Consider the following 47,460-nt stretch of genomic DNA (forward strand, 5'->3'; position numbering starts at 1 on the left):
ACGCACCACAGCCGGTGCGCCGGAGGCACCTGCCGCACCCGCCGCATCCGGCATCCCGGGCGCGCCTGCCGACTCCGGTGTGCCGGAGGCACCCGCCGCATCCGATGCCGCCGAAACGCCCCACCTCCCCGAGACGCCCCCCGTCCCCCGAACACCCGGCGCACCCGGAGAGGAGAGCGCGCCGTGATCTCGTGTGTCCGGCCCGGCTGTGCGGGCCACATCATGGCCACCGGCTACTGCGACACCTGTGCCCGGCGGCACATCGAGCCGCGCTCGGAGGAGCGCCCGCCCGTCGCGCCGTCGGCCGTACCCCGGACCGCGGCCCCGGACGCTCCCGCCGAGGAGAGCCCCGGCCCGCCGGTGGTGCACGCCGTCGCCGGTGTCGGAGACCTCGACCAGCACGGACTGGTCGTCCTGCCCGAGGTCCCCGTCCCCGGCGACGTCGTCATGACCGACTTCCGCCCGCCCACCGGCGGCCGCCGGTGCCGCGGGGAGGGCTGCACCATGACCGTCGGCGTCGGCTACGGCGGCCAGCCCGCCCGCGACACCGGCCGCTGCCCCCGCTGCGGCACGCCCTACTCCTTCGTGCCGCAGCTGAAGAAGGACGACGTGGTCGCCGACCACTACCGCGTCCTCGGCTGCCTCGCCCGCGGCGGCCTGGGATGGGTCTACCTCGCGGAGGACACCCGCGCCGAGGGGTACCGGGTCGTCCTCAAGGCCCAGATCGACGCCCACGACGCGCTTGCCCGCCGCAACGCGGTCGAGGAGCGCCGCTCACTGACCGACCTGCACCACCCCGACATCGTCCGCATCATCACCTACGCCGACCACACACCCCCCGACGGCCCGCCCACCGGCTACCTGGTCATGGACTACATCGGCGGACGCTCCCTGCAGCAGCTGTTCGACGCCGACGACGTCGAACGGATCTTCCAGGGCCGGCCCCGCCTGGACCACGTCCTCACCTACGGCTGCAAGATCCTCGGCGCCCTGGAGTACATGCACGACCGCGGGCTGCTGTACTGCGACATGAAGCCGGCCAACGTCATCCACTTCGGCCGGGCGGTCAAGGTCATCGACCTCGGCGCCGTCCGCGCCATCGGCGACCGCGGCTCCCGCTACGTCTACACGGCCGCGTACGCACCACCCGAGGAGGAGATCGAGCGGCGCGGCTGGCACGTCGACAGCGACCTCTACACCGTCGGCATGACCCTCCAGGCGCTCTTCCGTGCCACCCAGCCGGCCCGCGGCCTCGCCCCGGACTCCTTCCGCCGGCTGATCGACCGCGCCGTCCACCCCGAGCCCCGGGCCCGGTTCCGGTCCGCGGCCGAGATGTCCCGGCAACTCTGGGAGGTGCTGCGGGAGTTCCGCTCCCTGCAGTTCGGCGAGCAGCTGCCGGAGAGCTCCACCCGGTTCCGGGCCACCGGCGCCAGCCTCGACGCCGGGCTCGGCGCGATCCCCGCCCTCGACCACTGGACCGCCGGTCCCGGCGGGCGGCCGCGCGACCTCGACGTCTCCCCGCCGCCGGCCGCCGAGGTCGCCGGCGCCCTCCCCGAGCCGGTCCCCGACCCCGACGACGGCGCCGCCCTGCTGCTGGACGCCTTCCCGCCCGACGCCCCCGACCGGATCGCCCGGCAGTGGCCCCGCGAGTCCCGCCTCGGCACCCCGGAGACCGCGCTGTGGCTGTGCCGCGCCTACCTCAGGAAGGGCGAGCGGGAGCAGGCCGAGAGCTGGCTCGCCGAGGCCGAGACCCAGCTCGGCGAAGGCGCCGCCGCGCACGACTGGCGGATCGCCTGGCACCGCGGCGTGCTCCACCTCAGCGGCGGAGAGGTACGGCAGGCCGGGGCCGCCTTCGACGCCGTCCACCGGGCGCTGCCCGGCGAGTACGTGCCCAAGCTCGCCCTCGCCTACTGCGCCGAGCACGAGGCCGGCCCGCGGCGCAGCCCACGGGCCATGCGGTTCTACGAGGCCGTCTGGAAACGGGACTTCGCGCACACCGCCGCCGCCTTCGGCCTCGCCCGCGGTCATCTGGCCGCCGGGGACCGCGACGCCGCCGTCCGCGTCCTCGACGACGTGCCCGCCACCTCCCGCCATCACGACACCGCCCGGATCGCGGCCGTCCGCGTCCGCGCCGGCGTCCTGTACGGCGGCCCGCCCACGCCGGCCGATCTGCGCGACGCCGCCCGCCGGCTGCCCGAACTGAGCCTGGACGGCGGCGCCGCCGACGGCGAGTCCCGGGCCCGGCTGCTCGCCGAGGTCCGCGAGAACGTCCTGCACTGCCGCCCGGAACAGGGCTGGGGGCCGGAGTTCCCCGCCGGCGACCTGCTCGGCCCCGGCGACGAGGACAGCCTGCGCCGCCTGCTGGAGCACTCCTTCCGGCAGCTCGCCGCGCAGGCCCGCACCGCCGGGGAGCACGGCCGGCTGCTCGACCTCGCCCACGACGTACGGCCCATGACCACCTTCTGACGCCCTTCCGACGCCCGCGCACACCCTGACCACCGAGGGGACACACGATGACCGTGGCCGAGCAGATCGAGGTGACGCTCGCGGTCGGCCAGCAGCGGGACCTGCCCGTCGTGCCCGCGCCCGGGCAGCCCGCCGACCGGGAGATGCACGCCATCCTGGAGATCGGCGTCCGCGGCCCCGACGGCCCGGGACCCGGCGACGGCCCGGCGCCCGCGGCGGCCCCCGCGCTCGCCGAGGTGCTGATCGTCGACACCTCCCGCTCGATGCTCCACCCCGCCGCCAAGCTGCGCGCGGCGAAGGACGCCACCGCCGCCGCGATCCGGCTGCTGCCCGACGGCACCGCGTTCGCCGTGCTGTCCGGGCGGTTCGACGCCACCGTGGTCCATCCCGGCCCCGGCCGGGCCCCGATGGCCGTGGCCGGACCCGCCGAACGGGAGGCCGCCGAGCGGGCCGTGCGCATCCTGGACGCGGACGGCGGCACCGCCCTCGGCACCTGGCTCGACCTCGCCCGCCGGCTGCTGAAGGACCAGCCCGCCCCCGTCAAGCACGTCCTGCTGCTCACCGACGGGCGCAACGAGCACGACCACCGGGCCGCCGTGCCACTGGACACCGCCCTGGACGCCTGCGAGGGCCGGTTCGTCTGCGACGCCTGGGGCATCGGCGACGACTGGGACGCCGAGCTGCTGCTGCGCATCGCCCGGCGGCTGCACGGCCGCGCCGGGGCGGTCCGCGAGGAGTCGGAACTGACCGCCGCGTACGAGGAGTTGATGACCGGTCTGCTCGGCACCACCATTCCCGAGCTGCGGATCAGGATCACCCCCACCCCCGGCACCGCGATCCGCCGGATCAAGCAGGTGGTCCCGCGCGAGCAGGAACTGTCGCCCGTCCCGGCCGGCCCCGGCGCCGAGTACGTCACCCGGGCCTGGGGCGAGGAGGTGCGGCACTACCAGGTCGTGCTGACCGCCGACCCGGCCGGCCGCGAGCTCGGCGAGGACCTGCAGCTGGCCGCCGTCGAGGTCGCCGTACCCGACTTCGGGCGCCCGGTGCGGCTGCCCGCGCCCCGGCCGGTCCTGGTCCGCTGGACCGACCACCCGCTCGACGCCTCCCGGCAGCATCCCGCGGTCCGGCGCAGCGAGCTGTACCAGCGGGCGAGCGCCGCCGTCGCGGAGGCCTACCGGGCCTGGCTGCGCGGCGACGACGGCCGGGACGCGGCGGACCGCGCACTGGCCCGCGCCCTGGCCGTGGCCGAGGAGCTGGGCGACGCCCAACTGCTGGACGCCCTGCGGGTCATCGAGGACGGCGGGCCCGGTGCGGGCACCGGCCGGATCCGCTCCGGCCTGAAGGACGTCGACTGGCAGCACCTGATCCTCTCCAGCGCCCTGACGACACCGCCGCCCCCCGGCGCGCAAGCGCCGCCCGGCCCCGGCACCCCCGATCCCCCCGGCGCCGAGGCCCTGACCGAGTGCCCGGAGTGCGGATGGCTCGGCCCGGCCGACTCCGTGTACTGCGGCGGCACGTGCGGACGCCGGCTGAGGGAGCCCGGGTCATGACCCCGGGCACGGGCGACGCACGCCCCGGAGAGGGTGCGGGTCACCGTCCCGGCGGCGGTACCGGCATCCCCGGCCACGAAGCCGCGGCCGGTGGTCACGTGGCGGAAGCGCGCCGCACAGCCCGTACCCGGAGCGCCCGCCCCGATGTCCCCGGTGCTCGCCGGGGTGACGGAGACGGCGGGCCCGGTGTCGCGCCGACCGCCCACCGGGCCTCGCCCGCCGACCGCCGTACCCGCGCCGGGTCGCCCCTGCGCCGCCTGCGCCGTCTCCTGCCTTCCGGGCGGCGCGCACCGGACGGCGAAAGCACGACCGCGCACGACCTCGCCGTACGCCACCGCCTGCTGCTGGCCCTGTCCGCGCTGCTGACGCTGTCGCTGTTCCTGTCGTACGAGGGCGTGCACGGCGACGCCAACCCGCTGCGCACCTCCAGCGCGCCCGCCGTGCTGTCCATCGACACCGCGCTGTACGCGCTCGGGCAGGCCCAGCGGGACGCCGGCGCGGCGGCGCCCACCAGCGACTTCCAGAAGCAGATCTCGGTGGCCGCGCAGAGCCTCGCGGCCGCCGCCGGGGACGACGTCGGCGGGACGGCGGGCCGGCAGGCCCTGCAGACGGTCGCCGGGCTGATCACGGTGTACGCCGTCAAGGTCCAGCAGGCCCAACTGCAGCCCGCCGGCAGCGTGTTGCGTGAGGCCTACCTCAGCTACGCCACCAGCGTCCTGACCGACCAGGGCTCCGGCATCCAGGCCCGGCTGAAGGCCCTGCAACGGCAGGAGCGGGACGCGGTACGGCGGCAGACCTCGTTCGGCCCGCTGCTGTGGCTCGGCTGGACCGTGACCCTGCTGCTGGCCCTCGCCCTCGCCGCGGCCCTGCTGGAGACCCAGCTGTTCCTGCGCCGGCGCTTCCGCCGCCGGTACAACCGGGGACTCCTCGCCGCCGGCGCCCTGCTGGCGGCCGGAATCGCCGCCCCGCTGCTGTTCACGGTGTGGACGCACCAGGGAATGGCGCACACCCGCGACCTGCTCGACCGCGAACTGACCAGTGGCCCGCTCATCACCGGCGCCGGGCGGCACACCGCGTCGTACCTGGCGGACACCGGCTTCCGCGCTTCGGCCGCGGTCTGGATCCTGATAGGAGGCATCCTGCTCATGGCCCTCGCCGAGACGGGACTGCGGCGGCACATCGACGACTACCGGTTCAGGCCCCGGTGAGCGCCCCGCAGGGCGGCACCGCCGCCGACCGCCGACCCCGCCGCCCGCGCACCCTGACCGTGCTGGCGAGCTGCCTGGTCCTGCTCGCGGCGGCCGTCGTGTTCGCCGTACGCGCCCTCGGCCAGGAGCCGACCGTCACGCTGCTCGCCAACTGGACCGGAACCGACGAGCAGAACTTCCGGCAGGCGGTCATCGAGCCGTTCGAGCGGAAGTACCACATCCACGTCGACTACCAGGGCAGCTCCGCCGAGAGCCAGGTGCTCGGCGCCGACGTGGAGGCCGGCACGCCGCCGGACGTGGTGGTGCTGACCGGTCCCGGCGAACTCGCGGACTACGCCGGGCAGGGGCAGCTGAAACCGCTCGACGGCCTCGTGCCCGCCGCCGGTTTCGGCGCGTCCTGGAGTACGCCGCTGAACGGGCACGTGTACTGGTTCCCGCTCAAGGCCGACCTGAAGTCCATCGTCTGGTACCCGGCCGGCACCAGCGAGCGGCAGCGCACCGAGGCGGCGCACCGGCCCGGCCAGTGGTGCGTCGGCATGGGCTCCGGGGCGACCAGCGGCTGGCCGGGCACGGACTGGATCGAGGACATCCTGCTCCAGAAGTACGGCCCCGCCGTCTATCAGCGCTGGGCGCGCGGGGAGCTGTCCTGGCGGTCCCGGCAGGTGCGGTCGGCCTGGACGACCTGGGGGCAGCTGGTGGGCGCGGGCGGGGGCAGCGAGCTGGTGCGGCGGGCGCTGAAGACGCCGTACCAGGACGCGTCGAAGCCGGTCACCGCACAGCCGCGCGGCTGCACCCTGGAGCACCAGGCGTCCTTCATCCGCAGCCAGGAGACCACCTGGCAGCGCGTGGACGGCCGTTACGAGCCCTCGGCCCGACTGATCCCGGGGGCCACCGCCACCGGCGCCTGGGAGGTCTCCGGGGACCTGGTCGCGCTGCTGCACGACACCCCGCACGCCAAGACGCTGATCCGGTACCTGGCCTCGGCCGGCGCGCAACGCGCCTGGAACGCCAAGGAGTCCGGTTTCTCGGTCGACCCGCAGGCCCAGCCGGCGCCCGCCGACGCCGGCCCGGCCTGGCACCGCTCACTCGCCCGGACCCTCCTCGACGACCGCGCGGTGCACTGCTTCGACGCCTCCGACGCGATGCCGCCCTCGGTCCGCGACGCGTTCGCCGAGGCCACGATCGAGTACCTCGCGGGCCCCCGCCGGCTCGACGCCCTGCTGACCTCCCTGGACACCCTCAGCCACACCCCGAACCTGACCTGGCTCCCGTCCGTCTGCGACCACATCCAGTGACCCACCGGGCCACGGCTCCCACCCCGGGCCGGTGCGTGAACTCGGCACCGATCAGGGGAGGCCGGCGGCCGGCTCCAAGCGTCCCGTCCGCCACCGGCCCGGCGGGCCCTCCCGGGCAGGCCGTCGGCGCGGGGATTCGGGAGCCGGCCGGCGCCGCCCGCTACAGCCAGTCCCGCTTCTTGAAGACGACGTACAGCGTCAGGCACACCACGCCCATCAGCGCGACGGCGAACGGATAGCCGAACAGCCAGTGCAGCTCCGGCATGTGGTCGAAGTTCATGCCGTAGATCGTGCCGACGAGGGTGGGCGCGAAGAGGATGGCCGCCCACGACGAGATCTTCTTGACCTCCTCGTTCTGCTCGAAGCCGGCCTCCGCCAGCGCCCGCATCTCCGCGTTCTGCTGCTGGGACACCAGGGTGGCGTTGACCGTGAGGATCTCGGAGAGGGCCTGGCGGAAACCGTCGACGCGTTCGCTGATGTGGGTGACGTGGTCGGCGACGTCCCGCAGATAGCGCTGGAGTTCGGCGTCGGTCTCGTACTTGGCGAAGCCGGCCATCAACCCGTGCAGCATGCCGACGAGCGGGCGGGTGGCACGCTGGAACTCCACCATTTCCCGGGAGAGTTCGTAGATGCGGCGGGAGACCTCGGGGTCGCCGCGGAACACCTCGGTCTCGATCTCGTCGATGTCGTTCTGGACCCCGGCGACCACCGGGGCGTAGCCGTCCACGACCGCGTCGAGGATCGCGTACAGCACCGCTTCCGGGCCGAGCTTGAGCAGTTCCGGGGAGTCCTCCATCCGGCGGCGGACCGCCGACAGGTCCGGGGCCGCGCCGTGCCGGACCGTGAGGACGAAGTCCGGTCCGACGAACACGTGCAGCTCCCCGAAGTCGACCTCCTCCGGCGCGTCCAGATAGCGGGCGGCGCGCAGCACGACGAACAGCGTCTCGCCGTACCGCTCCAGCTTGGGCCGCTGGTGCGCCTCCATCGCGTCCTCCACCGCGAGGGGGTGCAGGCCGAACTCGGCGGCCAGCGAGTGCAGATCGGCTTCGGTGGGCCGGGCCAGGCCGATCCAGGCCATGCCCGCCGGCTGCTCGCGCAGCTCGCGGTAGGTCTCGGCGAGCGTGGCGGGGGAGGACAGGCGGACGCCGTCGCGGTAGAGCGCCGCCTGCACGATGCTCGCCGGCTCGGCTCCCTCCCCGGCGACGGCGGGTGCGGGCCCCTCGGCGACGGGGGACTGCGGCGGAGTGGGGGCGCGGCGCCAGACGGGCCTGCGCCCGCCGTTCCTGCCGTTCTCTCGCTCGGACATCGGCCGCCTCTCCGTCGCGTCACGTGCTCCTGACCACTTCAGCGGGGACAGGGCTGGATCGGAGGAACCCGGGGGTACCGGAGCAGAAGGATATCCGCGGGCGCCGGAACGGGCCGACGTCCCGGTGCGCGGGGCGGGCCGGGAGTCGCGGACGGAAGGTGTCCGCGATCGGGGCTAGCGTGCGGCCATGACGAAGAGCAGGACGACGAAGGCCCCCCTCCTGGACATCCGCGCCCTCAACCGGGCCACCCTGGAACGGCAGTTGCTGCTGCGCCGCTCCGCGCTCGCCCCCCTCGACGCCGTCGCGCACCTGCTCGGGCTCCAGGCGCAGAACGTCCGGCCGCCGTACTACGCCCTCGCCGCCCGCCTCGACGGCTTCCAGCCCCAGCAGCTGTCCGCGCTGATGGCCGGCCGCGAGGTCGCCCGGATCGTCACCCTGCGCTCCACCCTCCACACCCACACCGCCGACGACTGCCTCGCCCTGCGGCCCTTCGTCCAGCCGGCCCGGTACCGCGAGCTGGGCCAGTTCCGCGCGGGCCTGACCGGCGTCGACCTGAACGTCCTGGCCGCCGTCGTCCGCGCGTCGGTCGAGGACGAGCCGCGGACCATGGCCCAGCTGCGGCAGGCGCTGAGCGCGCGGTGGCCGGACGCCGATCCCCAGGCCCTCGCCGTCGCCGCCCGCTGCACCCTGCCGCTGGTCCAGGTCACCCCGCGCGGACTGTGGGGCCGCAGCGGGCAGGTCGCCCTCACCACCGCCGAGCACTGGCTCGGCCGCCCGGCGGCCAAGGCCCCGGAACCGGAGTCCGTGGTCCTGCGCTATCTCGCCGCGTTCGGCCCGGCGTCGGTCAAGGACATGCAGACATGGGCCGGGCTCACCCGCCTGCGGGACGCCTTCGAGCGGCTGCGCCCCCGGCTGCTGACCTTCCAGGACGCCTCCGGCGCCGAGCTGTTCGACCTCCCCGGCGCCCCGCGCCCCGACCCGGACACCCCGGCCCCGCCCCGCTTCCTGCCCGAGTTCGACAACCTCCTGCTCTCCCACGCCGACCGCACCCGCGTCGTGCCGCCCGCGTACCGGGGCCGGCACTGGCGGGGCAACCAGGCCTACCGCACGCTCCTGGTGGACGGTTTCCTCGCGGGCCTGTGGAAACTGGAGGCGGACGCCCTGGTCATCGAGCCCTTCGCCGAGCTGCCCCGGAGCCGGCGGGACGAGGTGGCCGCGGAGGGGGAGCGGATGCTCCGCGTCCTGCACCCGGACACGCCGTACGACATCCGCTTCGGGACCGTGGTCCGGCCCTGAGGCCGCCCGGCGTCACCCCGGGCCGGCCCGCGCCCGGACATCAGGTGCGGCGGGTACGCCCGGACCGCCGCCGTCAGCTGCCGCTTCGAGGGGTTCACCAGCGCCCGGCCGGCCACCGTCACGGTCGGCACGGTCGCGTTGCCGCCGGCGACGGACCGCACGAAGGCGGCCGGCCTGGAGGCGACTGTGCGCGGCCTCTACAGTCGGCCCATGGAACTGCGCCAGCTCAGCTATTTCGTCGCCGTGGCCGAGGAGTTGCACTTCGGGAAGGCGGCAGAGCGGCTGCACATCGTGCAGTCGGCGGTCAGTCAGCAGATACAGCGGCTGGAGCGTGAGCTGGGCGCCGAGCTGTTCGACCGCTCGCCGCGCCGGGTACGGCTGACCGGGGCGGGGGAGCGGCTGCTGCCCGAGGCGCGGGCGGTGCTCGCGGCGGCGGAGAAGGCGCGGGCCGCGGTGGCCGCGCCGGCCGGACTGCGGCTGGGCACCAGCACCGGGCTCGGCGCGCATCTGGACCGGGTACTGGCCGCCTTCGCCGAGCGGGCGCCCGAGGTGCCGGTGGAGCTGGTCTCGCTGCCGGCCGAAGAGCGGCTGAACCGGGTGGCGGCGGGCCGGCTGGACGCCGCGTTCGTACGGTCGGCCGAACCCCCGGACGGCGTACGGGTGGTGCCGCTGTGGCCCGATCCGCTGGTCGCCGCCCTGCCCGCCGGCCACCCCCTCGCGGCGCGCGACGAGATCCGACTCGCCGATCTCGCGGGCCTGCCCCTCGCCCTCACCCCGCGCCGCACCAACCCGGCCCTGGTGGACCTGGTCCTCGGCGCCTGCCGCGCGGCCGGGTTCGAGCCGGTGCCCGGACCGGCCGGCGGCACCCTGCACGACACCCTGGCCACCATCGGCGCCCGCCCGCTGTGGACGGTCGTCTTCGCCTCCCACGCGCGCGTGCTGGCCACGCCCCGGGTGGCGTACGTCCCCTTCCGCGCACCCGGACTCGCCCTCGCCACCGGACTCGCGGTGCCCGCCGCCGACCCCTCCCCGCACCTGGAGAACCTGCTCCTGGCCTGCCGCGATCACGAAAGCTGATCGCTGCGGTCGCGGACTGCTCCTTGGCCGGCGGCGCCCGGCGCGATGGACTGGGCTCACCGAGAAGGAGCAACCGTTCAAGGGAGTCCAGTCATGCCGATCGTCACCATCCAGCAGGGCCCGCGCGACGCCGAGCTCAAGCGGGAGCTGGTCAAGCGGGTCACCGACGCCTTCGTCGACGCCTACCGGATCCCGGCGGAGAGCGTGCAGGTGTGGATCCACGAGGTCCCGGCGGACAGCTGGGGCGCGGCCGGGAAGCTCACGGCCGACAAGTAGCCCCCACGCCCCCGCACCCCACGCCCCCGCACCCCACGCCCCCGCACCCCACGCCTTCGCGTTCCACGGGGGTGGACGTGGAGAGGGGGGCGCTGCGGGCCGCTCGTGGTGGCTCGCAACGCCCCCCTGGCAATTACCTGAGGGGTGCTCAGGTGTCCCTCTTCCGGGTTACGGGCGGACCTGCGCGGTCATGAACCGACCTGCGCGGTCACCAGGTCCGAGAAGGCGGCCAGCCGGGTGTACACACCCGGGTGGCCGGCCTCCGCGCACCCCTCCCCCCAGGAAGTGATCCCTGCCAGGACGCCCCCGATGAGCAGGGGACCGCCGCTGTCGCCCTGGCAGGTGTCTACGCCGCCGGAGGTGTATCCGGCGCACACCATGTCGGACTGGACGAAGTCCGAACCGTAGGAGGAACGGCAGCTGGAGTCGGACACGACCGGGACGGTCGCGGTCCGCAGCTGGTTGGAGGAGCTGCCGTTCTCCGAGGTGGTGCCCCAGCCGAGGATCCGGGCCGTGGTGCCGGCTGCGTACACGCCCGTCTGGGAGGAGGAGACGTACGACACCGGCTTGTACGGCATCGACGTCGACAGGGTCAGGACGGCCACGTCCTTGCCGTTGGTGGCGTCCGTGTAGTCCGGGTCGACCCAGATCTTGCTGACCTTGCTGACCGTGCCGTCGGTGCCGTTGAGATAGGTCCGCCCGCCGACCACACGCACACCGCTCGGGGACGCGCCGGCCATGCAGTGCGCCGCCGTCACGACCTTGGTGGCGGCCACCAGGGTGCCCCCGCAGAACTGGTTGCCGGAGGCGTCCGTGATCTGCATGACGAACGGATAGGCCGCCGTCGTGGTGGTCGTACCGCCGACGATCGGCTGCGGGGCCGCGCTCGCCGTGGGGGAGGCGAGCAGCGTGGTCGCCGCGGCGGCGGCGGTGGCCACCAGCGTCGCGGCGGTCTGTCTGGCACGTCTGAACCCGAACATGAGTCTCCTCAGTGAGGGGTTGCACCGGTGGGGGATCGCACGGGGTGGAGCACGGGGCGCGGGTCCCCCGCTCGGGCGGAGCGTGGGGGAGGATCCGACCCCGTGTGCCCGGGCGAGCGGCACGCCCATTACGCTAGGTCCCGGAACCCCCGGCTCCCAATGAGGGAACCCCCTAGGGGGTCGGGTGAGGGAAAACCCTCGGTCCGGCTCAGTTAACTAGGGCGGCGCTCAGCGCGCCCGTCGAGCCGCCGCCAATCGGACGATGTCCACCCGGGACCGGATCCCCAGCTTGCGGTAGACCCGGGTCAGGGTCGCCTCCACCGTCTTGACGCTGATGAACAGCCGGGCGGCGATCTCCCGGTTGGTGGCTCCCTCCATGACCAGCGCGGCCACCTGACGCTCCATCGCGGCCAGCGCCTGCAGCGCGTCCAGGGCCTCCGGCACGGCCGGCCCGGGCTTGGGCTCGGGGGCGGTGAGGGATTCGTCCACCTGGCGCAGCCAGGGCAGCGCCCGGCAGCGCCGGAACATGCGGGTGGCCTGGTCGTACGCCGAGGCCCCCGGGCGCCCGTCGCGCAACCGGGCCAGGGCGAACGCCGCCCGTGCCTCCTCCAGGCCGTAGCCGAGCTTGGCGAGCCGGTCCTGAGCGGACGTCAGCTGGGCCACGGCCGCCTCCAGGTCGCCCTGGGCGGCCCGCACCAGGGCCTCGGAGCGGTCGAGGACCGCGAGCACGCTCTCCCGGCCGAGCCGCAGGGCGTGCTCGCGGCTGGTGTCGATGACGTCCTGCGCCTCGGCCGGTTCGCCGATACGGACCAGCGCCTCGGCGAGGTCGCCCTGCCAGCGGCCGCGCGCCGGGTCGGTGATGCCGAGAGCCAGCTCCAGCGTGCGCACCCGGCGCAGCGAGCGCACGGTGCCCGCCGGATCCCCGGCCACCAGCTGGGCGTACCCGAGCGCGCCCAGCGCCCGGGAGAGGTACATCTGGTCGCCGTCCTCCTCGGCGTGCTCCACCGCCTCCCGGGCGAGGGCCAGCGCCCGGTCCACGTCGCCGCCGGAGGCCTCGGCGAGCGAGGTGAGCATCGCGGAGGCGGTCTCGCCGATCCCGGAGTCCCGGGCCAGGCGCAGGCTCTCGCGGGCCAGTTCCAGGGCGCGCCCGCAGTGCCCGGTGCGCAGTTCGGTCTCGGCGAGCCCGCGCAGGAAGTGCACCTCGCTCTCCACCGAGCCGCGCCGGCGCACCTCGCGCAGCAGCGCGGTGACCGTCGCCCGGGCCTCGGTCAGCTGGTCGCTCATCACCAGCCAGCGGAACCGCGCGCTGCCCGCCCCGTTGTGGTGCCAGGCCACCTTGGGGTCCTGAGGCTCCTTCAGGGCGCGCTTGATGGTGCGGGGCGCGTCCGGGTGGCCCATCAGGGTCTCGGTCTGCGCCTGGAAGGCGAGGGCGAGCAGCTCGGTGCGCCGGTCCGCGCCGCGCGCGGCCAGCTCGGCGGCGTGCGCGGCGGCCTGGCGGGCCTCGGTGAAGTCGCCCTCCACGATCAGCGCCCGCCACGCCAGCTGGTAGTGCACCAGCGCCAGCAGCCGGGGGTCGTCGCCGGCGTCGGCGAGGGCCTGCGGGAAGACCGCGTCGACCTCGGTCATGGTGTGGCCGGCGCTGTCGATGACGATGATCCAGGCCCGCACCCGTTCGGCCGGCACGCTCGTGCGGGCCAGCACCTCGCGCGCGATGTCCCGGGCCAGGTCGATCTCGCCCGCGGTGATCGCGTCCTCGGCGGCCTGCAGCCGGCGCTCCTGAGGGCTCGGCACCCCCTCGGCCGGAGTGTGCCGGGCGGCCAGCAGGCCCAGGTGGGCGGCGACCGAGGGAGCGCCGCGGTCCCGGGCGAGGGCGGCGGCCTCGGCGAGCCGGGCGGCGACCTCGGGGTCGGTGCCGGTGGTGGCGAGGGCCAGGTGCCGGGCGCGTTCGATCGGGTCGGAGGCGGCCGTGGACAGCGCCGCGTGCGCGGCCCGCCGCTCGGGCGCGGGCGCCTCCGCGTACAGCGCGGCCGAGATCAGCGGGTGCGCGAACCGTACGGCGGGGGCGTCCGGCTCGGTGGCCAGCAGCCCCAGTTCGGCGGCCTGGGCACACTCCGCCTCGGCGGCCTCCCTCCCGGCCGCGTGCAGCAGCGCCATGGTGGGGCGGGCGCCGGCGCTGGCCACCAGCAGGGTGCGGCGGGCCTCGACCGACAGCATGTCCAGGCGGCTGAGCACCAGGGCGCGCAGGCTGGTCGGCACCGGCAGCGGCTCGCCCGGCCGGGGCGGGGTGGGGCTGTCGGCGAGGGCGCGGCCGAGTTCGAGGGCGAACAGCGGGTTGCCGCCGGAGGTGCGGTGGATCTCGCGGACGGTGGAGCGGGGCAGGCCGCCGTGGCCGCGGTGGTCGAGCAGCTGGGCGACCTGGGCGCGGGTCAGCGGGCCGAGGCGGACGGCGAGGGTGTCCGGCGGGCAGGCGCGCAGATACCGGTCGTACTCCTGGCTCCCGGTGCCCTCGGTGCGCACCGCGCACAGCAGTTGCACCGGGGTACCCTCCAGGCGGCGGGCGGCGAAGCCGAGCAGTTCGGCGCTGGCCGGGTCCAGCCACTGCAGATCGTCGGCGACGACGAGGACGCCGCCGTGCCCGGCCAGCGCGCGCAGCGCGGAGAGCACCGCGAGGCGCAGGGCGAGGCCGTCGCGCTGGAGGCTGGACTCGCCGCGGCCGGTGAGCGCCGACTCCAGGGCGGTGCGCTGGGCGAGGGGCAGCCGGGGCGCGACGTCGTCGAGGACCAGACCGAGGAGATCGGCGAGGGCCAGGAACGGCAGATGCGATTCGGACTCGGTGGCGGAGCAGCGCAGGACGGTGCGGGCGGTGGCGCCGTATTCCTCGGCCAATGCCCGCAGGACCGTGGATTTTCCAATTCCGGCGGGACCGTGGAGCAGCACACTGCCGCCCGAGGCGAGTTGGTCACGGGCGCCGGCGAACAGGTCCTCGCGGCCGATGACCAGGTCGGGGCGGCACCTGGCAGGCTCCTGGAAGTCCCGTCGCACGGTCACCGCTCCCCTCGTGTGTCGTGTCCGGACCAAATTCTAGGCAACGATCCTTGAAATTCGGACGGAGGCTGTGGTGAGGGAAATAACAGACGGTCAAGGAGGGGGAAATTCAAGGCGCCCACGCCGGAATGAGAAGGTTTCCTGACGACCGTCGCGTCATGGCAACAGCCCCGCCCTGCGGGCCGCGGTCACCGCCTCCCCTCGGGTGTGCGCGCCCAGCTTCCGCATCGCCGAGCGCAGATAGCCCTTCACCGTCTCCGGGCGCAGCCCCAGCCGCTCGGCCACGGCCGCGTTGGTCGCCCCCGCCGCCACCCAGGACAACACGTCGAGTTCCCGCGGCGCCAGGGTCACGCCACCGGATCGTGGCGGCGCCGTCAGCAGCCCGCAGGCCGCCAGCAGTTCCGCGCGCAGGCCCGGATCACCGATCCGCGGCACCAGGGCCCGCAGCGCCGCGTGCGCCTCGCGGACCTGTTCCCAGGCGGCGCCCCGGTCGCGGTCGGCGGGCTCCGGCCGGGCCGCCGCCAGCAGCTCCCCGGCCTCCTCCCGCACCACCAGCGCCTGCTCCACGTCCCGCGCGACGGCCATGGCCGCCCCCAGCGTGCGGTCGCCGAGCGGCTGGGCCGAGCGCAGCGCGCCGTAGAGCACCCCGCGCACCCGGCGCCGCACCACCACCGGCACCGCGAGCACCGAGCGGATGCCCTCGGCGGCCACCGGGACGTCGTACTCGTGGCTGATCTGCCGGGAGCTGGAGTAGTCCGTCACCGCGCACGGCCGGGCCAGCGCCACCGCCTTGCCGCCCAGCCCGTTGCCCGAGGTCACCGCGAGGGAGCGCAGGGCGGCGGTCGTCGTGCCGCTCAGCTCGCTGATCCGGATCTGCGGCCGGCCGGACTCCACGAGGCCGCCGAAGGCGACGGGAAGGCCCGTGGCCCGCCGCAGCCGGACCAGCGCGCCGCCGATCTCCACCGCCCCCGCCGCGTCTGCCGTCACCTGCTCGCCCTTTCCGCCGCCCACACCCCCGTTCGGGGGTGGTGAGACCTGCATCACGGATTAGACGATGCCAGAGAGCCGCCCGGCAATGGTCCGGTACGAGGAGGACAGATGACGACGGCGACCGAGCAGTTCCGCGGGGCGCGGGACTTCCTGCTGGCACACCGCGAGGACTATGCGGCCGCGTACGCGGGCTTCGCCTGGCCGCGGCCCGCGCACTTCAACTGGGCGCTGGACTGGTTCGACGTGATCGCCGCCGGCAACGACCGGACCGCGCTGCACATCGTCGAGGAGGACGGCACCGAACGGCGGCTGTCCTTCGCCGAGATGTCCGAGCGCTCGAACCGGGTCGCGAACCAGCTACGGAACCGGGGCGTCACCGCCGAGGACCGGATCCTGGTCATGCTCGGCAACCAGACCGAGCTGTGGGAGACCATGCTGGCCGCGATGAAGCTGCGCGCCGTGGTCATCCCGGCCACCCCGCTGCTCGGCCCGGCCGACCTGCGCGACCGGGTGGACCGGGGCCGGGTCAGGCACGTGATCGTACGGGCCGAGGACACCGCCAAGTTCGCCGACGTGCCCGGCGCCTACACCCGGATCGCGGTCGGCGGCCTGCCCGAGCAGGGCTGGGAGCCGTACGAGGACGCGTACACGGCCCCGGCGGAGTTCCTCCCCGACGGCCCCACCCTCGCCGACGATCCGCTGATGCTCTACTTCACCTCGGGTACGACCGCCCGCCCCAAGCTGGTCGAGCACACCCACGCCTCGTACCCGATCGGGCATCTGGCGACCATGTACTGGATCGGCCTGAAACCCGGCGACGTGCACCTGAACATCTCCTCGCCGGGCTGGGCCAAGCACGCCTGGTCCAACCTGTTCGCGCCGTGGAACGCCGAGGCGACCGTCTTCCTCTTCAACTACACGCGGTTCGACGCGGCCCGGCTGATGGCCGAGATGGACCGGGTGGGCGTCACCACCTTCTGCGCCCCGCCGACCGTGTGGCGCATGCTCATCCAGGCCGACCTCGGCCAGCTGCGCACGCGGCCCCGCGAGGTGGTGGCCGCGGGCGAGCCGCTCAACCCCGAGGTCATCGAGCAGGTCCGGCGGGCCTGGGGCGTCACCATCCGGGACGGCTTCGGGCAGACCGAGACCGCCGTGCAGGTCTCCAACAGCCCCGGCCAGCCGCTGAAGACCGGCTCCATGGGCCGGCCCAGCCCCGGCTACCGCGTCGAACTCCTCGACCCGGTCTCCGGCGCGCCCGGCGCCGCCGAGGGCGAGATCGCCCTGGACCTCGCCGAGCGCCCGGTCGGCCTGATGACCGGCTACCACGGCGACCCGGACCGCACGGCACAGGCCATGGCGGGCGGCTACTACCGCACCGGGGACATCGGCCGCAGGGACGAAGACGGATACATCTTCTATGTCGGGCGCGCCGACGACGTGTTCAAGGCCAGCGACTACAAGATCAGCCCGTTCGAGCTGGAGAGCGCGCTGCTGGAGCACGAGGCGGTGGCCGAGGCCGCCGTCGTGCCCGCGCCGGACGAGCTGCGGCTCGCCGTGCCCAAGGCGTACGTCGTGCTCGCGGCGGGCTACGAGCCGGGACCGGACACCGCGAAGGTCCTCTTCGAGCACTCCCGCCAGGTGCTCGCCCCCTACAAGCGCATCCGCCGGCTGGAGTTCGGCCCGCTGCCCAAGACGGTCTCCGGCAAGATCCGCCGGATCGAGCTGCGCGAGGCGACGGCCGCCGGCTCCGCGAACGAGTACCGCGAGGAGGACTTCCGGTGACCGCCGAGCTGTCGTACACGCACGGAACCGGTGCCACCGCCCTGCTCGGCGACACCATCGGCGCCAACCTCGACCGGGCCGTGGCGCGGTGGCCGGAGCGCGAGGCGCTGGTCGACGTGCCGTCGGGGCGGCGCTGGACGTACGCCGAGTTCGGCGCGGCCGTCGAGGAGCTGGCGCAGGCGCTGGTGGCGAGCGGAGTCGCCAAGGGCGACCGGGTGGGCATCTGGGCCGTCAACTGCCCGGAGTGGGTGCTGGTCCAGTACGCCACCGCCCGCATCGGCGCCGTCATGGTGAACATCAACCCGGCCTACCGCACCCACGAGGTCGAGTACGTCCTGAACCAGGCCGGGATATCGCTGCTGGTCGCCTCCCTGAGCCACAAGACCAGCGACTACCGCGCCATGGTCGAGGAGGTGCGCGGCAGGTGCCCGGCGCTGCGCGAGGTCGTGTACATCGGCGACCCGAGCTGGGAGGCGCTGATCGCGCGCGGCACCGGGGACGCCCCGTACGAGGAGCTGTCCTGCGACGACCCGATCAACATCCAGTACACCTCGGGGACGACCGGCTTCCCGAAGGGCGCCACCCTGTCCCACCACAACATCCTCAACAACGGGTTCTTCGTGGGCGAGTTGATCGCCTACACCGAGCAGGACAGGATCTGCGTCCCGGTGCCCTTCTACCACTGCTTCGGCATGGTGATGGGCAACCTCGCGGCCACCTCGCACGGCGCCTGCATGGTCATCCCGGCCCCGTCCTTCGAGCCGAAGGCCACGCTGGAGGCGGTGCAGCGGGAGCGCTGTACGTCCCTGTACGGCGTGCCGACCATGTTCATCGCCGAGCTGAACCTCCCGGACTTCGCCACGTACGACCTCTCCTCGCTGCGCACCGGCATCATGGCGGGCTCGCCCTGCCCGGTGGAGGTGATGAAGCGGGTCGTCGCCGAGATGCACATGGCGGAGGTGTCCATCTGCTACGGCATGACCGAGACGTCGCCGGTGTCGCTCCAGACCCGCCGCGACGACGACCTGGAACACCGCACCGGCACCGTCGGCCGCGTCCTGCCCCACCTGGAGGTCAAGGTCGTCGACCCGGCCACCGGGGTCACCCGGCCACGCGGTACGGCGGGGGAGTTGTGCACCCGCGGCTACAGCGTGATGCTCGGCTACTGGAACGAGCCGGAGAAGACCGCCGAGGCCGTCGACGCGGGCCGCTGGATGCACACCGGCGACCTGGCGGTGATGCGCGAGGACGGGTACGTCGAGATCGTCGGCCGGATCAAGGACATGATCATCCGGGGCGGCGAGAACATCTACCCGCGCGAGATCGAGGAGTTCCTCTACGCCCACCCCAGGATCAGGGACGTCCAGGTCGTCGGGGTGCCGCACGAGAGGTACGGCGAGGAGGTGCTGGCCTGCGTGATCCCGCAGGACGCGGCCGACCCCCTCACCCTGGAGGAGCTGCGCGCCTTCTGCCGGGGCCGGCTCGCGCACTACAAGATCCCCAGCAGGCTGCGGATCCTCGACTCCTTCCCGATGACGGTGTCCGGAAAGGTGCGCAAAGTCGAACTGCGCGAAATGTACCAGGCATGAAACGCTCCTGAGCGAGCATCCGCTTCTTGTTCCACGGCGGGCCCCGGGCCGAGCGCGCTGTCGGCGGCACACTCGGACCGGGGTTCGTCGGAGGCCGCCGTACGCCGGCGGGGTTCGTCAGAGGCCGTCGTGCGCCGACCGGGTGTCCCGTCCCGGTGCGCCGGTGGCGTGCAGTGTGCCGGCCGGGTCGTTCACCGGCTGGGGGACGCCCGCGAGGTCCAGGACGAACAGGGGGACGCCGAGGGCGTCCGCGCCGCTGCGGGCGGCGTCGGTGTACCCGGCGAGGGAGAAGTACACGCAGTCCGCCGACTCCGTCATCGCCGTCAGCCACAGGCACTCCACGTCGCGGTGCGCCGCCGGGCGCACCGTGGGGTCGACCTGGGCGAGGAGGCCGGGCGCGGCGAGCCCGATGCCGTTCGGGGGCCGCTGGTCGGCGCGGCGGACGTCCCCGTAGCCGAGCCAGCGCAGATAGAGCGCGGCGACGGTGACGGCGTCGCGGGCGGTGCGGATGGCGCGTGGCGGGAAGGCGGGGCGGCGGACGGCCGGCTCCGGCCCGGTCCCCGCGGGCGTCTCGGCCGCCGTCTGCGGTGTGCCGGGGCCCGCCACGGGCGTCACCGGGATGCGCAGGACCGTGCCGCAGGGGCAGCCCAGCTCCGGATGCGGCCACTGGTTGCGGCGTCCGCAGGCGGCGCAGGGCACGGCCAGCCACTCGTCGTCCCAGGCCCGGTGGGCCGCCACGGCCGGTTCGGCGGCCGGGTCGGGGCGCGGGGCGGTGGGCGCGCCGCACACGCAGGGGTACGACGACGCGGTGTAGACGTGCTCGCGCCGGCAGGCCGGGCAGCGCACCGGCACGCTCTCGGGCATGACCATCTCCCAGGCGTCGCGTCGGATCCGTCGCGTCGGGACAGCGACCCCCATCGTCCTCCCCTCGAACGCCGCTTGTCCGGCGCTTGCCCTGTCTCGGCCTCTCTTGACGACATTGGCCCGCGCTTCTACATTGCTTCCAGATAGTAGAAACTAACTTCCGCGATGCGGAATAACAGCAATCTGGAGACTGTGCTCACCGCGGGGCGCGACGGGAGTACGCATCCGAGAAGCCGAAGCAGGAGTACTCGATGGCTCGTATGACCGCTGCCCGCGCGGCAGTTGAGATCCTCAAGCGCGAGGGCGTCACCGACGCCTTCGGTGTGCCGGGCGCGGCGATCAACCCGTTCTACAAGGCCCTCAAGGAGGGCGGCGGCATCCACCACACCCTCGCCCGCCACGTCGAGGGCGCCTCGCACATGGCCGAGGGCTACACCCGCACCAAGCCGGGCAACATCGGCGTCTGCATCGGCACGTCCGGCCCCGCCGGCACCGACATGATCACCGGCCTGTACTCGGCCATCGGCGACTCCATCCCGATCCTGTGCATCACGGGTCAGGCGCCCACCCACGTGATCCACAAGGAGGACTTCCAGGCCGTCGACATCGCCTCGATCGCGAAGCCGGTCACGAAGATGGCGGTGACCGTCCTGGAGGCCGCCCAGGTCCCCGGGGTCTTCCAGCAGGCCTTCCACCTGATGCGCTCCGGCCGTCCCGGCCCGGTCCTGATCGACCTGCCGATCGACGTCCAGCTCACCGAGATCGAGTTCGACCCGGAGACGTACGAGCCGCTGCCCGTCTACAAGCCGGCCGCGACCCGCGCCCAGATCGAGAAGGCGATCACCTTTCTTCTGGAGTCGCAGCGCCCCGTCATCGTCGCCGGCGGCGGCGTCCTCGGCGCCGACGCCGCCGACCTGCTGGTGGAGTTCGCCGAGCTGACTCGCACCCCGGTCATCCCGACCCTGATGGGCTGGGGCGCGCTGCCCGACGACCACGAGCTGAACGCCGGCATGGTCGGCGTGCAGACCTCGCACCGGTACGGCAACGCCACCTTCCTGGAGTCCGACTTCGTCCTCGGCATCGGCAACCGCTGGGCCAACCGCCACACCGGCTACAAGCTCGACGTCTACCGCGGCGACCGCAAGTTCGTCCACGTCGACATCGAGCCCACCCAGATCGGCAAGATCTTCCCGCCGGACTACGGTGTCGTCTCCGACGCCAAGGCCGCGCTGGAGCTGTTCGTCGAGGTGGCGAAGGAGCTGAAGGCGGTCGGCAGGCTCCCCGACCGCTCCGACTGGGTCGCCTCCACCCAGGAGCGCAAGGCGACGCTGCTGCGCCGTACGCACTTCGACAACGTGCCGATGAAGCCGCAGCGCGTGTACGAGGAGATGAACAGGGCCTTCGGCCCGGACACCCGGTACGTCACCACCATCGGCCTCTCCCAGATCGCCGGCGCGCAGATGCTGCACGTCTACAAGCCGCGGCACTGGATCAACTGCGGCCAGGCCGGCCCGCTCGGCTGGACCATCCCGGCCGCGATCGGCGTCGCCAAGGCCGACCCGGACGCCCCGGTCGTCGCGCTCTCCGGCGACTACGACTTCCAGTTCATGATCGAGGAGCTGGCGGTCGCCGCCCAGCACAGGATCCCCTACGTCCACGTGCTGGTGAACAACGCCTACCTGGGCCTGATCCGCCAGGCGCAGATCGGCCTGGACATCAACTTCCAGGTCAACCTGGAGTTCGAGAACATCAACACGCCCGAGCTGGGCGTCTACGGCGTGGACCACGTCAAGGTCGCCGAGGGCCTGGGCTGCAAGGCGATCCGGGTCACCGAGCCGGACCAGCTGGGCGCCGCGTTCGAGCAGGCGAAGAAGCTGGCCGCCGAGTACCAGGTGCCGGTCGTGGTCGAGGCGATCCTGGAGCGGATCACCAACATCTCGATGAGCCGCACCATGGACATCAGCGACATCTCCGAGTTCGAGGAGCTGGCCACCGAGCCCGGCCACGCGCCGACGTCGGTCAAGCCGCTGAAGGTCTGACACCGCCAGGCACACCAAGGGCGGCCCGTCCACCAGGACGGGCCGCCCTTTCGCGTCCCCCGTCGTACTCCCCCGTGCGGGGCCCGCCGCCCCCGTGCCGGCGGGCCCCTGGTGCACGTAATCTGCCCTACCGCGGGGGCGGTTGAAGCCTTCAGCCCCGTCTTCAGAGGTTGATTTGAGGATGCCGTAGCCCGCCTACGACCGCTGCCGTACGCCCGCCGCTACAGCTCGTACTCCGACAGCCCCGGCCAGTCGTCGGGCCCGCCGCCCTGCCACTCGATCAGATCGCTCTCCTCCACCTCGATCCGGTCCAGATCGGCCAGCCGCAGGATCTCCACGACATCGTCCAGATGCGAGGCGATCCCCAGCGTCACGTCCCCCTCGGTCACCCGCCGCGACCCGTCGAGAGCGGGGGAGTGCACCACGATGTGCGGGTAGTGCGTATTGCCCATGTCTTCAGCGTGCGGCGCGGGACGCCGATGCGCACGCCGACGGTCAGACCCGGTCCAGGGGCCGGTGCGGGCCGGTGGGAAGCTCGCTCACGATCGTGTCGCCGGGGCGCACCACGCCGCCTTCCCTGACGATGCTCATGATGCCGGCCTTGCGCACGATGTTCCCGGCCTCGTCGCGGCCGACGACCCGCTTCAGCAGCCCGTGCTGGAAGGTGTCGATCTGCAGGCAGGGATTGCGCAGGCCGGTGACCTCCAGGACCGCGGAGCCGCCGATGCGCAGCAGTGTGCCGGCCGGCAGACCGAGCAGATCGATGCCGCGCGTGGTGATGTTCTCGCCGAGTTCGCCGGGCGCCACCTCGAAGCCTTCTTCGCCCACCTCGGCGAACAGCTCTTCCTGGATGAGGTGGACCTGGCGCAGATTCGGCTGGGTGGGATCCTGCGCGACGCGCGAGCGGTGCCTGACCGTCACACCGGCGTGCACGTCCCCCTCCACACCGAGCCCGGCGAGCAGTGTGATGCTGTCCCGGTTCGGCTTGCTGAACGAGTACTCCCCGTTGCTGCTGACCGCCGTCACTGTGCCGCTCATACCGCGGAGCCCCCCTCTGCCGACAACCGTGATCAGCCACGATCCTATCGACAACGCCGAACGCTCCCTCGCCGAAGGGATCGAGTCGGCGTAGGGAGCGTTCTGCGTGGTGACCGTCCGACGGCGCGAGGCTGGGCGCGACAGGTCGTTCGCGCCGCCGGACGGAGCGGGTGGCCCCCGTCGAAGGGGGCTGGGTGGGACCGCGGTGGCTGCGACGGAGCCGGGGTGCCCTTCCCTCTGGTCGAGAAGGGGACCCGGTCCTTCACCACCGCACTGGCTCGCAGGCCACCACGGTCCTCGCCCTGCCCGCGCCCTCCGCCGTACGGCCACCCCTCATCCGGGCCGGAAACGGCGGGCCGCGCGGGCCGCGTACGGAGACCGTGACCTCCCGTCAGGGTCCGTACGCCGCTTGCGGGTTGCCTGTCTCAGTCCTCGCGCAGGGCGCGGACCGCCTCCTCCACACGCTTGCCGTACTCGGGGTCGGCGGCGTGGAAGTGGGCCAGGTTCTTCTCGATCACGTCGTCGCGGGAGACCTGCGAGAGGCTGCCGGCGATGTTGGCGATCAGGCGGGACTTCTCCTCCGCGGACATCAGGCGGTACAGCTCGCCCGCCTGGAAGAAGTCGTCGTCCTTGGTGTGGAGGGGGGCCTCGTGGGTGCCCGTGTGGCCGGAGACCGCCAGCGGGGCCGACAGCGGGCGGCCGGTCTCCACCGGGCCGTCGTACGAGTTCGGCTCGTAGTTCTTGGCGCCGCGGCCCTGGGGGTTGAGCGCCATGAAGCCGTCGCGGCCGTAGTTGCGGGCGCCGCCTGGGACCGCCTTCGGGGAGTTGACCGGCAGCAGGGTGTGGTTGACGCCCAGGCGGTAGCGGTGCGCGTCCGCGTAGGCGAACAGGCGGCCCTGGAGCATCTTGTCGGGGGAGGGGCCGATGCCCGGCACGAAGTTGTTCGGCGAGAACGCGGCCTGCTCGACCTCGGCGAAGACGTTGTCCGGGTTGCGGTCCAGCACCAGGCGGCCCACCCGCTGCAGCGGGTAGTCGTTGTGCGGCCACACCTTGGTCAGGTCGAAGGGGTTGAAGCGGTAGTCGGCCGCCTCGGCCGCCGGCATCAGCTGGACGTACAGGGTCCAGGACGGGTGCACCCCGCGCTCGATGGCCTGCAGCAGGTCCGTCTGGTGGGAGTTGGGGTCCTTGCCCGCGATCTCCGCGGCCTGCTCGCTGCTCAGGCAGCGGATGCCCTGGTTCGTCTTGAAGTGGTACTTGACGAAGAAGGCCTCGCCCTGCGCGTTCGTCCACTGGTAGGTGTGCGAGCCGTAGCCGTTCATGTGGCGGTACGACGCCGGGATGCCGCGGTCGCCCATCAGCCAGGTGACCTGGTGCGTGGCCTCGGGGGAGTGGGCCCAGAAGTCCCAGACGTTGTCCGGCTCCTGACGGCCCGTGAACGGGTCCCGCTTCTGGGAGTGGATGAAGTCGGGGAACTTGATCGGGTCCTTGATGAAGAACACCGGGGTGTTGTTGCCGACGAGGTCGTAGTTGCCCTCCTCGGTGTAGAACTTCACCGCGAAACCGCGCGGGTCACGGACGGCGTCGGCGCCGCCGAGGGAGTCGGCGACCGTGGAGAACCGCAGGAACACCTCGGTGCGCTTGCCGACCTCGCTCAGGAAGTCGGCGTGGGTGAAGCCGGTGACGTCGTCGGTCACCTCGAAGTGGCCGTACGCGCCGGAGCCACGGGCGTGCACCACGCGCTCCGGGATCCGCTCGCGGTTGAAGCGCGCGAGCTTCTCCAGGAGGTGCTGGTCCTGGATCAGGAGCGGGCCGCCTACGCCGGCCGAGAGGGAGTTCTGGTTGTCGGCGACCGGGGCGCCGGACTCTGTCGTGAGCACGCGCTGCGACATCGTGGACCTTCCGTGCGGTGGCAGCGGAAACCTGTTTCCGCTTTGTGGAGCCTAGAAGTCTTCGTGGAGCCTAGAAGTGGGCAATCCGTACGTCAACAGTTTGTTGAAGTAGATCGCAGGGGTGATTCCGGGCGGCGCCGCCGCCTGGGCGCGACAGGACAGGTGTCAGCGGCGGCGCCGCCCGGAAGTCTGGGGGCCCGGGTCAGATCTGGGCGCCGGAGAGGCGCTCCACGGCCCGCAGCAGGGCCGAGTGGTCCAGGCCGCCGTCGCCCTGGGCGCGCAGCGAGGCGACCAGCTGGGCGACCACGGCGCCGACCGGCAGGGCGGCGCCGACGTTGCGGGCCGCGTCGGTGACGATGCCCATGTCCTTGTGGTGCAGGTCGATGCGGAAGCCCGGCTTGAAGTCGCGGCTGAGGAAGTTGTCCTTCTTCCGCGTCAGCACGGTGGAGCCGGCCAGACCGCCGTTGAGGACGTCGAGCGCGGCCTTCAGGTCCACGCCGGACTTCTCCAGGAAGACCACGGCCTCGGCGCACGCCTGGATGTTGACGGCGACGATCAGCTGGTTGGCGGCCTTCACGGTCTGGCCGGAGCCGTGCGGGCCGCACAGCACGATGGTCTTGCCCAGCGCCTCGAAGATCGGCTTGGCCTGCTCGAAGTCGGCCTGCCCACCGCCGACCATGATCGACAGTACGGCCTCGACGGCGCCGGCCTCGCCGCCGGAGACGGGCGCGTCCAGCACCCGGAGGCCCTTGTCCTCGGCGGCCTTCGCCAGGTCGACCGAGGTCTGCGGGGTGATCGAGGACATGTCGATCAGCAGCGCGCCGGACTTCGCGTTCTCCAGGATGCCGTCCGGGCCGTAGGCGATGGCCTCGACCTGCGGGGACGCGGGCACCATGGTGATGACCACGTCGGCGTCGCGCACGGCCTCGGCGATGGAGGAGGCGGCGGTGCCGCCGGCGGCGGCCAGGCGGTCCAGCTTCTCCCGCTCCAGGGTGAAGCCGGTGACGTCGTAGCCCGCCTTGATCAGGTTCTCGCTCATGGGGGAGCCCATGATGCCGAGGCCGATCCAGGCGATCTTGGGAAGGGCGTTGCTCATGATGGGGGTGCCTCTCTGACTGCTCTGCAAAGTCGGGGGGTTCAGCGCGCCGGGCGCGCTTCGCGCGGGAGCCACTCGAAGGCCTCGGCGCTCGGGCGGTCGCCCGGCTTGTACTCCAGGCCGACCCAGCCGTCGTAACCGGCCTTCCTCAGCTGGTCGAGCAGCTCCTCCAGCGGGAGCGAGCCGGTGCCGGGGGCGCCGCGGCCGGGGTTGTCGGCGATCTGCACGTGGCCGGTCTTCACCGCGTACCGGTCGATGACGGCCGGCAGGTCCTCGCCGTTCATGGACAGGTGGTACAGGTCCATGAGGAACCTGGCGTTGCCGAGGCCCGTCGCCGCGTTGACCTTGTCCACGATCTCGACGGCCTTCGGCGCGCTGACGATCGGGCACAGCGGCGACTCGGGCGCGTTGAGCGCCTCGATCAGCACGACGGCGCCGATCCGGTCGGCCGCCCGGGCCGCGAGGGCGAGGTTCTCCAGGGCGAGCGCGTCCTGCTCGGCGGGGTCGACGCCCTCGACGCGGTTGCCGTACAGGGCGTTGAGCGCCGTGCAGCCCAGCGACTGGGCGAAGCCGGCGGCCACGTCGATGTTGGCGCGGAACCGCTCCGACTCCTCGCCGGGCACCGACAGGGCGCCGCGGTCGGGGCCGGGGAGCTGCCCGGCGTAGAAGTTCAGGCCCGTGAGCTGCACGCCCGCCTCCTCGATCGCCTTCTTCAGGGCGTCGAGCTCGGACTGCTCGGGGGTGGGGGAGTCGACCCAGGGCCACCACAGCTCGACCGCCGTGAAGCCCGCCGCGGCGGCGGCCGCGGGACGCTCCAGGAGCGGGAGTTCCGTGAAGAGGATCGACAGGTTGACGTTGAAGCGCTGGTCTGCGAATCCCATCGGGGGCCGCGCTCCCTTCCGTGGTCGAGTTTCCGTATTACGGAAGTTCGTTTCTGCGTAATGGAAGATTGCCGTCGTGTGTCGGGGCTTGTCAAGGGGGGTCCGTCAGCCGGTCACCGCCGGGCGGTCCGAAAACCGGTGCCGCGCGTTAGGTTGTGCGCGTGCGATTGAGAGTGGAGTTCACGACCGAACCCTTCGACCTGGACGAGGCGCCCGCGCACGCCCTGGTGGCGCGGGAGGTCGTCGAGGGCGCCGGACTGGACGCCGTCGACGTCGGCCCGTTCGGCAACACGGCCGAGGGCGGGGCCGACCGCGTCCTCACCGCCGTGGACGCGCTGCTGCGCAAGAGCCTCCAGGCCGGCGCCACCCGGATCTCGCTCCAGGTCAACGTGATCGACGACGGGATCGCGGAGGGCGACGGATGAGCGGGGACGAGCCGTTCATCACGGCCGTGAAGCCGCTGGTCGACGCCATGGGCGGGGAGATGATCCCGCCCGACGAGGCCGGCCCCGAGGACGTCGTGCTGGCCTGGGAGGGCGTCGACGTCGTCGCCGTACGCCTGCCCCAGCTCGCCGACTCCCTCGACCACATCCTGGCCGCGATGGAGCGCCGGCGCGGCAGGCCGCTGGCCGACCTGGACCGCAAGGCCAAGCAGGAGATCGTGCGTACGCTGGAGGCGCGGGGGGCGTTCGCCGTACGGCACGGTGTGGAGACCGTGGCCAGTGCGCTCGGCGTCAGCCGGTTCACGGTCTACAACTACCTGAACCGCGAGAAGGGCGCGTAGCGCTCCGCTGGGGGGCTACAGCCCCGCGCCCCTGTCGGGGCGCGTTGTTACCCGGAATTTTCAACAAAGTGTTGACGTGGCGTTTCCGGGGGCGTTAGCTATCGGCAGCCCGCTGAAGCACGAAGGCCGAATCCGGCCACGGAGGCTCCCGTGACGTCGATTTCCACGCCCCAGGGCCTGGCCCGGTTCAACGACCTGGAGGAGCGCGAGGCCCTCGCCGTCCTGCACGAGGCGTGCGCCTCGGCCGAGTGGGCCCGGCGACTGCTCGCCGCCCGACCGTACGCCACCTGCGAGGATCTGTACGCCGCCAGCGACGCCGCGATGGCCGGGCTGACCGCGGCCGACCTTCAGGAGGCGATGGCCGGGCATCCGCCGATCGGGCGCCCGAAGCCCGGGGACCCGACCTCCGCGCGGGAGCAGTCCGGCATGGCCGGCGCCGCCGCGGAACTCAAGGCCGAGATGCTCGAACTCAACCTGGCCTACCAGGAGAAGTTCGGCCATGTGTTCCTGATCTGCGCCACCGGCCGCACCGGTGAGCAGATGCGCGACGCGGTCAAGGAGCGGATCGGCAACGCGCCGGAGCAGGAGCGGGAGATCGTCCGCACCGAGCTGGGCAAGATCAACCGCATCCGACTGGCCCGACTCGTCGAAGAGGACGCCTGACACCATGAGCACCAGCACCACCGCCTCCGTGTCCACACACATTCTGGACACCTCGATCGGCCGCCCCGCCGAGGCAGTCGCCGTCCACCTCTCCGCCCGGTCCGGGCGCGACGCGGACTGGCAGGCGCTCGGCGGCTCCGCGACCGACGCCGACGGCCGGTGCAAGGACCTGCCGGCCCTGCCGGAAGGGACCACACACGTACGGCTCGACTTCGCGGTGGAGCCGTATTTCGAGAAGAAGCAAGCCGATGCGCAGCAGGACGCCCCCGCGACTCGGGACAGCGGACGGGCCGTGTTCTTCCCGGAGGTGGCGATCACGTTCGCCGTCGTACCGGGCGAGCACTACCACGTACCGCTGCTGCTCAACCCGTTCGGCTACTCCGTTTACCGAGGGAGCTAGCGAATGCCGACCATCCTGGGACAGAACCAGTACGGCAAGGCCGAGAACCGAGTCGTAAAGATCACGCGGGACGGCGACACCCACCACATCAAGGACCTCAACGTCTCGGTCGCGCTGAGCGGCGACCTGGACGAGGTCCACTACTCCGGCTCCAACGCCAACTGCCTGCCGACCGACACCACCAAGAACACGGTGTACGCGTTCGCCAAGGAGTACGGCATCGAGTCCGCCGAGCAGTTCGGCATCCACCTCGCCCGCCACTTCGTCACCTCCCAGGAACCGATCCACCGCGCCCGGATCCGGATCGAGGAGTACGCCTGGGAGCGGATCGAGACCTCCGACGCCAACTCCAAGTTCATCGGCGCCGACGAGGTCAAGCACTCCTTCGTCCGCAAGGGCCAGGAGACCCGCCTCACCCAGGTCACCTACGACGGCGAGAAGTGGGAGGTCATCTCCGGTCTGAAGGACCTGACGGTGATGAACTCGACCAACTCCGAGTTCTGGGGCTACATCAAGGACAAGTACACCACCCTCAAGGAGGCGTACGACCGGATCCTGGCGACCTCGGTCTCCAGCCGCTGGCGGTTCAACTGGACCGACGACGAGCAGAAGACGCCCAACTGGGAGAAGTCCTACGAGCAGGTCAAGAAGCACATGCTCCAGGCCTTCGCCGAGACCTACTCCCTCTCCCTGCAGCAGACGCTGTACCAGATGGGCGCGCGCATCATCAACAACCGCAGCGAGATCGACGAGGTCCGCTTCTCGCTGCCGAACAAGCACCACTTCCTGGTCGACCTGGAGCCGTTCGGCCTCAAGAACGACAACGAGGTCTACTTCGCCGCCGACCGGCCCTACGGCCTGATCGAGGCGACCATCCTCCGGGACGGCTGCGAGCCGCAGATCCCGGTCGACATGACCAACCTCTGACGCGGGACGCGTGTCCCCGGCCCCGCCGGCCGGGGACACGCCACACCGGAGGGAACACCATGGCACAGCCTGCGCAGGGGCCGGCCCACGCCCCTTGCCCCACCCCGCCGGTGCACACCGAGGACTCCGTCACGTCCGTGCACCCGGTCGACGAAAAGCTCCGTCCGGCGCGGCTCGTCCCCGCCGCGCTCCAGCACATCGCCGCCATGTACGCAGGCGTCGTCACTCCTCCGCTCATCATCGGCCAGGCCTGCGGACTCGACATCGCGGCCCGCACCCGGCTGATCGCCGCGAGCCTGCTCATCGCGGGCGTCGCGACCGTCCTGCAGACCATCGGCGTCAAGGGCCTCGTCGGCAACCGGCTGCCCTTCGTCAACGCCGCCTCCTCCGCCGGCATCGCCCCGATCCTCGCGATCGCCGAGACCAACAGCAAAGGACACCAACTCCCCGCGATCTACGGCGCGGTGATGTGCGCCGGCGTCTTCTGCCTCGCCGTCGGGCCGTTCTTCGGACGCCTGCTGCGCTTCTTCCCGCCGCTGGTCACCGGTGTCGTCATCACCCTGATCGGCGTCACGCTGATGCCGGTCCCGGTGAGCTGGGCCCAGGGCGGCGACAAGACCGCCGCCGACTTCGGCGCCATGCCGCACCTCGCGCTCGCCGGGTTCACCCTCGCCGTGATCCTGCTGATCCAGCGCTTCGGCCGCGGCTTCGTCAAGCAGGTCGCCCTGCTGTTCGGGCTGCTCATCGGCACCCTGGCCGCCGTCCCGTTCGGCATGGCCGACTTCGGGGCGCTGAAGTCGGCGCCCGTCGCCGCGCTGCCCGCGCCCTTCGCCTTCGGCCCGCCCGCCTTCCAGCCCGCGGCGATCCTGTCCCTGTGCATCGTGATGCTGGTCCTGATGACCGAGTCCAGCGCCGGCATGCTCGCCCTCGGCGAGATCTGCGGCCGCCGCACCGACGCGCGCACCATCACCCGGGGCCTGCGCACCGACGGCATCGCCACCCTGCTCGGCCCCGTCTTCGGCGGCTTCCCCACCTCCGCCTTCGCGCAGAACGTCGGCGTCGTCTCCCTCACCCGGGTGCGCAGCCGCTACGTCGTCGCCGTCGCCGGAGGGGCCCTGCTCGTCCTCGGCGCCTTCCCGGTGCTCGGCGCGGTGGTCTCCCTGGTCCCCATGCCGGTCCTCGGCGGCGCGGGCATCGTCCTGTTCGGCTCCATCGCCGTCAGCGGCATCCGCACGCTGTCCGAGGCGGGCCTGGACGACAGCTCCAACATCATCCTGGTGGCCGTGGCCCTCGGCGCCGGCATCATCCCGCTGGCCGCACCCACCTTCTACGCCGGCTTCCCGGCCTGGGCGCAGACCGTGCTCGGCTCCGGCATCAGCGCGGGCGCGCTCGTCGCCGTCCTGCTCAACCTGTTCTTCCACCATCTCGGCGCCCGGCGCGGCAGCCCGGTTCCGGCCCTCGAATCCTCCTAGGGTCCTGCCACCCCGCACCGCGGACCGACGCCCACGAACGCCACCGAGATCCGCGGACCACGCCCCGCCCACGGACCGCCCCGAAAGACGAGGAAGCACATGGCACCACCGGCAGCCCAGCGCATCGTCATCGAGAACTGCGCGATCGCCACCGTGGACGCGACCGACACCGAGTACGCCTCCGGCCACCTCGTCCTCGCCGGAAACCGCATCGAGTCGGTCGGCGCGGGCCGGGCCCCCGAAGGCCTGCGGAACGTGGTGCGGCGGATCGACGCGAGCGGCCATCTGGCCACCCCCGGCCTGGTCAACACCCACCACCACTTCTACCAGTGGATCACCCGGGGCCTGGCCACCGACCACAACCTGTTCGACTGGCTCGTCGCGCTGTACCCCACCTGGGCGCGCATCGACGAGCGGATGACCCGCACGGCCGCGCAGGGCTCCCTCGCGATGATGGCCCGCGGCGGTGTCACCACCGCCATGGACCACCACTACATCCATCCCCGAGGAGCCGGCGACCTGTCCGGCGCGATCATCCGGGCCGCGGCCGAGACGGGCGTCCGCTTCACGCTGGCCCGCGGCTCCATGGACCGCGGCGAGACGGACGGCGGCCTGCCGCCGGACTTCGCCGTCGAGACGCTGGACGGTGCGCTCACCGCCACCGAGGAGACCGTCAGGCAGCACCACGACGCCTCCTTCGACTCCATGACCCAGGTGGCCGTGGCGCCCTGTTCGCCGTTCTCGGTGTCGACCGAACTGATGCGTGAGGCCGCCGAGTTGGCCCGCCGTATCGGCGTACGGCTGCACACCCACGGCTCGGAGACCGTTCAGGAGGAGAAGTTCTGCCACGAGCTGTTCGGCATGGGCCCGACCGACTACTTCGAGTCCACGGGCTGGCTCGGTGAGGACGTGTGGATGGCGCACTGCGTCCACATGAACGACTCCGACATCGCCGCGTTCGCCCGCACCGGGACCGGCGTCGCCCACTGCCCGTCCTCCAACGCCCGGCTGGCGGCGGGCATCGCCCGCGTCCCCGACATGCTCAAGGCGGGCGTCCCCGTCGGCCTCGGCGTCGACGGCACCGCCTCCAACGAGTCCGGCGAACTCCACACCGAGCTGCGCAACGCCCTGCTGATCAACCGACTCGGCGCCCACCGCGAGGCCGCGCTGACCGCCCGCCAGGCGCTCAGGCTCGGCACCTTCGGCGGCGCCCGAGTGCTCGGCCGGGCCGGCCAGATCGGCTCGCTGGAGCCGGGCAAGCTGGCCGACGTCGTGCTGTGGAGGATGGACACCCTCGCCCACGCCTCCATCGCCGACCCGGTCGCCGCGCTGGTCCTCGGCGCGGCGGCCCCCGTCACCGCGTCCTTCGTGGACGGCCGGCAGATCGTGGAGAACGGCCGGCTGCTCACCGTCGACGAGGACGCCGTCGCCCGCGCCACCCGCGAGGAGGCCCGACGCCTCGCCAGGATCACGGCCGAGACCTGATCCCCGCACACCTCGGTGGACGGCACCGCTTCACGGCCGCCCACCGGATGAGACTCCGGCCAGGAGGGACGGCTCCCGGCCGGGGCCCGTGGACCCGAGCGGGGTCCACGGCAGCCGTCCGGGGCGCGTGTACGACCACGCGCCCCGGACGGTCAACCGCTCGACCGCTCAGGCACCACCGCACCATCCCCGTCCCCGGTCCCGCACGACCACATCACCTCCATGAAACCCACGTCGACGACGACGTGTTCAACCGCCCGGAGGAGCAGCCGTGGCCGCCCATCCTGTTGACGAGAAACTCCCCGCCCTCAAAATGGCGACCAGCGGCCTGCAGCACGTGGCCGCCATGTACGCGGGAGTGGTCGCCCCGCCCCTGATCGTCGGCGCGGCCGTAGGCCTGTCCGGCAAAGAACTCACCTTCCTCACCGGAGCCTGTCTGTTCACCGCCGGGCTCGCGACCTTCCTGCAGACCCTCGGATTCTGGAAGATCGGCGCCCGGCTGCCCTTCGTCAACGGCGTGACCTTCGCCGGCGTCGCCCCCATGACGGCGATCGTCGCCTCCGCGAAGGACAAGTCCGACGCCCTGCCGATGATCTTCGGCGCGGTCATCGTCGCCGGTCTCCTCGGCTTCCTCGCCGCTCCCTTCTTCAGCAAGGCGATCCGCTTCTTCCCGCCCGTCGTCACCGGTTCGGTCATCACCCTGATCGGCGTCTCCCTGCTGCCCGTCGCCTTCGGCTGGGCCCAGGGACCGAACCCCGCCGCGCACGACTACGGCTCGACGACCTACCTCACGCTGGCCGGCATCACCCTGGTGATCGTGCTGCTGCTGCGCCGGTTCACCCGCGGCTTCGTCAAGCAGATCGCGGTCCTGCTCGGCCTGATCCTCGGCACGCTCGTCGCGATACCCTTCGGCGTCACCGACTTCGGGCCCGTCGCGCACTCCGCCGTCGTCGGCTTCCCGGCCCCGTTCCACTTCGGCGCCCCGACGTTCCACATCGCCGCGATCCTGTCCATGTGCGTGGTGATGGTCGTCTCCATGACGGAGTCCACCGCCGACATGCTGGCGCTCGGCGAGATCGTCGAACGCCCCGCGGACGAGAGGATCATCGCGGCCGGCCTGCGCGCCGACACCCTCGGCTCCGCCCTGAGCCCGCTGTTCAACGGCTTCATGTGCAGCGCGTTCGCCCAGAACATCGGCCTGGTCGCCATGACCCGGATCCGCAGCCGCTTCGTGGTCGCCGTGGGCGGCGGCTTCCTGGTCCTGATGGGCCTGTGCCCGATGGCCGCCTCGCTCATCGCGGTCGTCCCCCGCCCGGTCCTCGGCGGCGCCGGCGTCGTCCTGTTCGGCTCGGTCGCGGCCAGCGGCATCCAGACCCTGGTCAGGGCCGGACTGGAGAAGGACAACAACGTCCTGATCGTGGCCGTGTCCCTCGCGGTCGGCATCGTCCCGATCACCGCGCCGGACTTCTACCACGCCTTCCCCGAAACGGCGAAGATCGTCCTGGACTCGGGCATCTCCACCGGCTGTGTCACCGCCGTCCTGCTCAACCTGGTCTTCAACCACATCGGCAGGGGCCAGGAGGCCGAGGACGTCACCCACCCGATGGAGGCGGGGCAGGAACTGACGGCCGCCCACTGAACGCCCGCGCGGGGCACGGAGACCACCGTGCCCCGCGCGAGCGCGTACGGCAGCTCGGGCGCACGCGTCGTCCCGTGCGATGGGGGTGCCCCCAGCCGGAGTGCCCGAAGGGGCTCGGAGATGCGGCGGCTGGGCCTGACGCGTCATGCGGAGTACGAACTCACCCCGGTCGCCCACGAGTTGAACGACACGCTGCAACGGCTGACCGAGTGGGCCGAGCGGAACCGGGTGTACATCGCCGAGGCGCGCGCGGCCTACGACGCCGAGCACCGGCCCGAGCCGCTCGACGCGCAGGCCCCCGGCGCCTACAGGCCGAACAGGGCGAGGTCCGTCGTCAGCTCCTTGAACACCTCCCGGGGATCGGCGACCAGCTTGCGCTCCTTCAGGTCCATCAGGCCGCCCACCGCGCTGACCTCGGCCGCCAGGGTGCCGTCGGCCTTGCGTATCTCCTGCACGATCCGGAACGTCTTGCCGCCGCCCCACTCGAACGCACAGGTCACGTCGACCTCGTCACCGGCGAGCAGTTCGCGCCGGAAGCGGATCGTGGTCTCCAGCGCCACCGGACCCACGCCCCGGCCCACCAGCCGGGACTGGCTGATCCCGGCCGCCTGGAGCAGCGACCAGCGGGCGTGCTCCGCGTAGTTGAGGTACACGGACTGGTTGAGGTGCCCCTGCGTGTCGGTCTCGTAGCCCCGGACGGTCACACGGACGGAAAACGGTTCGGCCACTGCTTGCCCTTCTCGCGTTCGATTCTCCGGTCGACTGATCTTGGCACGCCGCTCAGATCCGGCGCGGCGAGGCCAGCAGATAGCGCACCCGCGTGCGCGGCTCGGTGTACTCGCCGGCCTGCCAGCCCGCGCGCTGAAGCGTGGCCGCGCAGGCCGCCAGGCGCTCCGCGTCCGGCGCGTACACGGCGACCGCCTCCGGCTGCGGGGTGGCCCGCACCCGGTAGCCGTCCGCGTCCCCGCCCGCCGGACGGTGCCCGGCCGCCTCCAGGGCCAGCGCGGCGGCCCGCACCAGATGCGTGCGCTCCCAGCCGCAGGGCCGGTCCGCCGCGCCGTCCGGGTTGGTCATCCGGCGCAGCTCCAGCAGCCCCTGCCAGGCGCTGTGCACCTCGCGCAGCCGCGCCGCGCCGTCCGCGGGCGGCTCCTCCTCGCCCCCGACCCGCGCCGCGAACACCCCCGTGTCCGGCGGGGGCTGCTCACCCGCGGCCCGCGCCGCGAACACCGCCGTGTCCGGCGCGGTCTTTCCGGCCGTCGGCTCCGAGGCCGCCGCCTCGCGTATCCGGTGGCCCGCAGGCGTCAGGAAGTGGTCGTGCGGCGGTCTCGGATGCCGGAAGGCCAGGCCCCGCGTCACCAGCGCCGCGAGCTGCGCCTGAGTGCCGCGCAGCCGCCCGGTCACCGGATCGGCGGCCTCGATCACCCGCCGCTGCGCGGCGGTCGGCGGTCGGCTCACCATGAACCCCCTTCCCCTCCCGTGTCCTGCCGGGACCAGCCCGTCGGACGGCCCATTCGCAGAGTACGGCGGGGGTCTGACAACGACGGCCGTCGCCCGCTGCCGGCCTCACTCCTCCCGCGGCCGGATGTTCCAGCCCGCCACCACCGGCCGCCCGTGCTCGGTGCCGAGCCGGCCCAGCGCCCCCGTGCCCAGCAGGAACAGGGCGCCGTGCCGGGCCGGCAGGCCGAGGCGGCGGGCGGTGAGGACGCGCAGGAAGTGGCCGTGGGCGACGAGGACGACGGCGCCGTCGGTGCTCTCCAGGGCGGCGTCGGCCTTGGCCAGCATCCGGTCGGCGCGCTCGCCGACCTGCTCCGGGGTCTCGCCCGGACGGTCCGGCGGCCCCGGCGCGACCCCGTCCGTGAACAGGAACCAGCCGGGCCGGCTCCGCTGGATCTCCACGGTGGTCACGCCCTCGTACCCGCCGTAGTCCCATTCCTGCAGGTCGGCGTCGACCCGGGCGTCCGGGAGCCCGATGAGCTCGGCGGTCTCCCGGGCCCGCTGCAGGGGGCTGACGAACGCGGCGCCGATGCGGTGGGAGCGGATCAGCGGGGCGAGCCGGCGTGCCTGCTCCCGCCCGTGCTCGGTGAGGGGTACGTCGGTCCGCCCGGTGTGCCGTCCGGACCGCGACCACTCGGTCTCGCCGTGCCGGACGAGAAAGAGGTCACCCACGTCCGCGTCCTTCCCGCTCGTGTCGTCAGTACCGTGTCACAGGGAACCGGCGGCCCGCAGGACGGACTCGGCCAGTCGGCCGTTCTCCGGTGCGGCGCCCACCCCGGAAGGGAAGCAGAACCGGCGCCGGGTGTAGGCGTACGCGATGCCGTTCGCCGGGTCGGCGAAGCCGAGGGAGCCGGTCGCGCCGCTGTGCCCGAAGGTGCCGGCGTCGAGGAACGGGTAGAGCGCGGGGGTGTGCTCGAAGCCGCGCGCGAAGTGATCCTCGCCGCCGGTGACCAGGTCCGGGCCGCCCGGGGTGCGCAGCTCGGCGAACCGGGCCGCGGTCTCGGGGGTGAGCAGCGGCGGCCTGCCGTCGACGGTGCTGATGGCGGCCGCGAACATCCCGGCGACCCCGCGCGCGTTCCCGACGCCGCCCGAGGACGTGGGCCCGAGCGCCTTCACCCGGGGGTGGTTGCCGAACGCCACGAGGTCGATCGGCTCCGGCCCGTGCGCGCTGAACGCGATGCCCCGCAGGCTGTCCGGAGCCGCCGCCCGCTCCTTCAGCAGCGCGGCCTCCTCCGGGGTCGGCACCAGCGGCTGCACGTCCACCCAGCGGGGCTCCGCCTCCTTCGGCAGACCCAGGTAGTAGTCGAGGCCGTACGGCGCCCGGATCCGCTCCTCGTACAGCTCCTGGATCGACCGGCCGGTCACCCGGCGCACCACCTCGCCGGTGAGGGCGCCGATGACGAAGGCGTGGTAGCCCCAGGCGGCGCCCGGCTCCCACAGCGGCTCGCGTCCCGCCAGCCGGGCCGCGGTCACCCGGTCGTCGGCCAGCTCCTCGACGGTGAAGGCCTGTTCGGCGTCGCCGACGAGTCCCGCCCGGTGCTCCAGCAGCTCGCCCAGCGTCAGCCGGTCCTTGCCGTGCGCGCCGAACTCCGGCCAGTAGGAGGCGACTGCGCGGTCCAGGTCGAGCACCCCGTCCTGCACCAGCAGCGCGACGACGAGGTGTGCGGCGCCCTTGGCGATGGAGTACAGGGTCGTCAGCGAGTCCCCGTCGATGCCGTCGCCGCCCCACAGATCCACCACGCGCCGCCCGTGCCGGTACACCACCAGCTGGGCGCCCGGGTCGTCCCGTTCCTCGGCGAGTACAGCCGCGAACTCCTCGCGGACGCCCTCGAATCCGTCCGCCACCGTCCCGTGCACAGTGATCGTCATGTGTCGTTCCCCCTGTCCGTCCGTCGGCGACGGGGAGCGTCAACACGGGCCCGGGGCCGGGCATTCCCGCGACCCCCAGTGCCCCTCGAACACCCGCCGGGACGGGATGCGCGGACCCGTACACCAAGGCCGTGCGGTGCCAGGTCGTCCTCGGCTACGTCACTGCCGGTATCCGCCGAGGAACCGCCCGATGCGGCCGATCGCCGCCTCCAGGTCCTCCGCGTGCGGGAGGGTGAGGATGCGGAAGTGGTCGGGGGAGGGCCAGTTGAAGCCGGTGCCCTGGACCACCTGGATCTTCTCGCGGAGCAGCAGGTCCAGCACGAACTTCTCGTCGTCGTGGATCCTGTGCACCTTGGGGTCCAGGCGCGGGAACGCGTACAGCGCGCCCTTGGGCTTCACGCAGGACACGCCGGGGATCTCGTTCAGCTTCTCCCAGGCCACGTTCCGCTGTTCGCACAACCGGCCGCCGGGCACGGTGAGTTCGCGGACGGACTGGCGGCCGCCGAGCGCGGCCTGGATGGCGTACTGGGCGGGCGCGTTGGCGCACAGGCGCATGGAGGCCAGCATGGTCAGGCCCTCCAGATAGTCCTTCGCGTGCTGCCTGGGGCCGGTCACCACCAGCCAGCCGGAGCGGAAGCCCGCCACCCGGTACGTCTTGGACAGGCCGCAGAAGGTGAGCACGACCAGGTCGGGGGCGAGGGCGGCGGCCGAGTGGTGCACGGCGTCGTCGTAGAGGATCTGGTCGTAGATCTCGTCGGCGAACACCATCAGGCCGTGCCGGCGGGCCAGATCGAGGATGCCCTCGACGACCTCCTTCGGGTAGACCGCGCCCGTCGGGTTGTTCGGGTTGATGATGACCACGGCCTTCGTCCGGTCCGTGATCTTCGACGCCATGTCGGCCAGGTCGGGGTTCCAGTCGGCCTGTTCGTCGCACAGGTAGTGGACGGCCTTGCCGCCGGCGAGGGTGGTGGCGGCCGTCCACAGCGGGAAGTCCGGGGCGGGGACGAGGATTTCGTCGCCGTCCTCGACCAGGGCGGTGACGGCCATGGAGACCAGCTCGGAGACGCCGTTGCCGAGGTAGACGTCGTCCACGCCGACGTCCAGGCCCAGGGTCTGGTAGCGCTGGGCGACCGCACGGCGGGCCGAGAGGATGCCGCGTGAGTCGGTGTAGCCGTGCGCCCGCGGCAGCATCCGGATCATGTCCTGGAGGATCTCCTCCGGCGCCTCGAACCCGAAGGCCGCGGGGTTGCCGGTGTTCAGGCGCAGCACGCTGTGGCCCGCCTCCTCCAGCGCGTTGGCGTGCTCGATCACCGGGCCGCGGATCTCGTAACAGACCTCGCTGAGCTTGTTCGACTGCCGGAACTCCATGCGCCCCTCCGGAAACTGGTGTTGCTTGGTTTTACCAAGTAGGCGCTTGGAAAGTCCAACGTGTTGTCTAGACTGCGTCGCATGTCACCTCGCCGAAGCTACGACCAGTACTGCTCCGCCGCCCGCGCCCTCGACCTCGTCGGCGACCGCTGGACCCTGCTGATCGTCCGGGAGTTGCTGGCCGGCCCCCGCCGCTACACGGACCTGCACGCGGACCTGCCCGGCGTGAGCACGGACGTACTCGCCTCCCGGTTGAAGGACATGGAGCGCGACGGCCTCGCCACCCGCCGCCGGCTGCCCCCGCCCGGCGCGGCCTATGTGTACGAACTCACCGGCAGGGGGCGCGCGTTGCTGCCGGTGCTCCAGGCCCTCGGCCGGTGGGGCGAGGCCGAGCTGGGGCAGCGGCGCCCGACGGACGCGGTCCGCGCGCACTGGTTCGCCCTGCCGCTGCTGCGCGGCCTTGAGGGCGAGGGGCTGGTCGAAGTCCGGCTGGAGGAGGGGGACTTCCATCTGCGCGTCGGCGCCGAGGAGGGCCCGGTGTACGGCGACGGGCCCGCGCCGGCCGAGCCCGACGCCCGGCTGGTGATGGACGCGGCGACGTGCGAGGCGGTCGCCCGGGGCGAGGTGAGCCTGACCGACGCGGTACGGGAAGGACGGGTGACGGTGACGGGGGACGGCACCCTGGCCAAGGCCCTGCGTGAGAGCTGAGGGGGAACGAGCGAAGGCCCGCCGGGAGGCGGGCCTTCGCGTGCGTCACGCGTCCGGCGGTATCCGGGACGGCCGCCCGGATCCCCGTGTCAGCGCGTACCCGCCGATACCGGCCAGAGCCGCGAGGACGCCGCCGATCGCGGTCCACACCCACCGGTCGGTCCACCAGCCGGAGGACCAGCCGTCGTCGGAGCCGAAGCTCGACAGCACGGCGGTCCTGGAACCGTCCCCGCGCGCCTCGGACTTGACGGCGATCCCGGGAACCAGCGGCTTGCCCAGCGAGCCGTCCACCGCCGCCGGGCCCCCGATGTCCTTCGAGTCGGCGCGGACGTCGGCGCTCACCGGCTTGCCGAGGTCGGCGGAGCCGAGGTCCACCACGGTCAGCCGGATGTAGTACGTACCCGGCAGCGGGTCGTTGGCCCACGGCTCCGACCAGCCGCGCACGGTCCGCAGCACGCAGGCCAGCTCGACCGAGGTCGCCCCCGGCTCGGCCGTACGGCTCGCCGCCCCGTACTGGCAGGCCTGCCGGCGCCGCAGCCCGTCGTACACGTCGATCTGCCAGGTCTCGGCGCCGTGCGCGGCGGGCAGCTTCACCGTCGCCCTGACGGTGGGGCGCTGCCCGGTGTCCGCCGGGAACGACCAGTAGAGGTAGTCGCCGGTGGAGCCGGACGCGGTGGCCTGCTGCCCCTGCCGGATCTCCGTCGCCGTACGGAAGGAGGTGCCCGCCTGCGTGGGCGCACCACCGTCGCCGGAGGCGCTCGGCGAAGGGCTCGCCGAGTCGGCCGCGGCCGGTCCGGCCGCGAGCCCCAGTGCCAGCAGCGCGGCGCCCAGCACCCGTGTGATCCGCATCAGTTCGTCCTCCAGACCGCGACCCGCCAGCGCGACAGCCAGCCCCACAGCAGACCCGCGAGGAAGCCGGTCAGCACCAGCGCCCCCAGCAGCCACCAGCCCCGGCCGAGGCCGAAGGAGGCCACGTCGTGATGGCCGGACGGCCCGTCCACGACATCGACCGTCAGCTCCAGCGGCAGACCCGGCGTGGTCTTCACGCCCGGCGCGGCCGAGAAGGAGTGGGTGACCTCCAGGCACACCGTCTCCGCGGTCGCCGTGTCGTCGTCGCTCGCGGGCTTCGGGTAGCGAAGTCCCGTCGAGACGGCGTCCGTACGGCCCGTGCCCGCGGCCTCGCCGCGCACGATCTCCCGCCCGTGCACGGTCACCGCCCGCAGCAGCATCCCGTAGTCGGGGTTCACGGCGCGGTCGTCGGCCACGCTCACCGAGGCGCGCAGCTCCTTGCCGGGGTCGACGTCGACCTTGTACCAGCGCTGCTGCCCGAACTCCTCACGGTCCGTGTAGAGCCCGGACTTCAGCGTCGGTGCCGTCGCGCACTGCGCGGCGCCCTGCGTGGCCACCGGCGTCACCACCGGATCGGCCGCCCGGTCCACCAACTGCCCGACCCGGCCGGACAGTTGCTCCTTGTGCCGTACGTCGGTGTAGGTGCCGCCGGTGGCGTCCGCGATGCAGCTGAGCTGGTCGCGGGTCTTGGCGTCCGGCACCAGGCCGAGGGTGTCGATGGTCAGGCCGATGCCCTTGGCCGCTATCTCGCGGGCCACCTCGCACGGGTCGAGCGGCTGGCAGGTGTCCTCGCCGTCGCTGATCAGGACGATGCGGCGGGTGCCGTCACCGCCGCTGAGATCGTCCGCCGCCTTCAGCAGCGCGGGCCCGATCGGCGTCCAGCCGGTGGGCTGCAGCGTGGCCACCGCCGTCTTCGCCTCGGTGCGGTTCAGCGGGCCCACCGGGTACAGCTGCGCGGTGTCCTTGCAGCCCTCCTTGCGGTCGTTGCCGCGGTAATCGGCCCCCAGGGTGCGGATGCCGAGCTGGACCTCCTGCGGAGTGGCGTCCAGCACCTCGCCGAACGCCTGCTTGGCGGCGGCCATCCGCGAGTCGCCGTCGATGTCCCGCGTCCTCATCGAACCGCTGACGTCCAGTACGAGTTCGACCTTCGGGGCGGCCGCCCGTGTCTCGTCGGCGACGGCCCCGCCGGGGAACGCGATCCCGGCCGCCAGGGCGGCGAGCAGAGCACAGACGCCCGCCGCCAGCCGTTGTCTTGTGATCATCGCCGGATCTTATTGATCAGACCGGCATGGCTCCAAAACGAGCGGGTTCGGCAGCGACGTCCACTGGTCGCCGGGGGTGCGCGGGGACAGCCGCATCAGCGTCAGCGCCTTCGCGGGCAGCGGCCCTTGCAGCAGCGCGCGCAGGTCGGGGGTGTCGGGCAGGTCCGGTACGGCGGCCGCCAGGGCCGCTCCCAGCGCCGGGCCCGAACCCGCCGTGCCGGCCAGGGCGCCCGCCACCAGGGAGCCGAACAGCTTGCGGCGCAGGGCCGTTTCGGCGTCGGTGACCAGACGGCCGGTGAGCGCGGGCGGCGCGATGCCGTGCCGGGCCAGCCGCGCCGGGCTGATCCGGATGTCGGCCAGGTCGCGGTAGACCAGCCGCAGCGGGGCGCCGTCGGCGGACAGGATCACCAGCAGGTTCTGGCCGTGCGCCTCCAGGGCCACCCCGAGGTCGAGCAGGCGCAGGCCCACCGTCAGCGCCAGCCGGGCGAACGCCGCCAGCCAGCCGGGGGACTCGGGCAGGGCGGTGGTGGCCAGCGCGGCCACCGGCAGGACGCGTTCCCCCGGCGCCGCGTACACCTCGGGCGACTCCCGCAGCAGCGCGGCCAGATCGGGGGAGTGGGCCGAGACCGCGCCGAGGGTGCGGGTGACGTGCAGCAGGCCGTCGGTGCGGGCGGCCAGCTCCTCGCCGAGCACGGACAGGGGCGCCGCGGCCTCGACGGAGTACGGGGAGATGTCCCGCACGGACGACGTCAGCCGGGCGCTCAGCGCCGTCTTCACATGCGGGCCGTCCGGCAGCGCGAGGGTGCGCAGGGACAGCAGCGGACGGGCCGGGCGCCAGGGGTCGTACGACCGCTTCAGCACATGGCCGGCCTGCCAGGGGTGCACCGGCAGCAGCAGCCGCCCGCCGTCCCGCAGCTCCGCCGGCCAGTCCCCGGCCACCAGGCACCCGTCCGCCGGCACCGGCACCGTCCCCAGCTCCACCACCGGCCGGTGCTCGGGGCCGTACGCCAGCTGGTCCGCCACCGAGAAACCGGGCCGGGACCGGCAGTTCGGGTGGTACGGATGCCCGTCGGTCACCCGCTGCTCCCACTCCCAGTCGTGCTCCGGCCACTCCTTCGGGTGATCGGCGCCCGCCCGGGACAGCGCCAACGAGGCCACGCTGTCGGCCAGTTCGGCGGCGAAGGCGGCGCCGTCCGGCACGCCGAGGGCGGTCATCAGCGCGGCCGGATCCACCGCGCGCGCCCGGTCCAGGCGGACTTCCGTGACGTACGCGCCCGTGGCGTACGGGTCCGCGTGCGGGCCGTACAGCGTGCGGCCGTCGGCGAGCCGCAGCGCCAGGCTGTGCGCACCCCGGACCCGGCCGGTGATCCACGGCAGCGGCTCATGGGTGAGCGCCCGCCACAGCCGGGTCAGCACCGCGGCACGCGCGCCGGGCAGCTCCGTGGTGAACCGCGGCAGCAGCGCGGGCCGGACGGCGGCCAGTTCCTCGGCCACCCGGGCCTCGGCGGTGGGGGGACGGTGCACGGTCGGCTCCTCGGGTACGCGGGCGCGCAGGACGATTGTCGGCGACGACAGACATACTGATCGTGACCACTCCGGACGAAACGAATGGATCGCGTGGACTCCTCACCCCCCATCGGAGCACCCCGAACCGGAGCCGCCGGCGGCAGCGCCGACGCCTACGCGGTCGCGCCCCTGCTCAACTGCCTGCTGCGCGAGGTGGCCGTACCGCTCGACGGCCCCGGTGACCGCCGGATCCACCGCCTGCCCAGCGGGCGGCTGCTGCGGGTGCGGGCCGGCCGGCGCCCCGCCGACCCCGAGGTGCGCGCGGCCGGGGCCTGGCGCCGCGTCGGCCACACCGAACTGGTCAAACTGGTCGCCGAGGAACTGCGCCGGCACACCGGGCTGCCCGGCGGCGACCTGCCCGCCGAGATGATCGACAGCCGGGACGCGGTCGCCGCCCTGCTCGCCGCCCGCGCCCGGGCGACCCCGCCCGCGGACCCCTACGTGCGCTCCGAGCAGTCCCTGATCACCGGCCACCCCTACCACCCGGCGCCCAAGGCGCGCGGCGGCGGCCCGGTCGCCTCCTGGCTGCCGTACGCCCCCGAGGCGCACGCCCGTTTCCCGCTCACGCTCCTCGGCGTCCGCGAGGACCAGGTGGCCGAGGAGGGCGACACCGGGGCCCTGGACGCGCTGGGCGCGGCCCCGCCCGGCTACCGGCTGCTGCCGGCCCACCCCTGGCAGCTGGAGCTGGTCGGCCGCGACCTCGCCCCGGCCTTCGCCGACGGCCGCCTGCTCCGCCTCGGCGCCACCGCCTTCGACACCTGGCCGACGGCGGCGGTCCGCACGGTGTACGAGCCCGGGCGCGACCTGTTCCTGAAGTTCAGCCTGGACGTCCGCATCACCAACGACATCCGCCGCCTGTGGCGCCACGACCTGCGCAGACTACGCCGCACGGACGCGGCGGCACGGCACGCCTTCGCGGCGCTGGGCCCGCCCGCGGCCTGGCTCGGCGACCGTGGCTACCGCACGGCCGCCTTCGCCTTCGAGGAGCTGGCCGTCCTCGTCAGGGACGGCCTGCGCGGCCATCTGCTGCCCGGCGCCACGCCCCTGCTCGCCGCCGCCCTCGCCGAGGGCTTCGACGGCAGCCCGCTGGCCGCCGCAGGGGACCCGGCGGCCTGGTGGGAGGCCTATCTGCGCCAGGTCGTGCCGCCCGCCCTCGCCGCGTTCGACGATCACGGGGTCGTTCTCGAGGCCCATCTGCAGAACACCCTCGTCGCCGTGGACGGCTCCGGCACGCCCGTGCAGGCGCTGTTCCGGGACGCCGAGGGCGCCAAGCTGCTGCCCGACGTGACCCGGGCGGCGGGCTGGGAGCGGCTGGTGTACTGCCTGGTGGTCAACCACCTCGCCGAGATCGCCGCCGCCCTCGCCGACCACCATCAGGGATTCGACCCCTGGCCCGCGGCGCGCCGGGAGCTCGCCCGGCACGCCCTGCCCGAGGTCCCCGCCCTGCTCGCCTCGCCCACACTGCCCGGCAAGACCAACCTGCTGCTGCGCTGGACGGGAGCGGACGGCGCGGACGCCCGCTATCTGCCCCTGCCCAACCCACTGGCGGGCGGCTGACCCGCCGTCAGCGGGACGTGCCGAAGTCCTGCGTCCAGTAGCTGCCCGGCTGGGCGAGGCCGACGCCGATCTCCTTGTACGAGCAGTTGAGGATGTTCGCCCGGTGACCGGGGCTGTTCATCCAGCCCGTCATGACCTGTTCCGGGGTGTCGTAGCCGTAGGCGACGTTCTCGCCGTAGGCGCTCCAGGTGTAGCCGGCCCGGGTGATGCGGTCGCCGGGGGCGGACCCGTCGGAGCCGGTGTGCGACATGTTCCGGTGCGCCGCCATGTCCGCGCTGTGCGCCTGCGCGGCCTGGGTCAGCTTCGCGTTCACGGTCAGCGGGTGGCAGCCGACCTTGGCGCGCTCGGCGTTCACCAGCTGGACGACGCGCGCGGTGGCCGAGGACGCGGTGGCCGTGGCCGAGGGCGTGGGCTTGGGCTTGGGGGTGCTGGGGGCGGACGTGGTCGTCCGCGGCGCGGGGGCCGTGGTCTTCGTGCCGGTGCTGGGGTGGGCGGTGGGCCGCTGCGTGGGCGACGCGGTGGGCCGCTGCGTGGGGGACGCGGTGGTCTGCGCGGGGGCGGCGTTGCGGTGGTGATGGTGCCGGTGGCCGTGGTGGTGCGGCCGGGGCGTGGTCGTCGCGGCCGCCTCGGGCCGGTCTGTGCCGCCCTGCGGCCAGTCGGTGCAGGCCAGGGCGACGGACGGCACGCCCACGGCTCCGATGGCGACGGCGGCGACGACTATGCGCCGGTAGGGCTGCGTCTTGCGGTGCTGGGCCATTCGTCAACCTCGTTCGGTGATCGCGGGGCGCTCATTTTCAGGAGGGCTTCACAAGGAGCGCAAAGGGCGTCTCTACGAAGGGCGCTAGTAGGAGAAGACGCCTCTTGTCAGGCGGCCACGGAGGTGCCGGGTTCGCGTCCGCGATGTTTGCGCATGGCTGGCGAGCCGTCAGGAGAGGGCCGACGGCGGCGGATACGAGAACGAGCCGGGCGAAGGAGGTTTCCTGGTCCCAGGGACGGCCGGCGCCGACGGCAAGCCGGACAAGTCCCCTATATCGGCGGAGCCGCGCCTACTAAGCCGGACGCCTAGGCGCCGGGCGCGCTGTGAGGGATGTCACCCTGCCCGCGCCGTGCGCCGGTGACGCCTTTCCCCTTCTGTCCGTCGTGGAGAATATGGGCGCCAGTAAGGTAGTTGTCCGTAATGCGGCCGGATGGGGCGGCCGGATGGGGCGGCTGTGGCAGGCGGCCGACGGCGTGCTCACCGTCACCGTCCCCAAGGCGCAGAAGGCCAAGCCCCGGCGCATCGAGATCACCGGCTGACGGCCGTGCCGGTACCCGGCGACCGAGCCCGCCCGTCGCATCACGCTCGTCGCGTGACGCCGGGTACTCCCCCGTGACGAGAAGGGAAGAGCCGGCCCCGCGCCGACGGGCGCCGGCGCGCGCCGCGAGGCGGGTGTCCGCGGTCCTGGGCCGGGACGGCCGGACACCCGACCGAGCGCGCGGTGCGCTCCACGTTCGTCACGGCCTGCCGCTTGGCGACCTCGCCGACCAGCACCTCGCTATTCTTCGCGACGCCACCACCGACGGGTGGTCCGGGCGCCTTGCGCGTGGGTGATGCCGTGCGCGGTCAACGCGGCGGTTCCCACCGGAGGGGACCGGCGCGCAGCGGCGGCTCGGGGCGGACGGCCCCGAGCACCACGAGGTACGGCCGCGCGGCTCGGAGCGGCCGCGTGGAGCCGGGACCGCGTCCGGGCGCCGGCTCGTCCCGCCCGGCCGTTCGCCCGTGCGTCCGGTCGTAGGCAGTGCGCAGGACCGGATCGCGGAGCGTCTCGTACGCCGCCCGCACCTCACCGAACCGTTCGGCGGTGACCGCGTCGACGCGGGTGTCCGGGCGCAGCTCCCGCACCCTGGCGCGGAAGGCGGAGGTGATCACCTCGGACGTCGCCGAGGGCTCCACCCCCAGCACCGCGTACAGGTCGGCTCCCTGATCCCGCCCCTGCATCCCGGCCACCTCCTCACCCGCCGCGAACTGCGGTTTCGCCCTTTGTTGCTTACAGCCATGAAGTAAAACTTGAGCCGCTTCTTGTCAATGTTCAGGGCGGGGAGGTATAGGGGTTGCGAGAGGGTTCGAGGGCTGTGCGTACGCCTCGCAGACCACACTCGCCGACCGGACAGGAGGTGCCGTGCCGTGATCACCGAACTTGCCGTCGAACGTGTCGAGTTCACCTGTGGCTCGTGCTGGCACCGCTGGAGCGTCGACTACGACGTGCAGCGCTACCGGGACGCCCTGGACGCCGAGTGGGAGGTCTTCTACCGCGACAACGCGGCGGTTCCCTCCCCGTACACCCCGCAGGGCGCGCCGACCTGCGAACACTGCGGCCGGCGCTGGGTCGGGCGCCTCGTGGCCCGCCGCCCCGTGCCCCTGCCCGGCGACGCCGCCGCGCCGCGCTGCCGCGTCCCGGCCGAGGGCGCCGACCGCCCGGAGCGGCACGCCGCACCGATGCTGCGTGCCGCCGGCCATCCCCAGCCGCAGGCCCGAGCCGAACAGCCGTCCACGCATCGGTCCTGAGCGACCTGCCCTTCCGCCCCCCGTGCGGCTCGCACCGCACGGGGGGCGGGGTGCGCCTGCCCCCCGCCTGCCCGGACCCCGCCCCGGCGTGGCCCGGCGCGCGCCGGGCGTCGTAGTTGTAGAGGCCGGCGATGTGCTTGATGGTGACGCTGCCCGGGGGGATGTCGGCCGTGCGGGCGAAGGGCGCCGCGACGGCGATCAGCG

General features: G+C 73.2%; 42 protein-coding genes and 1 pseudogene. 23 read left to right on the top strand and 20 right to left on the bottom strand.

Annotated features, from left to right (window positions below; genetic code table 11):
• Window positions 1-183: 183 nt before the first annotated feature.
• From AB0950_RS13935 to AB0950_RS13950, 4 genes are read left to right on the top strand one after another with little or no spacing between them, the layout of a single operon-like run.
• Window positions 184-2,466, top strand: a complete 2,283-nt coding sequence (locus AB0950_RS13935) for a tetratricopeptide repeat protein (RefSeq protein ID WP_360147459.1) — start codon at window positions 184-186, stop codon at window positions 2,464-2,466.
• A 47-nt stretch (window positions 2,467-2,513) separates the two neighbouring features.
• Window positions 2,514-4,016 carry a VWA domain-containing protein gene (locus AB0950_RS13940; RefSeq protein ID WP_366778574.1) on the top strand — a complete coding sequence of 501 codons (1,503 nt, stop codon included), beginning with the start codon at window positions 2,514-2,516 and terminating at the stop codon, window positions 4,014-4,016.
• Entirely contained in the window at window positions 4,013-5,224 is a 1,212-nt protein-coding gene (locus AB0950_RS13945; RefSeq protein WP_366778575.1) for a hypothetical protein, read from the top strand. Before AB0950_RS13940 ends, AB0950_RS13945 begins: the two co-directional genes overlap by 4 nt.
• Window positions 5,221-6,519 (top strand): ABC transporter substrate-binding protein, encoded by a 1,299-nt coding sequence (locus AB0950_RS13950; RefSeq protein ID WP_360570573.1) that lies wholly within the window; start codon window positions 5,221-5,223, stop codon window positions 6,517-6,519. Before AB0950_RS13945 ends, AB0950_RS13950 begins: the two co-directional genes overlap by 4 nt.
• Window positions 6,520-6,679: 160 nt before the next feature.
• On the opposite strand, the gene AB0950_RS13955 is transcribed toward AB0950_RS13950, so the two are convergent.
• Window positions 6,680-7,825 (bottom strand): magnesium and cobalt transport protein CorA, encoded by a 1,146-nt coding sequence (locus tag AB0950_RS13955; protein WP_360570575.1) that lies wholly within the window; start codon window positions 7,823-7,825, stop codon window positions 6,680-6,682.
• A gap of 187 nt (window positions 7,826-8,012) precedes the next feature.
• On the opposite strand from AB0950_RS13955, the gene AB0950_RS13960 reads away from it, so the two are divergent.
• The 3 genes from AB0950_RS13960 to dmpI all read left to right on the top strand — a co-directional run bounded on the left by AB0950_RS13960 (window position 8,013) and on the right by dmpI (window position 10,475).
• A complete protein-coding gene (locus AB0950_RS13960) occupies window positions 8,013-9,122 on the top strand; it encodes a winged helix DNA-binding domain-containing protein (RefSeq protein ID WP_366778576.1) in 1,110 nt (369 codons plus the stop codon).
• Window positions 9,123-9,332: 210 nt separating this feature from the next.
• Window positions 9,333-10,199, top strand: a complete 867-nt coding sequence (locus AB0950_RS13965) for a LysR family transcriptional regulator (protein ID WP_366778577.1) — start codon at window positions 9,333-9,335, stop codon at window positions 10,197-10,199.
• Between the two features lie 93 nt (window positions 10,200-10,292).
• Window positions 10,293-10,475 carry a 4-oxalocrotonate tautomerase DmpI gene (dmpI, locus tag AB0950_RS13970; RefSeq protein WP_360147438.1) on the top strand — a complete coding sequence of 61 codons (183 nt, stop codon included), beginning with the start codon at window positions 10,293-10,295 and terminating at the stop codon, window positions 10,473-10,475.
• Window positions 10,476-10,663: 188 nt separating this feature from the next.
• On the opposite strand, the gene AB0950_RS13975 is transcribed toward dmpI, so the two are convergent.
• The 3 genes from AB0950_RS13975 to AB0950_RS13985 form a co-directional block, all read right to left on the bottom strand.
• Window positions 10,664-11,455 carry a serine protease gene (locus tag AB0950_RS13975; RefSeq protein WP_366778578.1) on the bottom strand — a complete coding sequence of 264 codons (792 nt, stop codon included), beginning with the start codon at window positions 11,453-11,455 and terminating at the stop codon, window positions 10,664-10,666.
• A 228-nt stretch (window positions 11,456-11,683) separates the two neighbouring features.
• Complete coding sequence (locus AB0950_RS13980) at window positions 11,684-14,503, bottom strand: AAA family ATPase (RefSeq protein WP_360147432.1); 2,820 nt, start codon at window positions 14,501-14,503, stop codon at window positions 11,684-11,686.
• A gap of 153 nt (window positions 14,504-14,656) precedes the next feature.
• A complete protein-coding gene (locus AB0950_RS13985; RefSeq protein ID WP_366778579.1) occupies window positions 14,657-15,487 on the bottom strand; it encodes a helix-turn-helix transcriptional regulator in 831 nt (276 codons plus the stop codon).
• A gap of 111 nt (window positions 15,488-15,598) precedes the next feature.
• Between AB0950_RS13985 and AB0950_RS13990 the strand changes: the two genes are divergently transcribed.
• Window positions 15,599-17,272 carry an AMP-binding protein gene (locus AB0950_RS13990; RefSeq protein ID WP_366778580.1) on the top strand — a complete coding sequence of 558 codons (1,674 nt, stop codon included), beginning with the start codon at window positions 15,599-15,601 and terminating at the stop codon, window positions 17,270-17,272.
• Window positions 17,269-18,861, top strand: coding sequence for an AMP-binding protein (locus AB0950_RS13995; RefSeq protein WP_366778581.1), 1,593 nt, complete (start codon window positions 17,269-17,271; stop codon window positions 18,859-18,861). The genes AB0950_RS13990 and AB0950_RS13995 overlap by 4 nt, the downstream gene beginning before the upstream one ends.
• A gap of 117 nt (window positions 18,862-18,978) precedes the next feature.
• On the opposite strand, the gene AB0950_RS14000 is transcribed toward AB0950_RS13995, so the two are convergent.
• On the bottom strand, window positions 18,979-19,731 hold the full coding sequence (locus tag AB0950_RS14000; RefSeq protein ID WP_366778599.1) for a hypothetical protein: 753 nt from the start codon (window positions 19,729-19,731) through the stop codon (window positions 18,979-18,981).
• Window positions 19,732-19,976: 245 nt separating this feature from the next.
• Here AB0950_RS14000 and gcl point away from each other — a divergent pair, with 245 nt between their 5' ends.
• Complete coding sequence (gene gcl, locus AB0950_RS14005; protein ID WP_366778582.1) at window positions 19,977-21,764, top strand: glyoxylate carboligase; 1,788 nt, start codon at window positions 19,977-19,979, stop codon at window positions 21,762-21,764.
• A gap of 221 nt (window positions 21,765-21,985) precedes the next feature.
• Here the strand turns inward: gcl and AB0950_RS14010 are convergent, their stop codons facing one another.
• The 5 genes from AB0950_RS14010 to AB0950_RS14030 form a co-directional block, all read right to left on the bottom strand.
• Window positions 21,986-22,216 (bottom strand): hypothetical protein, encoded by a 231-nt coding sequence (locus tag AB0950_RS14010; RefSeq protein ID WP_360147414.1) that lies wholly within the window; start codon window positions 22,214-22,216, stop codon window positions 21,986-21,988.
• Between the two features lie 43 nt (window positions 22,217-22,259).
• Window positions 22,260-22,802 (bottom strand): MOSC domain-containing protein, encoded by a 543-nt coding sequence (locus AB0950_RS14015; RefSeq protein WP_360147411.1) that lies wholly within the window; start codon window positions 22,800-22,802, stop codon window positions 22,260-22,262.
• Between the two features lie 425 nt (window positions 22,803-23,227).
• The gene (locus tag AB0950_RS14020) at window positions 23,228-24,691 is read right to left on the bottom strand and encodes a catalase (RefSeq protein WP_366778583.1); all 1,464 of its coding nucleotides are present in this window, start codon (window positions 24,689-24,691) and stop codon (window positions 23,228-23,230) included.
• Window positions 24,692-24,893: 202 nt separating this feature from the next.
• On the bottom strand, window positions 24,894-25,787 hold the full coding sequence (locus tag AB0950_RS14025) for a 2-hydroxy-3-oxopropionate reductase (protein WP_360147405.1): 894 nt from the start codon (window positions 25,785-25,787) through the stop codon (window positions 24,894-24,896).
• A gap of 41 nt (window positions 25,788-25,828) precedes the next feature.
• Entirely contained in the window at window positions 25,829-26,668 is an 840-nt protein-coding gene (locus tag AB0950_RS14030; protein ID WP_360147402.1) for a TIM barrel protein, read from the bottom strand.
• Between the two features lie 161 nt (window positions 26,669-26,829).
• Here AB0950_RS14030 and AB0950_RS14035 point away from each other — a divergent pair, with 161 nt between their 5' ends.
• From AB0950_RS14035 to AB0950_RS14075, 9 genes and pseudogenes are all read left to right on the top strand, one after another.
• Window positions 26,830-27,093, top strand: coding sequence for a hypothetical protein (locus tag AB0950_RS14035; protein WP_360147399.1), 264 nt, complete (start codon window positions 26,830-26,832; stop codon window positions 27,091-27,093).
• Window positions 27,090-27,452 (top strand): helix-turn-helix domain-containing protein, encoded by a 363-nt coding sequence (locus tag AB0950_RS14040; RefSeq protein ID WP_360147396.1) that lies wholly within the window; start codon window positions 27,090-27,092, stop codon window positions 27,450-27,452. Before AB0950_RS14035 ends, AB0950_RS14040 begins: the two co-directional genes overlap by 4 nt.
• A gap of 150 nt (window positions 27,453-27,602) precedes the next feature.
• Window positions 27,603-28,115, top strand: coding sequence for a 2-oxo-4-hydroxy-4-carboxy-5-ureidoimidazoline decarboxylase (gene uraD, locus AB0950_RS14045; protein WP_366778584.1), 513 nt, complete (start codon window positions 27,603-27,605; stop codon window positions 28,113-28,115).
• A gap of 4 nt (window positions 28,116-28,119) precedes the next feature.
• The gene (gene uraH, locus AB0950_RS14050; RefSeq protein WP_360147390.1) at window positions 28,120-28,515 is read left to right on the top strand and encodes a hydroxyisourate hydrolase; all 396 of its coding nucleotides are present in this window, start codon (window positions 28,120-28,122) and stop codon (window positions 28,513-28,515) included.
• 3 nt (window positions 28,516-28,518) lie between these two features.
• Complete coding sequence (pucL, locus tag AB0950_RS14055) at window positions 28,519-29,442, top strand: factor-independent urate hydroxylase (protein ID WP_360147387.1); 924 nt, start codon at window positions 28,519-28,521, stop codon at window positions 29,440-29,442.
• Window positions 29,443-29,501: 59 nt separating this feature from the next.
• A complete protein-coding gene (locus AB0950_RS14060; RefSeq protein WP_366778585.1) occupies window positions 29,502-30,914 on the top strand; it encodes a nucleobase:cation symporter-2 family protein in 1,413 nt (470 codons plus the stop codon).
• Between the two features lie 99 nt (window positions 30,915-31,013).
• Entirely contained in the window at window positions 31,014-32,399 is a 1,386-nt protein-coding gene (locus AB0950_RS14065) for an 8-oxoguanine deaminase (protein ID WP_366778586.1), read from the top strand.
• 271 nt (window positions 32,400-32,670) lie between these two features.
• Window positions 32,671-34,038 carry a nucleobase:cation symporter-2 family protein gene (locus AB0950_RS14070; protein ID WP_360147378.1) on the top strand — a complete coding sequence of 456 codons (1,368 nt, stop codon included), beginning with the start codon at window positions 32,671-32,673 and terminating at the stop codon, window positions 34,036-34,038.
• Window positions 34,039-34,188: 150 nt separating this feature from the next.
• Window positions 34,189-34,320: pseudogene (locus tag AB0950_RS14075) on the top strand (transcriptional regulator); the annotation flags it as partial.
• A gap of 23 nt (window positions 34,321-34,343) precedes the next feature.
• Here AB0950_RS14075 and AB0950_RS14080 read toward each other — a convergent pair.
• The 5 genes from AB0950_RS14080 to AB0950_RS14100 form a co-directional block, all read right to left on the bottom strand.
• Window positions 34,344-34,766 carry an acyl-CoA thioesterase gene (locus tag AB0950_RS14080; protein ID WP_360570593.1) on the bottom strand — a complete coding sequence of 141 codons (423 nt, stop codon included), beginning with the start codon at window positions 34,764-34,766 and terminating at the stop codon, window positions 34,344-34,346.
• A 52-nt stretch (window positions 34,767-34,818) separates the two neighbouring features.
• A complete protein-coding gene (locus tag AB0950_RS14085; RefSeq protein ID WP_366778600.1) occupies window positions 34,819-35,493 on the bottom strand; it encodes a hypothetical protein in 675 nt (224 codons plus the stop codon).
• 108 nt (window positions 35,494-35,601) lie between these two features.
• Window positions 35,602-36,204, bottom strand: a complete 603-nt coding sequence (locus AB0950_RS14090) for a histidine phosphatase family protein (protein WP_360147369.1) — start codon at window positions 36,202-36,204, stop codon at window positions 35,602-35,604.
• Window positions 36,205-36,240: 36 nt separating this feature from the next.
• Window positions 36,241-37,401, bottom strand: a complete 1,161-nt coding sequence (locus tag AB0950_RS14095; RefSeq protein WP_366778587.1) for a serine hydrolase domain-containing protein — start codon at window positions 37,399-37,401, stop codon at window positions 36,241-36,243.
• 159 nt (window positions 37,402-37,560) lie between these two features.
• Complete coding sequence (locus AB0950_RS14100) at window positions 37,561-38,769, bottom strand: pyridoxal phosphate-dependent aminotransferase (RefSeq protein WP_360147363.1); 1,209 nt, start codon at window positions 38,767-38,769, stop codon at window positions 37,561-37,563.
• A gap of 81 nt (window positions 38,770-38,850) precedes the next feature.
• Between AB0950_RS14100 and AB0950_RS14105 the strand changes: the two genes are divergently transcribed.
• The gene (locus AB0950_RS14105) at window positions 38,851-39,477 is read left to right on the top strand and encodes a winged helix-turn-helix transcriptional regulator (protein ID WP_360570601.1); all 627 of its coding nucleotides are present in this window, start codon (window positions 38,851-38,853) and stop codon (window positions 39,475-39,477) included.
• A gap of 45 nt (window positions 39,478-39,522) precedes the next feature.
• Here the strand turns inward: AB0950_RS14105 and AB0950_RS14110 are convergent, their stop codons facing one another.
• From AB0950_RS14110 to AB0950_RS14120, 3 genes are read right to left on the bottom strand one after another with little or no spacing between them, the layout of a single operon-like run.
• A complete protein-coding gene (locus AB0950_RS14110; RefSeq protein WP_360570603.1) occupies window positions 39,523-40,326 on the bottom strand; it encodes a hypothetical protein in 804 nt (267 codons plus the stop codon).
• Complete coding sequence (locus tag AB0950_RS14115) at window positions 40,326-41,588, bottom strand: VWA domain-containing protein (RefSeq protein ID WP_360147354.1); 1,263 nt, start codon at window positions 41,586-41,588, stop codon at window positions 40,326-40,328. The genes AB0950_RS14110 and AB0950_RS14115 overlap by 1 nt, the downstream gene beginning before the upstream one ends.
• 9 nt (window positions 41,589-41,597) lie before the next feature.
• Window positions 41,598-43,112, bottom strand: coding sequence for an IucA/IucC family protein (locus AB0950_RS14120; protein WP_366778588.1), 1,515 nt, complete (start codon window positions 43,110-43,112; stop codon window positions 41,598-41,600).
• Between the two features lie 84 nt (window positions 43,113-43,196).
• Here AB0950_RS14120 and AB0950_RS14125 point away from each other — a divergent pair, with 84 nt between their 5' ends.
• A complete protein-coding gene (locus AB0950_RS14125; protein WP_360570607.1) occupies window positions 43,197-44,711 on the top strand; it encodes an IucA/IucC family protein in 1,515 nt (504 codons plus the stop codon).
• Window positions 44,712-44,718: 7 nt separating this feature from the next.
• On the opposite strand, the gene AB0950_RS14130 is transcribed toward AB0950_RS14125, so the two are convergent.
• Window positions 44,719-45,468, bottom strand: a complete 750-nt coding sequence (locus AB0950_RS14130; RefSeq protein WP_366778589.1) for a CAP domain-containing protein — start codon at window positions 45,466-45,468, stop codon at window positions 44,719-44,721.
• Between the two features lie 392 nt (window positions 45,469-45,860).
• Between AB0950_RS14130 and AB0950_RS14135 the strand changes: the two genes are divergently transcribed.
• On the top strand, window positions 45,861-46,007 hold the full coding sequence (locus AB0950_RS14135; RefSeq protein WP_366778590.1) for a hypothetical protein: 147 nt from the start codon (window positions 45,861-45,863) through the stop codon (window positions 46,005-46,007).
• A 307-nt stretch (window positions 46,008-46,314) separates the two neighbouring features.
• Here the strand turns inward: AB0950_RS14135 and AB0950_RS14140 are convergent, their stop codons facing one another.
• On the bottom strand, window positions 46,315-46,689 hold the full coding sequence (locus AB0950_RS14140) for a J domain-containing protein (protein WP_366778591.1): 375 nt from the start codon (window positions 46,687-46,689) through the stop codon (window positions 46,315-46,317).
• A 186-nt stretch (window positions 46,690-46,875) separates the two neighbouring features.
• Between AB0950_RS14140 and AB0950_RS14145 the strand changes: the two genes are divergently transcribed.
• Entirely contained in the window at window positions 46,876-47,256 is a 381-nt protein-coding gene (locus AB0950_RS14145) for a hypothetical protein (RefSeq protein WP_366778592.1), read from the top strand.
• The last annotated feature ends 204 nt before the right edge of the window (window positions 47,257-47,460 follow it).

The sequence above is a fragment of the Streptomyces sp. NPDC007189 genome (assembly GCF_040703635.1).
In the GTDB taxonomy this organism is placed as follows: domain Bacteria; phylum Actinomycetota; class Actinomycetes; order Streptomycetales; family Streptomycetaceae; genus Streptomyces.

What these genes read in the sequence shown, in the direction of transcription:
- AB0950_RS14100 (WP_360147363.1), bottom strand. Translation starts at nt 38,769, where the DNA reads ATGGAGTTCCGGCAGTCGAACAAGCTCAGCGAGGTCTGTTACGAGATC.
- AB0950_RS14000 (WP_366778599.1), bottom strand. Translation starts at nt 19,731, where the DNA reads ATGGTCATGCCCGAGAGCGTGCCGGTGCGCTGCCCGGCCTGCCGGCGC.
- AB0950_RS14060 (WP_366778585.1), top strand. Translation starts at nt 29,502, where the DNA reads ATGGCACAGCCTGCGCAGGGGCCGGCCCACGCCCCTTGCCCCACCCCG.
- AB0950_RS14030 (WP_360147402.1), bottom strand. Translation starts at nt 26,668, where the DNA reads ATGGGATTCGCAGACCAGCGCTTCAACGTCAACCTGTCGATCCTCTTC.
- AB0950_RS13955 (WP_360570575.1), bottom strand. Translation starts at nt 7,825, where the DNA reads ATGTCCGAGCGAGAGAACGGCAGGAACGGCGGGCGCAGGCCCGTCTGG.
- AB0950_RS14110 (WP_360570603.1), bottom strand. Translation starts at nt 40,326, where the DNA reads ATGCGGATCACACGGGTGCTGGGCGCCGCGCTGCTGGCACTGGGGCTC.
- AB0950_RS14065 (WP_366778586.1), top strand. Translation starts at nt 31,014, where the DNA reads ATGGCACCACCGGCAGCCCAGCGCATCGTCATCGAGAACTGCGCGATC.
- AB0950_RS13960 (WP_366778576.1), top strand. Translation starts at nt 8,013, where the DNA reads ATGACGAAGAGCAGGACGACGAAGGCCCCCCTCCTGGACATCCGCGCC.
- gcl (WP_366778582.1), top strand. Translation starts at nt 19,977, where the DNA reads ATGGCTCGTATGACCGCTGCCCGCGCGGCAGTTGAGATCCTCAAGCGC.
- AB0950_RS13965 (WP_366778577.1), top strand. Translation starts at nt 9,333, where the DNA reads ATGGAACTGCGCCAGCTCAGCTATTTCGTCGCCGTGGCCGAGGAGTTG.
- AB0950_RS14015 (WP_360147411.1), bottom strand. Translation starts at nt 22,802, where the DNA reads ATGAGCGGCACAGTGACGGCGGTCAGCAGCAACGGGGAGTACTCGTTC.
- AB0950_RS14115 (WP_360147354.1), bottom strand. Translation starts at nt 41,588, where the DNA reads ATGATCACAAGACAACGGCTGGCGGCGGGCGTCTGTGCTCTGCTCGCC.
- AB0950_RS14105 (WP_360570601.1), top strand. Translation starts at nt 38,851, where the DNA reads ATGTCACCTCGCCGAAGCTACGACCAGTACTGCTCCGCCGCCCGCGCC.
- AB0950_RS14125 (WP_360570607.1), top strand. Translation starts at nt 43,197, where the DNA reads ATGGATCGCGTGGACTCCTCACCCCCCATCGGAGCACCCCGAACCGGA.
- AB0950_RS14040 (WP_360147396.1), top strand. Translation starts at nt 27,090, where the DNA reads ATGAGCGGGGACGAGCCGTTCATCACGGCCGTGAAGCCGCTGGTCGAC.
- AB0950_RS14095 (WP_366778587.1), bottom strand. Translation starts at nt 37,401, where the DNA reads ATGACGATCACTGTGCACGGGACGGTGGCGGACGGATTCGAGGGCGTC.
- AB0950_RS14135 (WP_366778590.1), top strand. Translation starts at nt 45,861, where the DNA reads ATGGGCGCCAGTAAGGTAGTTGTCCGTAATGCGGCCGGATGGGGCGGC.
- AB0950_RS14130 (WP_366778589.1), bottom strand. Translation starts at nt 45,468, where the DNA reads ATGGCCCAGCACCGCAAGACGCAGCCCTACCGGCGCATAGTCGTCGCC.
- AB0950_RS13940 (WP_366778574.1), top strand. Translation starts at nt 2,514, where the DNA reads ATGACCGTGGCCGAGCAGATCGAGGTGACGCTCGCGGTCGGCCAGCAG.
- AB0950_RS14140 (WP_366778591.1), bottom strand. Translation starts at nt 46,689, where the DNA reads ATGCAGGGGCGGGATCAGGGAGCCGACCTGTACGCGGTGCTGGGGGTG.
- AB0950_RS13975 (WP_366778578.1), bottom strand. Translation starts at nt 11,455, where the DNA reads ATGTTCGGGTTCAGACGTGCCAGACAGACCGCCGCGACGCTGGTGGCC.
- AB0950_RS13945 (WP_366778575.1), top strand. Translation starts at nt 4,013, where the DNA reads ATGACCCCGGGCACGGGCGACGCACGCCCCGGAGAGGGTGCGGGTCAC.
- AB0950_RS14025 (WP_360147405.1), bottom strand. Translation starts at nt 25,787, where the DNA reads ATGAGCAACGCCCTTCCCAAGATCGCCTGGATCGGCCTCGGCATCATG.
- AB0950_RS13990 (WP_366778580.1), top strand. Translation starts at nt 15,599, where the DNA reads ATGACGACGGCGACCGAGCAGTTCCGCGGGGCGCGGGACTTCCTGCTG.
- AB0950_RS14020 (WP_366778583.1), bottom strand. Translation starts at nt 24,691, where the DNA reads ATGTCGCAGCGCGTGCTCACGACAGAGTCCGGCGCCCCGGTCGCCGAC.
- AB0950_RS14010 (WP_360147414.1), bottom strand. Translation starts at nt 22,216, where the DNA reads ATGGGCAATACGCACTACCCGCACATCGTGGTGCACTCCCCCGCTCTC.
- pucL (WP_360147387.1), top strand. Translation starts at nt 28,519, where the DNA reads ATGCCGACCATCCTGGGACAGAACCAGTACGGCAAGGCCGAGAACCGA.
- uraH (WP_360147390.1), top strand. Translation starts at nt 28,120, where the DNA reads ATGAGCACCAGCACCACCGCCTCCGTGTCCACACACATTCTGGACACC.
- dmpI (WP_360147438.1), top strand. Translation starts at nt 10,293, where the DNA reads ATGCCGATCGTCACCATCCAGCAGGGCCCGCGCGACGCCGAGCTCAAG.